This window comes from Myxococcus sp. SDU36 (genome assembly GCF_030168875.1).
In the GTDB taxonomy this organism is placed as follows: domain Bacteria; phylum Myxococcota; class Myxococcia; order Myxococcales; family Myxococcaceae; genus Myxococcus; species Myxococcus vastator.
This window is the reverse complement of record NZ_CP077414.1, coordinates 1,028,907-1,085,644: the sequence shown is the minus strand read 5'-3', so window position 1 is coordinate 1,085,644 and position 56,738 is coordinate 1,028,907. Positions and strand designations below refer to the sequence as shown.

Genomic DNA, 56,738 nt, shown 5'->3' with positions numbered 1-56,738 from the left:
TCGCCATGGTGCGGCGCGTGCTCATCGACCGGAAGCTGCCCCAGGAGTGGCTGGTGACGGCGCAGGCCCTGGCGCCCTACTACCCGGCCATCGACATGGGGCGGCTTCGCTTCCTCGCCAACGGCGTGAAGCCGCTGGACAGCTTCCTGGTCACCCTGCCCGCCCTGCGGGAGCGCTATGCCCAGGAAGTCCAGCGGGCCACCTCCGTGGGCGCGTCCACCGCCGAGGCCCTCTTCCGCGAGAACTACCTGGACCACGAGGTCGGCTTCGGCGCGCTGGAGCTGGTGGACCTCAAGCTCGAGAAGCCGAAGAAGAAGCGCCTGAAGAAGGGCGAGGAGCCGGAAGCCCCGTACATGCTGGCCCGGCTCTTGTGGGTGGAACCCGAGGCGCCGACGACGGAGCGCTTCGAGTTCAACTTCGGCAAGGCGCCCAAGCGCCCGCGCGTGGAAATCTCCGCGAAGCTGCAGGACACGCAGTTCGCGGACCTCAACAAGCTGCTCAAGGGCTCCCGCGTCCTCGTGCGAGGCCGCTTCTGGGAGTACAAGAAGGGCCTGACGTCCATCGAGCTGCGCGACGCCCTCATCTTCCCCGAGCGGGACTGGGCGAAGACGCCCAGCCTGGCGGACCCGGCCGCCGTGGCCTCGTGCCCGCTGGCCGTCAACGACCTGACCGGCCTTGCCCCCATCCAGCCCGGCGCCTTCGGCACGCAGCGCTGACGCGCATCCCACGTCTGGACGCCCATCCACCCGGCGGTACCGCTTCCGGGAGTCGGACTGAGGACTTTCTAGCGTCGGGGGGGCTGGCACGCCCCCTGCTCTGCTCCTCGGGCCCACCGCACGAGGGATGCCATGAAGGTCGACAGTCGCGAGCCCACCAACGGCTCCGGACAGACGAAGTCATCCGCCGACGCAGAGCGCTTCAAGAAGGCGCTCGACGAAGCGGACGCACGCAGCACCCCACCCAGGCCCCAACGCGTGGGACAGAGGCCCCCAGGCGCCGCGCGCGCGGGCCCCACGCCCCCGCTGCTGGCCCGAGCAGCGGGCCCCGTGCTCACCGCACAGCGCGGCGCGGTCTCCAGCCCCGAGAGCCTGGGGCTCAAGCGACAGGCGATGAATGTCGAAGTCCAGCGGCTGGGAACAGCCCGGAGCGAGTCCCAGGCCCTGGGGCAGGAGCGCACCGAACACCGGCTCCATGACTTCATCGCCGCCGGGCGCTGGAGGGCCGTTTTATTGTCGGCAGGCGACTGTTCAAGTACTCCGGAGCAGGCTCAGGTGGTTAAACCAAACTCCAAGCAGCTGGCGACATGGAGCGTAACTCATCTAGGTATGATTTGCATATAGTGCGTAATATCATTTTATCAAGTTATTATTAAGTCTAGCATTTATCAATTTTGCCAGCTCTAGATATTACAGGAATGAGAGTCCATTACAAGTACAGTTTTCTTATAGAGCTCCATTTTATATTTTGCTGTGTTGGATTACTGACCGTGGGCCACTGGGGTCCACCGTTTGAAGCGATACCGCCGGGTAACTTTGCCAGCCATGGCAAGGCTCTCTTGCCGAAGGACAACTCAAGATACTGAAGGTTAGTGACCGACACAGCACCAGATCCGGCGGGCGCGCGTCATTGAGCCGACTATGATCGCATCTCAGCGGTGGGCAGGTGGTTTGATTCATTAGCGCTGCATTATTCATCAAGGAGCTAATACCAGGAGAATTCAAGCGTAATGATTTTTATTCTTTGTTTTCTTTGGTGTTGCATATGTCGGGTGATGATGAAGTTATTTTATCAATAAGCCAGCGTTAATGTTTCAAACTGAACAGGTGCTTTAATTCATAAGGGTCAAGCGGCGGCATGTGACAATGGCGTCTGTCTGGTTGGCTGGGCGCGTCGTGAGCGCTCGTGATCAGTTCAGCGCAGGCGATGGCGCCACCAGTCATACCTAACTGATGACAGGAAGCATGTTGTAAACCTAGTTGCTAATGTTTGCCGAGGATCTGTTTCAACGCCAGCGCTGATGTTGCAGTTTTCGCGCATGCTAAGCGATTATCTGGATTCTTCTCGGATGCATCGGCGAGCTGTGTGTTGCCATTTGTAGCTGTGGCGTGTCCCGGTCCAGACGTGGAGCTAAAGGTTCGGGAAGGGATCGTCCAGCACCTCAATCCAGCGCGGCGCGGCGGACGGCAGGTTCCGGGCCAGCTCGGCGCCCTTCCAGTCCCGCAGGGCCTGGGTCACTTCGGCCACGGAGGCCTTCTTGTCCAATGAGACAAAGACGGACTCGGTGTGGCCTTCCATCACCGCCACGCGGGTGCAGGTGCAGGACACCCGCACGTCGTGCGGCGTGAGGCCGTCACCCGCTGGGCGGAGCGCGCCCAGGATCTTCTTCGTCTCCACCTCGACCTTGTGCTCCTCCTTGGGAATGTAGGGGATGACGTTGTCGAGGATGTCCATGCCGATGACGCCCGGCGAGCGGCCGGCGCCGGACATGGCCTGGAGGCTGGTCATCAGCACCGCCTTCACCCCGAAGCGCTCCACCAGCGGCGCCAGCGTCACCGCCAGGCCGGTGGTGGTGCAGTTGGGGATGGGGACGATGAAGCCCTTCCAGCCCCGCCGGCGCTGCTGCTCCCGGATGAGGGGCGCGTGCGCGGCGTTGACGGGGGGAATCAGCAGCGGGACGTCGTCGTCGTAACGGAACGCGCTGGCGGCGGAGAAGACGGGGATGTCCTTCGCCAGCCGCGGCTCCAGCTCGCGCGCCACGTCCGCCTCCACGGCGGAGAAGACCAGGTCGTAATCCCGGGCCTCGAGCGCGTCACCGGCCACCACCTTCATGCCGGCAAGCTCGGCGGGCAGCGGCTCCGGGACGAACCAGGCCGTCATGCCACTCGCCGTTTTCAGCGCCTCCGCATACGTCTTGCCCGCCGAGCGAGGCGAGGCCGCGAGGCCCGTCAGCTCGATGGAGGGGTGATTCTTGAGGGCGGCGATGAACTGCTGTCCAGCGAGTCCAGTGGCACCGATGAGGGCCGCGCGAAGCCTGGCCATGGGGGCGTTTCTCCAGTCTCCAGAGGAGGATGTCGCCCGCTCCATAGCACCGTTTGACGACGCGCCGCATCCACCGTGGTGCTCAGCGGGGCATCGCGGCGAGGGGCGCCCGGGTGTGCCGCTCCGTGGGGAAGCCACCTGTGACCCACGCCAGCAGCCCGCCGTCGAGACAGACGGCCTCGCGCCCCTTCATCCGGAGCAGACGACAGACACGGCGCGTGTCCCTTGCGTCCGGCGAGCAACCACACAGGACGATGAGCTCGTCATCCGGGAGCATGTGGTGGTCGCGGGCGATCTCCGCGCACGTCATCCGCAAGGCCCCTGGGATGTGCAGGTCATAACGCTCCCAATCGGCGGCGTCCCGACAGTCGAGGACGAGCACTTCGTCGTCCCCCAGACGCATGTAAAGCTCGGCACAGACGATGATGGGCTCCACGGGCCCTCCGCGGGGTCTCCTCGGGTAACCCGGAGCGCCAAGGGCCTCTTCCCACGCCGCCCCCCCGCCTGCCCTCCACGGGTCAAACGGGGCGCCGTGCCGCACCGCGCCCCCGCCCTACAGGCCGAGCTGCTTGGCGATGATTTCGTTCATCACCTCACTGGTGCCCCCGCCGATGGGCCCCAGCCGCGCGTCACGCCAGTGGCGCTGGATGTCGTACTCCATCATGTAGCCCGCGCCGCCGTGGAGCTGGAGGCACTCATCCGCCACGCGGCAGCACGTCTCGGTGGCCACCTTCTTCGCCATGGACGTCTGCGCCACCGCCCACTCACCGGCCACGTGCAGGCGCAGCGCGTGGTAGGTGAGCTGACGCGCCGACTCGCGCGCGGTGAAGAGCTCCGCCAGCTTGTGGCGCACCACCTGGAACTGGTGGAGCGACTGGCCGAAGGCCCGCCGCGACTTCACGTGCGCCAGCACCGTCTCCAGCATGTCGTCCATGGCCCCCACCGCGCCCAACGCGAGCGACAGGCGCTCCCACTGGAAGTTGCCCATGATCTGCGCGAAGCCCTGCCCCTCCACCCCGAGCAGGTTCTCCGCGGGCACGCGGCAGTCCTCGAAGAACAGCTCCGCGGTGTCCGAGGCGCGCCAGCCGAGCTTGTCCAGCTTGCGCCCCACGGAGAAGCCCGGCGTGCCCTTCTCCACCACCACCATGGACAGGCCCTTGTGCCCCGCGGCCGGGTCCGTCTTCACCGCCAGCACCACGAAGTCCGCGCGCACGCCGTTGGTGATGTACGTCTTGGAGCCATTGAGGACGTAGCTGTCGCCCTCGCGCCGCGCGGTGGTGCGCAGCCCCGCCACGTCCGAACCGGCGTCCGGTTCGGTGATGCCCAGCGCCCCAAGCTTCTCACCCCGGATGGCGGGGGCCAGCCAGCGGCGCTTCTGCGCGTCCGTGCCGAACTGATGGAGGGGCCCCGTGGAGATGGTGAACTGGGCCCCCAGCCCCGCGGACACACCGCCCGAGCCGCAGCGCCCCAGCTCCTCCAGCAGCACCGCCTCGTACAGCTCCCCGGCCGCCGAGCCCCCGTACTCCACCGGGTACTTCAAGCCGAGGAAGCCCAGCTCGCCAAAGCGGGTGAAGAGCGCCCGGGGAAACTCCTCCCGGGCCTCCCACTCCTTCACGAAGGGGAGAATCTCCTTCTCCACCACCGCACGTACGGTGCGACGAAACGCGTCATGCTCTTCCAGGTACAGCCCGTGGCCGTGAAGCATCTTTCGAGCACCTCGTCCTTTCGGGTGCTCGCACGCACGCGCACCCGGGGTGGAACCTTCTGGTGACGGCATGGTAACGGGACGGATGCACAGCAGGCAGCTGTTGCAGCCTTGACCGCGTGGTAGCGGGCTGCGTATAAAGCCGACCCCATCCTCTCGGCGCCATAGCCAAGTGGTAAGGCAAAGGTCTGCAAAACCTTCATTCCCCGGTTCGAATCCGGGTGGCGCCTCAAAGACACAAGGCCCGGTGCGGAAGTCACTCCGCATCGGGCCTTGTCCTTTTCAGGGGCTGCGTGGACGGGTCAGCAGCCCAGCTCCACCGCGCCGATGTCCGGCCCATCGCCGCAGAACGGGATGCCGATGTCGGCGCCCGAGTCCTGCGCCATGGGTCCCGGCGCGAACGCCGCCCCGAGGTCCGCCGAGCCCAGGCGTGAGGTGGTGTCTCCCGAGGTGGACTGGTAGGCCGTGAGGTCCACGGGCTCGCCGTCCTGCTTGAACTGGGCGCCCGCCGGGAAGAGGTTGTTGCCCAGCTTCATCCCCGGAGCCATCGGGCCCAGGCTCACCGCGATGGGGGCTTCCGCGAAGATGTTGTTCCGCACCACCGGGGACTGGGTGGGGCCGCCGGTGCCATGGCCGATGACGAGCGCCGTGGCCGCGCGGGTGACGGTGTTGTTCACCACCGTGGTGCCCTGCGAGTTCTCCAGGCGGATGCCCGTGCCCTCCCCGCCTCCGGCCTCGGTGATGTCGTACACGCGGTTGCGGCGGATGACGACGCCGGTGGGCATGGCGCCTTCGTGGTTGCCGCCCACCGCGATGCCCTTGGCGCCGTCGTAGATTTCGTTGTCCTCCACCAGCACGTTGCTCGCGGAGTAGTGGATGACGACGACGTCCCCCCGCGCCGTGGAGCTCGGGAGGAAGTGGTGCATCCGGTTGTTGCGCAGCGTCACGCCGTAGCACGTCTTGATGTCCACGGCGTTCTCGCGGTTGGCGTAGAAGTGGTTGTTCTCCACCAGCAGGTTCTCCGCGGGCGCCAGGTTGCTGAAGCCCTCGGGCCCCAGGCACTGCACGGAGTCACCGGAGTTGTCGTGGATGTCGTTGTTGCGCACGGTGACGTCGCGCGACGTGGGCTGCACCACGACGCCGTGCGAGTCCTCGTTGCCGGTGGTCTTCACGAAGTCGTGGATGTGGTTGTTCTCGATGGTGGGCCCGGTGGCGTGGTTGAACGTCGTCACCGCGCCGCCGCCCGTGCCGCCGTGCAGGTCCGAGTTGACGAGCATCGAGCCCGTCACGTCGCCTTCGAAGGTGACGGCGAAGGGCGTCTGGCCCTCCAGGTCGATGTCGAAGCCGTCGATGATCCAATGCGGCTGGCGCACCTGCACCAGCCCGTGCTCGCCGGGGCCCAGGACGATGCGCGGGTTGCCCTCCCCCTGGAGCGTGATTTTCGCGGCGGCCGTGCCCGGCTTCGCGTTGTCACCGATGATGACGCGCTCCGCGTAGGTGCCGGGGAGCACACGGATGAGCTCGCCCGGGCTGGCCAGGCTGATGGCCTTGTTGAGGGTGAGCAGCGGCTGCGCGGCGCTGCCGTCCCCGGCGTCGTTGCCAGACGTGCTCACCACCCACTCACGGGTGTAGACGGGGGCCTCGGCGGCGACGCTCATCGCCGTGGCGTTGACGGCAGGCTGAGGCGAAGGGTCCTCGATGTTGGCGTGGTCCGTGTGGTCCGGCAGCGCGGCCACCGGAGTCCCCGCCACCGCCTGCACGCCGACGGGCGGACGCGTGGTGAAAGCCCGGGTGGGCGCGGGCGACTCCGCCGGCCCAGGCTCGGGCGCGGGCCGAGGGGCCGGGCTCGGAGCGGGCACGGGCATCCCTCCACTGTCGGAGCCCGAGCAGGCCGTCGAGCTCAGCAGGAGCATGCTCGTGGCCAGGAACGTCAGCTTCAGGCAGTTGCCGTGTCGGATTTTCATGAGCAGGGGCAACGCCGGGAGCCCTGTGCGCTATTCATCCCCTCGCGTCCCGACACGCACCAGCCAGCCTGCCCGGCGGGCGCACGACGAACGGTCCGTGACAGCTTGGAGGTGCGACAGTACGGTGGCGCCCCCCGTGCGCCACGCCGTCACACAGCTTCTCGCCGCCGTCCTGCTCTCCGCCTGCGCGGCCTCGCAACCCGCGGCTGACAGCCCCCGTGCATCCGCGACCGGGCCGGCCGTCGTGTCATCGTCCGAGGCCGCGTCGGGCCCACAGGACAGCGAAGCGGGCGCGCCTGGCGGAGCGACCCCGGAAGCACCACCGCGGCACAGCCACGGCCACCACGAGGCGCCGTCAACGGGCACGGCGCCACCGCAGGTGGAGGACCCGCTGGCCCAGGGGATTCCCACGCCGGGAGACCTCAAGCGCCTGGACTTCCGTGGCGGTGAGCCACGCGTACCGGTGCGCCTGATGGAGGGCCGGAACGAGGTCACCTTCTCCCCGCGAGGCCGGATGCGCCTGCGCTTCGGCGGGCCCGACGAGAAGCTGCTCGACGCGGCGGCGGGCACGCGCTGGACGGTCCGGGTGACGCAGGGGAGCCCTGCGGTGCTGTCCGCGCGCGTGCAGCTGGCCGAGTTCCGCATGGCCGACCGCGCGGGCCTCCAGGCTGCGCTGGAGTCATGGCGCGAGAAGGGGCTCGCGGTCCGGGCCCAGGTCCTGGGCTCCGTCTACGGCATCGCCGGGAAGGTCATCGACAACCGGCGCACCCTGCTGCTGGTGGACGAGGTCCTCACGCCCGAGGCCGCCAGCGGGAAGCAGGCGGAGCTGCTGCGCAGCCACGGCGTGCAGACGACCCTGTTCGAAGAGGTGCGCACGCCTTCCAAGGCCATCCTGGAGGTGCGCGACGAGGCGGGCGTCGTCGTGGGCCTGGCCCAGGACCGGCTGGACGCGGAGACGCCCGACGGCGCGGGCTTCGACGTGCGCCAGGTCGAATACGGCGTGGGCTACGCCTTCCACGGCTTCGAGGACCGCACGTTCCGGGGCGCGCTCCAGCTCGTCGTGGACCGCTCGGGCCGGCTGGCGGTAGTGAATGTCGTCCCCTTGGAGGACCTGCTCAAGGGCCTGGTGCCCGCGGAGATCTTCGCCCGGGCCCACTCGGAGGCGCTCAAGGCCCAGGCCGTCACCGCGCGCGGCGAGGTGCTGGCGAAGGTGGGCATCAAGCACCTGGCGGACCCCTACCTCCTGTGCTCGGAGCAGCACTGCGCCGTCTACCGGGGCCGTACCGGTGAGGCCGCGAGCACCACCGCCGCCGTGGAGGCGACCCGGGGCGAAGGCCTCTTCAGCGGGGACGGCCGCCTGGTGGACTCCGTCTACAGCGCCGTCTGCGGCGGACACACCGAGGACAACGACGTGGTGTGGGGTGGGGCTCCGGACCCCAGCTTGCGTGGCCGCCCGGACGTCATCGGCCCCGTGGGCGCCATTGCCCTGCCCGCCAGCCTGGAGCGCTGGCTGACGACCGCCCACCTCCCGGCGGCCTGCCGGCTGTCCAGCTTCGCGCAGCCCAGCAAGTTCCGGTGGGAGAAGCGCTTCACGGCCGAGCAGGTGGATACCCGCCTGAAGCGGCTGGGCGTGGGGCGCGTCCAGGCCCTGGCGCTGACGGAGCGGGGCGTCTCCGGCCGCGCGGCCGTGCTGTCGGTGTCCGGCGACAAGGGCGCCACCCAGGTCCGGGGCGAGCTCAACATCCGCCGCCTGTTCGGCATGCTCAACAGCAGCATGGCGGTGGTGGTGGCCGAGCGGGACGCCGAGGGCCGGCTCACCGGCTGGCTTTTCCGTGGCGGGGGCTGGGGGCACGGCGTAGGAATGTGCCAGACGGGCGCCATCGGCCGGGCGGAGGCCGGGCAGCGCTACCAGGACATCCTCCGTCACTACTTCAACGGTGCCGAGGTGGCCCCCATCTATTGAAGCTGGAGAGGGGTTATCCTTGAACGCGACGGGACTACTCCGCCCGTTCGGAGGTTTATCATCCCGCCGTGAGCACGGGTTCTCCAACAAACTGGCGCCGCCGGAAGCGGCAGGGGTCGTCCGCGGGGCGCTTCGCCGCGGCGCTCGCGCTCGCCCTGCTCCTCCATGCCGTCTACGTGGGTACCCTGCTGCTGACGAGCTCGTTCCAGGGTGACGGAAAGCCGCGCAAGCCCGTGACGAGGCCCACCTCCGTGGCCGTGCGTCCGCTCACCGCCGACCAATGGGCGCAGAACCGCGGCAAGGCCTCCCCCCAGACGAAGTCCCAGGCGTCGGAGCGTCCCAAGGCCCTGGACAAGAAGCCGGAGGAGAAGAAGCCCGACGAGCCGCCCAAGGGGCAGGTGGTGGACGTCGCGCCCGGCAACAACGAGGTGGACCCGAACGCGAAGTACCTCGCGGAGAGCAACAACCGCGTGAACAAGGAGACGCGCGCCCGGGAGCAGACGCCCTTCTACCGGAACGCCATGCCCCAGCGGACGGCGCCGCAGAATCAGGAAGGCCAGAACACGGACGCGCAGACGCCGCCGCGCATGGCCGGCAACAACGGCATGGGCAACGACGACCGGCCCGTGTCCCAGGGTGGCCAGAGGCCCGCCTTCGAGATTCCCGACGCCCGCAAGAAGAACGAGGTGGCGATGAAGACGGACCCGACGTCGCCGGGCCCGGGCGTGGAAGTGAACAACCAGAACGAGAGCGACGAGGTGGTGGGCAACTCCAAGCGCCTCAACATCCAGCCCGGCACCGGCGGCGAGGAAGCCGGCTCCACGGGCCGCGCGGGCGCTCCGGGGCTGGCGTCGCTGACGCCGTCGCGCGCCGTCATGGACAAGATTCTGGGCGCCGCGCCCAATGACCACCTGCAGGACGCCGAGGAAGGCGACGGCACCCTGCTCAACACGCGCGAGTGGAAGTACGCCAGCTTCTTCAACCGCGTGAAGCAGAGCGTGGGCATGCACTGGAACCCCAACGATCAGCTGCGCCGCAGGGACCCCACCGGTGGCATCTACACGGGGCGGGACAGGTACACGCTGCTGCAAATCACGCTCGACGAGCGCGGCCAGGTGATGGACATCCAGGTGGAGAAGAGCAGCGGGCTCGACTTCCTCGACTTCGAGGCAGTGTCGTCCTTCAAACGCGCGCAGCCCTTCCCCAACCCGCCGCCCGGCCTGCTGTCGGACGACGCCAAGGTGAAGTTCCAGTTCGGCTTCTTCATGGAGATGGGCGGCGGCCCGAAGATGCGGCTGTTCCGCCAGCCCAACTGAGCGCGCGCTGAAGTACCGTGCGGCGCCGTGGAAGCAACGACGCTCACCGACAGAAACCTCGCGCAGCAGGAGCGGAACCGGAAGGTCCGCCACGTGCTGCTGGGCATCCTCGTGGCCAACTGGGTGGTGGCCAGCGCCAAGCTGCTCTTCGGGATGCTCAGCCAGTCCGCGGCGGTGACGGCGGACGGGCTGCACTCGTTCATCGACGGTGGCTCCAACGTGCTGGGGCTGGTGGCCATGGGCGTGGCGTCACGCCCGGCGGACGAGGACCACCCCTATGGCCACGGCAAGTTCGAGGCGCTCGCGTCGCTGGGCATCGGCGCGATGATTGGCGTGGGCATGCTGGAGCTGGGGCGCATGGCGCTCGACTCGGTGCTCAACGACAAGCACCCCCAGGTGACGGGCACCATGGCGGCCGTCATGGCCTTCACCCTGGTGGTGAACCTGGTGGTGACGCGGGTGGAGCGGCACTACGGGCGCAAGTACAAGAGCTCCCTGCTGCTGGCGGACGCGAGCCACACGATGTCCGACGTCTACGTCACCCTGGCGGTGCTGGGCTCCCTGCTGCTCGTGTGGCTGGGCTACCCGCGCGCGGACGGGCTGATTGCGCTGGCGGTGATGGTGTTCGTGGCCTGGGTGGCCTACGGCATCGTCCGGCAGGCGGTGGGCATCCTCTCCGACACGGCGCGCCTGGAGCCTGACGAGGTGAAGCGGCACACGCTGGCCGTCCCGGGCGTGCGCTCCTGCCGCGACGTGCGCAGCCGCGGCATGGAGGAGAGCGTCTACGTGGACCTCAAAATCGAGGTGGACCCGCAGCTCACCACCGCGCAGGCCCACGAGGTGGCGGACCGGGTGGAGCGCGCGCTGCAAGCCGCCTATCCCCAGCTGGTGGACGTGGTGGTCCACGTGGAGCCGGACCGCGGCGCCATGGCCGCCCCCGCGTGACGACGAAGGCCGCCTCCCCACGGAGGGAGACGGCCTGTGTCACCCCGCGAGGCGAAGTGCGCGTCAGGCCGTGGCGGCCTTCGGCTCCGGCGTCATGTAGTCCTCGATGGGCGGGCACGCGCAGACCAGCTTCCGGTCACCGAGCACGCTGTTGAGCCGGCCCACGGAGGGCCAGAACTTGTTGTCACGGACCCACGGCGTGGGGAACACGGCCTGCTCCCGCGAGTAGGGACGGTTCCACTCCGGCGCGGCGACGACGCGCGCGGTGTGCGGCGCGTGCTTGAGGACGTTGTTGTCCTTGGGCATGCGGCCCTCCTCGATGTCCCGAATCTCCTGACGGATGGCGATCATCGCGTCGCAGAAGCGGTCCAGCTCGGCCTTGGACTCGCTCTCCGTCGGCTCAATCATGAGCGTGCCCGCCACCGGGAAGGATACGGTGGGCGCGTGGAAGCCGTAGTCCATGAGCCGCTTGGCCACGTCCTCCACCTCCACGCCCGCCGTCTTCTTGAGCGGGCGCAGGTCGACGATGCACTCGTGCGCCACCTTGCCGCGCTTGCCCCGGTACAGCACCGGGTAGTGCGCGTCGAGCCGCTCGGCCACGTAGTTGGCGTTGAGGATGGCCAGCTTGGTGGCCTGGGTGAGGCCCTCGCCGCCCATCATGGCGATGTACATCCACGAGATGAGCAGGATGCTCGCGCTGCCCCACGGCGCCGCGGAGATGGCGCCAATGGCCTCCGAGCCCCCCGTGTGGATGACGGGGTGCCCCGGCAGGAACTTCACCAGGTGGCTGGCCACGCAGATGGGGCCCATGCCCGGGCCGCCGCCGCCGTGCGGGATGCAGAACGTCTTGTGCAGGTTGATGTGGCACACGTCCGCGCCAATCAATCCCGGCGCCGTGAGGCCCACCTGCGCGTTGAGGTTGGCGCCGTCCATGTACACCTGGCCGCCGCGCTCGTGGATGATGGCGCAGATTTCGCGAATCTCCTCCTCGAACACGCCGTGGGTGGACGGGTACGTCACCATCAGCGCGGCCAGCGCGTCCTTGTGCGCCTCCGCCTTGGCGCGCAGGTCGTCCAGGTCGATGTTGCCATTCTCATCGCACTTCGTGACGACGACCTTGTAGCCGGCCATCACCGCCGAGGCGGGGTTGGTGCCGTGCGCGGAGGACGGAATCAAACACACGTTCCGGTGCCCCTGTCCGCGGCTCTGGTGGTACGCGCGGATGACGAGCAGGCCCGCGTACTCGCCCTGGCTGCCGGCGTTGGGCTGGAGCGAGCAACCCGCGAAGCCCGTCACCTGCGTCAGCATCTGCTCCAGCTGCTCGAAGATGACCTTGTAGCCGGCCGCCTGCGAGGTGGGCGCGAACGGGTGCAGCCGCCCGAACTGGGGCCACGTCACCGGAATCATCTCCGCGGTGGCGTTGAGCTTCATGGTGCAGCTGCCCAGCGGAATCATCGAGTGCGTGAGGGACAGGTCCTTCGCCTCGAGCCGCCGGATGTAGCGCAGCATCTCCGTCTCGGAGTGGTAGCTGTTGAAGACGGGGTGCGTGAGGTACGCGCTGGAGCGGCGCAGCGCCTGCGACACGGCGCTCTCCACGCCGTCACCCACCAGGTCTGCCAACACCGGCGCGGAGGACTTGCCGGTGCCGGTGGCGAAGGCCGCCAGGATGTCCTCCACGTCCGCGGGCCGCGTCGTCTCGTCCAGGGACACGCCCAGCGTCTTCTCGTCGATGCGGCGGAAGTTCATCCGCGCCGCCTCGGCGGCCCCCAGCACCGCGCGCACGTGCGCGGCGGTCAGCTCCACGCGCAGCGTGTCGAAGTACTGCTCATGCTTCAGCTTGAGGCCCAGCTTCGCCAGGCCGCGCGCCAGCAGCACCGTGAGGCCGTGCACGCGCTCGGCGATGGCCTTCAGCCCGGAGGGGCCGTGGTAGACGGCGTACATGCTGGCGATGACGGCCAGCAGCACCTGCGCGGTGCAGATGTTGCTCGTCGCCTTCTCGCGGCGGATGTGCTGCTCGCGCGTCTGGAGCGCCATGCGCAGCGCGCGGCGGCCCTGCGCGTCCTCGGACACGCCGATGATGCGGCCGGGCATGACGCGGGTGTACGCGCTCTTCGTGGCGAAGTAGCCCGCGTGCGGGCCGCCGTAGCCCATGGGCACCCCGAAGCGCTGGGCGCTGCCCACGGCCACGTCCGCGCCGAACTCACCCGGCGGCGTCAGCAGCGTGAGGCTGAGCAGGTCCGCGGCCACCACGAACAGGCCGCCCGCGGCGTGCACCTGCTCGCCGAAGGCGCGGTAATCAAACACCGCGCCGTCCGTGGCCGGGTACTGCACCAGCGCGCCCACGAACTTCTTCGAGCCCAGGTCCACCGCGCGGTGGTCACCCACCACCACCTCCACGCCCAGCGGCTGGGCGCGGGTGCGCACGATGTCCACCGTCTGCGGGTGGCAGGCGTCGGACACGAAGAAGGCCGCGCCGGACTCCTCGCCCTTGAGGTGCACGGCCAGGGCCATGGCCTCCGCGGCGGCGGTGCCTTCATCCAGCAGCGAGGCGTTGGCCACCTCCAGGCCCGTCAGGTCCATGACCAACGTCTGGAAGTTGAGCAGCGCCTCCAGGCGGCCCTGCGAAATCTCCGCCTGGTAGGGCGTGTACTGGGTGTACCAGCCGGGGTTCTGGAAGACATTGCGGAGGATGACGTTCGGCGTGAGCGTGTCGTGGTAGCCCATGCCGATGAAGGACCGGAACACCTGGTTCTTCGCGGCGATGGACTCCAGGGCCGCCAGCAGCTCGTGCTCGCCGCGCGCGGCCGCGAGCTTCAGCGGCGCCTGGGCGCGGATGACGGGCGGGACGGCCTGGTCGATGAAGGCATCGAGCGAGTCCACGCCCAGCGCGGACAGCAGCTGCTTCAGCTCGGTCTCATCCGGGCCGTTGTGACGGCCGGCAAACGGCTCCTGATACTTCCAGTTCAAGGACATGGCTTTGGGGCTCGCGGGCGAGTCGTGCGTCGAGAAGTCGAGGACCGTCCCTAACAGCCAGTCCCCGTCCCTTCACTCTCAGCTGTTCTGGAGCAGGGCGGTGTACGCGGCGGCGTCCAGGAGTCCGTCCACCTGCTTGGGGTCCGAGGGCTCGATCTCCACGATCCAGCCGGCACCATAGGGGTCGGTGTTCACGGCGGAGGGGTTGTCGGACAGGCCGTCGTTCACCTTCACCACCTTGCCCGTCAGCGGCGAGTACAGCTCCGACACCGCCTTGGTGGACTCAATGACGCCGAACTGCTTGCCCTCCGTCACGGTGGCGCCCACCTTGGGCAGCTCCACGTAGACCACGTCGCCCAGGGACTCCTGCGCGTGCTGCGTGACGCCCACCACCACCGAGGTGCCCTGGACGCGGGCCCACTCGTGCTCACGGGTGTACTTCAGGTCGCCGGGGATGTTGTCGGCCATGTCGGTGCTCCTGTCTGGAACGAGGATGCTTCAGGGCTTCTTGTGGAACGGAGTCTTCACCACCACGGCGGGCACCGCGCGGCCGCGGATGTCCACGTCGAAGGTGGAGCCCTCCGCGGACAGCGCGGTGGGCACGTAGCCGATGCCAATGGCCTTCTTCACGGTGGGGCCCAGGGTGCCGCTGGTCACCTCGCCCACCGGCGCGCCGTCCTTGAGGATGGCGTAGCCGTGGCGAGGGATGCCGCTGCCGGTCAGCTCGAAGCCCACCAGCTTGCGCTTCACGCCCGCGGCCTTCTGCGCCACCAGCGCCTCCTTGCCGATGAAGGCCGCCTTGTCCAGCTTGACGATCCACCCCAGCCCGGCCTCCAGCGCGGTGTGCTGATCGTCGATGTCGTTGCCGTAGAGCGCGTACTTCATCTCCGTGCGGAGGCTGTCACGGGCGCCCAGGCCGCACGGCTTCACGCCGTCTTGCTGGCCTTCAGTGAGCAGCGCGTCCCACAGCGCCACCGCGTCCCGCGCCGCGCTGTACAGCTCGAAGCCGTCCTCGCCGGTGTAGCCGGTGCGGGAGATGAGGCACTTCACGCCGGCGACCTCGCCCTCGGTGAAGCGGTAGGTGCCGAGCTTCGACAGGTCCGTCTTCGTCAGGCGCTGGACCAGTCCGGCGGCCTTGGGGCCCTGCACGGCGAGCTGCGCGTAGTCGTCGCTCCGGTCCACGGGCGCCACACCCTGGGCGTGCGTCTTCATCCACGCGAAGTCCTTCTCGCGGTTGCTGGAGTTGACGCAGATGAGGATGCGCTCGGGGCTGAAGCGGTAGGCGACGACGTCGTCCACGAAGGTGCCCCGCTCGTCGAGCAGGCCCGCGTACACCGCCTGCCCGTCCGCGATGCGGGCCAGGTCGTTGGAGATGAGCGCGTTGACCGTCTCCAGGGCGCCGGGGCCGGTGAACTCCACCTCGCCCATGTGGGAGACGTCGAACAGGCCAACGCCGGTGCGCACGGCTTCATGCTCGCCGATGACGGAGCTGTACTGGACGGGCATGTCCCAACCAGCGAAGTCGACCATCCGGGCCCCCAGCTTGCGGTGAGCCTCGTTGAGGGGCGTGTGCCGGGCCATCTTCTTCTCCTGGAGGGGTGTGGAAAACGGCGCGGACTATAGCCGCGAGACTTGCCCGATCAAGGACGACGCGGAGCGTCTACACTGGAAGCAACATGAAGATTCGTAATCGGTTGAATCCCTCCGACCCGTGCTTCTCCTTCGAGTTCTTCCCGCCCCGGACGGACGAAGGCGCGGCCAACCTGCTCAAGGCGCTGGAAGACCTGGCGACCCTGCAGCCGGGGTTCGTCTCCGTGACGGAGGGCGCGGGCGGCAGCACCCGGACCCAGACGGTGGACCTGGTGCTGCGCATCAAGCAGGAGACGGGCATCGAGGCGATGGCGCACCTGACGTGCGGGGGCCACTCCCCGGCGGAGCTGCGCACGGTGCTGGAGCGGCTGTCGGCCGCGAAGGTGGACAACATCCTGGTGCTGCGCGGAGACCCGCCCAGGGGCCAGACGCGCTTCGAGCCCGCGCCCGGGGGGTTCCGCTACGCGTCGGAGATGGTGCGATTCATCCGAGAAGAGGATTTCAACTTCTGCCTCGGGGGAGCGTGCTATCCGGAGGGCCACGTGGAAACGCCCTCCCGTGACGACGACCTGCGTCATCTCAAGGCCAAGGTGGATGCGGGCCTGGACTTCGTGGTGACGCAGCTCTTCTTCGACAACGCGTTCTACTTCGACTTCGTGGAGCGGGCGCGGCGCGCGGGCATCAACGTCCCCATCGTCCCCGGCATCATGCCCATCACCAACTACGAGCAGATCCAACGATTCACGCGCCTGTGCGGAGCCACCGTGCCCATGCGCTTGTCGTTGCAGCTCGAACGGGTGAAGGACAACCCGGAGGCCATGGCCCAGCTCGGCGTGGCGCATGCGACGGTGCAGTGCATGGAGCTGCTGTCGCGCGGCGTGCCTGGCATCCACTTCTACACGCTCAACAAGTCCCCGGCGACGCGGATGATCGTGAGCGCACTGCGAGCCCGTTCATGAGTGGTCCTGGAATCCACCTGCCCAAAGACGACCCGCGCCACAAGGTCCTCAACATCATCCGCCCGCCCGCCTTCTTCCTGCTGTGCGTGGGCGTGCTGAACGTCATCTACAACATCGCCGGGTTCGTGCTGGCGGCGCTGAAGGTGACCTCCCCCTTCGTCCCCGCGGGCGCGGAGGCGTCCACGCTGGAGCTGTCGCCCACGCTGGCGCTGATGCTGCTCGTGGGCATCCTCTGCGGGGTGCTGTCCGCCTGGGGCGCCATCTGCGCGCTCAACCTGAAGGGCTACGGCCTGGCCACGGTGGGCGGCATCACCGCGCTCTACATCCTGTCTCCCGGCTGCGTCATTGGCGTCCCCGTGGCCGTGTGGATGCTCTTCACCCTGCGCCGCGACGGAGTGCGCGAAGCCTTCCAGGCCTGAGCGTTCAAAACGCGGCGGTTGGAGCGTCGGCCCACCGCCGTGAATTGATGTTCAGGCCACACCGCCCGCGGCCACGCCGCCTGGCGGCTGGAGCCTGGCGCTCCCTCTGACGCGGCCCCTCCTCTGTTCACCCATGGCGCTCCCCCCTGCCCCGGGGTCGTAGCCGTGCGGGCTTTCACCCTTTCTCGATTTCCCTCACTTTCTGAGCCACACGAGGAGGGGCGCGCGCCGAGCGCCGTCTCCCAGCGCGGGGGTGGCCATGATTGCGTTCGGGGTCGAGCGGGGAACGCCTGAACCTTTGACGGAGCTGGCTCGGCGGCTGAGCCGCGCTGAGGAGAAGGACCGCGCCCGGGGAATGTTCTTCCTGGGGGCGTTGGACGTGGTCCGGAAGGAGGCGGGAGCGGCCGCCGCGGCGCGGTGCCTGGCGGCCTCGCGCGAGCGCGCCTTCGTGCCCTTCTTCCTGTACCCCATCACCAGCTTCCTGCGGCTGTCCTTCAGCGCCGCGGGGCTGCTGGCGCCGCGGCTGGGCGGCTTCGAGGCGGCCATGCGGACCATTGGCGCCCGGTCCGCCCAGGACTTCCTGAGCACCGTGGTGGGGCGCAGCTTCCTGGCGTTGTCCGGGGGCTGCCCACGCCGGCTCGTCAGCAACCTGCCGTCCGGCTACAGCACCGCCGTCAGCTACGGCGAGCGGGACGTGGAGTGGATGGGCGAGCGCCAGGGCCGCCTCGACATGTTCCGCGACTTCATGCCGCACAGCTACCACGAGGGCGTGCTGCGCGCGGCGCTGGCCGCCGTTGGCGCCCGCGACACGCACATCCTCGGGCGCGCCACGGGCCTGCTGGACGGCGAGTACGAGGTGTCCTGGAGCTAGAGGGCGACTTCGGCGGCCTGGCAACCCGCCGGGAGGCAGAGGGTGAAGACGCTGCCCTCCCCTTTCCGGCTCTCCACGCGCAGGGTGCCGCCGTGCTGCCGCACCGCGCTGGCCACCACCGACAGGCCCAGGCCCGTGCCCGCGGGCTTCGTCGTGAAGAGCGGCTCGAAGATGCGCTCCTGCATCGCCTCCGAAATGCCCATGCCGTTGTCGGACACGCGGATGAGGAAGGCGCTTCCATTGCCGCCCTCCGCGAGCACGTCCACCCGGCCCGGCCGGCCCTCGGGCAGGGCCTCCACCGCGTTCTGCACCAGGTTGATGAGCACCTTGCGCAGCAGCTCGCGGTCCACCCAGGGCGGCTCCAGCGAAGGGGGGACGCTGTTCTGGATGCGCACGCCTTCGCGGGCCGGCACCACGTCCAGCACCTCCTCCATCAACGCGTGCAGCGAGCAGGGCCGCAGCTCCAGCGGGCGCTCGCGAGCGAAGTCCAGCAGCTCGGAGGAGATGCGTGAGCACACCGCCAGCTCACGCTCGATGATTTCCAGGAAGCGCTGGAGCCGCTGGTCCGCCAGCGTCACGTCCAGCTTGCGCAGGTGACGGACGACCACGGCGTTGGCGGTGCGGGCCGCGGCCAGCGGGTTGCGCAGCTCGTGGCTCACCGTCGCCGTCATCCGCCCCACCGCCGCCAGCTTCTCCACCCGCGCGGCCTGCTCGCGGTAGGAGCTCAGCTCCCGGCGCACGCGCGCCAGCGCATGCTCATGGTCCACGCGCTCGTTCGCGTACGCGCCCTCCAGCAACACCTGCTGCACCGCCACGCGCCGCATCTCCCCCAGCGTCTCGCGGCACGCAATCACCAGCACCCCGTTGACGAACACCATCCAGAAGGCGTGCTCCAGGAAGCGCCACCACGCCGGATTCGACACGCCGAAGATGGACTCCGGCCACCAGATGCCGCGCAGGCAGTGCTCCAGCACCGCCGTGACGGTGGCGGTCGCCATCACCGCCGGGTCCCGGTAGAAGGCCAGGAAGGCCAGCGAGCCGAACACGTAGAAGTGCGTTTCGATGCGGCCACCCGTCAGGTGGATGAAGAGCGCGGCCCAGAGCATCTGCGCCACCGCCACCACGTGCCGCGTGGCGACATCCCCGGGCCGCAGCCGCGCCAGCACCAGCGGGAAGGCGGACAGCAGGCCGCCCAACACCCCCGCCACTTGCAGATGGGGATGCACCACCCGCGACGTCCCCTGCCAGGCAAAGGGCGACAGCACCGCCGCCACCGCGATGGCGACCAGCCACTGCCCCACCATCAGCACGGCGAAGCGCGAGTCCACCCGCCGTCGCACGGCCTCCAGGTGCTCGCCGAGCAGGGCCTCCACCCGCACCTCCAGCGCGTCAACCCCCCGTGCGAGCACCCTGCCGCCGGGAGCCTCCGTGCACACGGGACCCTCCGTTCGCACGTCCTCCCCGCGTGTATGGCCAAATCGCCCCCGAAGCACAGGTGCGCCCACATCCTGGTCAATCATTGCGTGACTCACCCCGGCCATACCGGCCCCCCCGGATGAGTCGCCATCCTAACCCCTGACACACCCCTGGCAATCCAAACCTGTCGGAATAATCAGACTGTTCCGACAGAAACATGCAACTTGCCCTCGGGGCTCGTTGATGACGGGGTGAAACACACCGTCACCCGCGCGGTCCATCCACAGGGATTGAACAAGCGTTGAACAGCCCAGGCCCGTGTCAGGGGGCGGGCATGGTGACCATCATCAGTTGCTCCGCGGGCGACAGCGACACGCGCACGGGCTGACACTGGGCGGGCGAGGGCGAGCCGGCGTCCGTTCCCTGTGTCCCCGAGACGGGCGCGGCGCTCACACAGACCTGGTAGCTGCCCGGCACGACGCTCGCGAAGCGCGCGGGCTCGCTCAGGGTCAACGTCTGCACTTGTGAGGGTGAGGCCTGCGTCCCGGGTTGTCCCTGGGCCAGGAGGATGGCGCGCGCCGCGTCGGCGCTCGGGCCTTGGGGCGCGGGCTGGGCGCGCACCAGGAGCGTCACTTCGCCACGCGGCAGCTCCAGGTCCACGCGCGCGCGCTCCGCGGGGCGGAGGGTGACGGTGGCGCGCTCCACCTGCTGGCCCGCGCCGGAGTCGACCACCGCCAGCACCGTGTACGTACCGGGGGTGAGGCTGTCGAACTGGAAGCCGCCGTCCGTGCCGGTGGCGCTGCTGGTGCCACCCGACGGCGCGCCCGGGCTGGTGACGACCACCAGGGCGCCGCTCACGGGCTCGGTGCCTCGCCGCACCGTCCCCTCGAGGTGTCCCACCGCGGAGAGCTTCACCTCCAGCGTCCGGTCCTGGACGCCCTCCTCCACCCGCACGAAGGCGGAGCGGCCCTCCACGGGGTGCTCCGCGCCGAGTTGCAGGATGGAGATGGGCAGGCCCTCCAGCACGAAGCGGCCCTCCGCGTCGCTGCGCGCCTGCTGCAGACCGTGCTCCAGCTCCGCCGCCGAGCCCACCACCACCGCGCTGCCGCGCAGTTGCTGCGACACGGTGACGGTGGCCCCCTGCACCGGCGCCCCCGCCGCGCTCACCACCCGGCCAGTGAGCCGGCGGCCGCGCGAGAGGACGACCGCGCCCAGGTTCGTGTCCTGGTCCTCCTCCACCTTCAGCGCGGGCAGCGACTTCGTGAGGAAGCCGGGGCCGGAGACGAACACGGTGTACTCGCCCGCGGGGATGCCGTTGACCTGGAAGCGGCCATCGCCGCCGCCAAACGACGTGCCGGCGCCACCTCGCAGCGTGACGGTGAAGGCTGCGGGCGCCGCGCCGTCCTCCAGGCGCACCTGGCCGGACAGGCTGCCGCCCCGGCGCATCCGCACGACCACTTCGGAGCCGCCCGTCTCCGCGCGGACCGGCGCTCCCATCCACGCCACCCGCTGGTGCGGCGGCGTGCCAGGCGCCGCGGCTCGCAGGTTGTACGTCCCGTGAACGAGGCCCCGGACTTCGAACCGTCCGCCCGGATCCGCGACGGCGACGTGCCTGCCGCGCAGCGTGCCCTCCACGCGGCCTCGCGCCAGCGCGCTGGCGGGCTCGGCCATGATGACGGCTTCGCCCACGGGTTCGCCGCTGGCGAACTCCACGCGCCCGCGCACCACGCCCGTTGCGTCCAGCACCAGCTCCACCGCCGAGCCCGCGCCGTCCTGAGCGAGGTCGACGTAGCGGGTGGAGGACGACGCGGCGTCATGGACGGCGGCCACCGCGACCCGCCGCCGGGGCAGGTCCTCCATCTGGAAGGCCCCGCGCGCGTCCACCGAGGCCTGCCGCGCCAGCGTGCGACCCAATCCCTCATCCAGGACGACCCGCACCACCGCACCGGGCATGGGGTCGCCATTGCCATCCACTACGGTGCCCGCGAGCCGAGCCGCGTCGCCCATGGCCACCACGACGCCGTCCACGGGCCGGGTGTCCTCCACGCGCACCGGAGCGGACGTCCCTGGAGCGTGCCGCGACCCCGACGCCGTGAAGCGATAGAGCCCGGGCTCCAGGCTGTCGACGCGCCACCGGCCCTCCGCGTCCGCCACCACCCCATCCCACCGCGCATCGGTCAGCGGCAGCAGCGAGCGGGCCTGCGGGGCCGGCGTGATGCGCGCGCCCGGCACCGGAGCACCGCGCGCGTCCACCACCGTGCCCGACACCGCGGCGCCTGCGCGCAGCTCCACGGTGAGCTGCTGCGGCACCGCCGACGCGGCGCCGACCTGCACCACCCGCCAGACGGGCGCGAAGCCTTCGGCCGTCACCCGCAGCGTGTGCCGGCCCGAAGGAAGCGCCTTCACGAGCGCGCGGCCGGAGGCATCCGTCTGCTCGATGCGCGGCTGGGGAACCCGGACCTCCACCTGCGCGCCCGGGAGCGGACGGCGGGCGCCCTGATCCACCACGTCCACCCTCAGGGACGCCGTGGGCAGCAGGTGCAGCACCAGGGGCTCGGTGCGCTCACGCAACCAGAAGGAGACGGGGCCGGCCATGGCCCCCTCGTGGAGGGCCTCAATCTGGAACGCCCTGGCGGGCAGGCCGGTGAAGAGGAAGGTGCCATCCTGTCCCGTCCGCACCGGGCTCACCGACGCCGAATCCAGCCGCACGAGCGCCCCCGGCACGGGCAGCTCCTGCGCGTCCAGCACCAGGCCCTGGAGCTGGAGCGTGCCCGGGTCGTCCGCGTCGGGAACGACGGGCAGCGAGGCCGCCTCTCCCGGGCCGCCGCCTCGGCCCCGCGGCCCCGCGGCACTGGACGTGTCGGTGCGCACCACGACCCGGTTGCCCGGGGGCGCGGCGGGCGGGGAGCCCTGGGTGGGCGGCGCCGCGGAGAAGCGCTGCCCCACGAGGAAACCCACGACGACGACCACCACACCAATGGCCCACATCAGGAATCGCTTCATCACGGCTCAGGGTCGGGCTGGAGGGACACGAAGCAACAAGCGCGCGACGTGCCGTGAAGCACGTCGCGCGCCTGTCAGGAACGGCGAACGACTAGTTGTCGAACGTGGCGTCGTTCAGCGCGGTGGCCGCCGCGTTGGCGACCGGGGCGAACTCGCCGTACTCGTAGATGAGGTAGATTTCGTTCTCGGTGATGATGATCTCGTACTCGTAGTAGCCCAGGTTCTGCTGCTGGGTGGCCTTGGGGGCGGCCGCCGCGGGCATCGAGTAGGACATGCCGGCGAGGCCCGCGAGCAGACCGAGCAGACCGAAACGAGCAAGCGTCTTCTTCATGTGACGTCTCCTGGTGGTGGGTTGCGTGGGTGGGCATGACGACAGACACCGGACACACGCCGGGCCTGCCTTCATGAGCCCCGTCCGGCTTACGCCAGCGGGGATTCCGAGGACTGTTCCTGTAAGGCCTGGGCCGCCGCCGGCATGCGCGGGCTCCCGCCCGGGAACCAGCGACGCCACAGCCGCGTGAGCCATTTCCCCAGGGCGCGGTACTCGTCGTCGTCGATGAGAGCCAGGTCCACGGACGCCATGAAGAGGGAGAAGGTGATGAGGCCGAGGAACAGCGCGATTCCGAGATGAAACGCGAGGCCCAGCGCCACCGCGACGCGGCGGGTGTGCCGGTTCAAGAAGAGCAGGAAGGGGAACGCCACCTGGAAGGCGACCGTCCCATGGGACAGCAGCGTCACCACCACGGCGTTCTGATAGAGCAGCTCGGAGAAGCCGGGCCAGACGAACTGGCCGCTCCGGAAGGCGTGGTAGAGGGCCGTGCCGTCCTGCCAGACGTCGCCCTGCACCTTGTAGAGGCCCGCCACGCCATACACGAGGCTGAGCTGCAGGGCGAAGGCGAGGATGGCCGTGTTGTGGAACATGCCCCCCAGCCGCGCGCCCAGCGAGCGCGGCTCGGCGGGCTTCGACGCCCGGCGCTTCGCGTCCAGGGAAAACCAGGCCCCGACGTCCGCGAACATCGCATACACGAGCACCAGGTGGATGAGGTTGTCACCTCCATCCCAGATGCCAGGGAAGCGCTGATGCAGGGACCAGAAGAAGACATACGTCAGGGGCGTGGTGAGGCGGGTGCGCCACCCCACCAGCCACAACAGGGACACCACCAGTCCCAGGTGGAAGCAGACCTCGAACCAGACGAGCGAACGGCTCCAGGCGTAGACAGAGAAGGTCGCCGAGCTCGCCATGCCCGAGGAGAACGTGTCCCACGGCCAGAGGCCCTCCGGGCCAAACAAGTATCGCCGCTGGGCATGATTCAGCAGGTACTGGATGACGATGGCGAGCCCCGCGCAGATGCGAAACAGGCTGGCCCCGACGAGGAAGCGAGGCTGACTGACGCGCGCGACAACCCCATCCCAGGCGCTGACGGGCGCCTGGTTTTCATTCGACATGGGCGGGCTCACAGTGTCTCCGTTGCCTCGTACGGCAGCCAGGGCAGGTCCGAGAACGTCGTCTCACCTGCGTCCTCCGGCTCCATGCGCCGCGAGAATGGCGGGGCCTTCAACGTCGCGACGCGAATCCCGACCTCAATGATTCTATCGTCGGGATGCAGGCTGCGACACGCCGCCGAGGCGACCCGTGCCAGCAGCCGCGTGCCGTGCGCACGCCGGACCTCGCGCTCCTGCTCCACCGCCGCGACGGCCTCGCGGTAGGCCGGCGTATCCTCGGGTTTCATGAGCAGACGGCGGGCCGCTTCGTCATCTTGCGCATGCAACATGGTCACCCCCGTGATTTGAGCCCGGTCCAGCCGGTCCGCGGGCGTCAGGCGATGACGGCGCTTGAGGTCCCGCAGGGGTTGGGTGATGTCGACGAAGGGGTGCTCGCGCCGCGTCTGGTGCGCATCCTCCGTCCGGCAGGCCACCAGCAACGCACGCGACTGCGCCACCACGTTCGGCGCGAACAGCGTCCAGCGCTGGGAGAAGAAGGGCTCCATGTAGCCCTTCACCGGCTGAAACACTCGCAGCTTCAGGGGGTTTATCGGCGTCAGGTAGGCCAGCGTGATGCCGAAGTGGAGCGCGATGAGCAACGCCAGCCCCACGGGAGCGACACGAATGAGCCACTCAAACAGAAGACGCCTGCGCTTGTCAGCCAATGCCGCACCTCCTGCAATGGGTTGCACGCAAATTGACGGCGAGGTGTCACTTGTACTGTCTTCATTAAACCGTCGTCAACCGCACCCATGAAAAATCAGACTTGGTGGCATTTTGCGGCGCCGGGTCAATCTCAACTCACGGCGCACCTGAGCAGCTTCTGTAACATGGGATGTAACAACTCCCCCCCGCGCAACGCCTCACGCCAGCGCGCGGGGATGCCCTCCACGCCGTGGATGAGCCCGGCGAGGCCTCCCGCCACCGCGGCGGTGGTGTCGGTGTCCCGGCCCAGGCGGACGGCGGCCTTCACCACCTGCTCGTAGGTGTCGTGCTCGGCCACACACTGGCGCGCGGAGCGGAGGCAATCCACCACGTAGCCCGTGCCTGTGCCGCGGATGGACTCCCAGCCCGGAGGCAGGACGTGCGTGTCCAGCTCCGTGCGGGCTTCGAAGCCTTCGGGATACAGCTCACGGAACGTCTCCACCGCGGCCGTCCAGGCGTCCGAGGCACCCGCGCCCCGCAGGATGCGACGGGCCCACAGGCAATACAGCGCGCAGCACACCTGGGAGCGCATGTGCCCATGCGTGACGCGCGACTGGGTCATCGCGTCCGAGGCCAGCTTCGCGTCACTGCCCGAATGCCAGAGCGCCAATGGCAGCACGCGCATCAACGCGCCATTGCCGTTGTCCTGTTCTCCCTTGGGCCCGGCCATCAGCGCGGGCGTCCCGGCGTGGACCGAGGCCAGGGCCGTGCGCGTCTGGATGCCCACGTCGAACACCTGGCCGTCCACCGCGAGGTAGCCCCACTCCAGCCAGTTCACCAGGCGGCGGCCCAGGTCCTCCGGGTCCAGCTGTCCACGGAAGAGCAACGAGTCCAGCAGGCACAGTGCATGAGCGCCATCGTCGGACCAGGTGCCCGGCGGAACCCCGTCATGCGCGCGTTGGAAGCCCTTGGGCGGCTGGAAGTCGATGTCCTCGGGCGGTGGAATCCGCGCGGGCGCGTGGAACTCATAGGGCACGCCCAGCGCATCCCCTACCAACAGCCCGTAGATTCCCCCGGCAAGCTGCTCCTCACGACTCGGCATGGTGTTGCCTCCCCAACGGTGCCGTGGCTGTCGCAACAAAATTGCGCCTCCAGGCCTCGCCATGCAGGCTGCCACGCGAACCGGGCCATGCCGAGCCCCACGTCCAGGAGCCTCGATGTCCGCCGTATCGCCCCTTGCCCAACCCGAGGCCTGGAACCTGGTGGCGCCCGAGTACGTGCGCGAGCTGATGCCCGCCTTCGAGACGTTCTCCCGGGATGCCCTGCTCCGGGCCGGCGTGGCGAGAGGGACACGGGTCGTGGACGTCGCCACGGGGCCGGGCACGCTCGCGCTGCTCGCCGCGCGCGACGGCGCCCACGTCACGGCGGTGGACTTCTCCCCGGAGATGATTTCCGCCCTGCGCGCCCGGGCCGCGGAGGCGAAGCTCGGCATCGACATCCTGGAGGGTGACGGCATGGCGCTGCCGTTCGAGGCGAACGCGTTCGACGCCGCCTTCTCCATGTTCGGCCTGATGTTCTTCCCGGACCGGGCGCGCGGCTTCCAGGAGCTTCACCGGGTGCTGAAGCCGGGCGGCCGGGCCGTCGTGTCCAGTTGGACGCCCTTTGAGCGCTCGAAGGAGCTGCGCGCCGTGTACACCCGCCTCTGGGAGCAGTCGGGCGCGAAGCCGTCACAGCCGGGCGCCATCCCCCTGTCCGACCCCGACACCTGTCAGCGGGAGATGTCCAGCGCGGGCTTCACCCACGTCACGGTGCACGAAGTGGAAGGCCACATCGACTACCCGTCCACGGCCGCCATGGTGGACGCCACCACCCGCTCCAGCGCGCCCGTCGTGCTGGCGCGCAGGGCGCTGGGCGCGCAGTGGGACGCGCTGCTCTGGTCCATGCACGAGCACGCGCAGGCGGAGCTGGGACCCGGCCCCCAGCGCGTCACCCTCACGGCCTACGTGACGACAGGCGCCCGGCCGTAGCGCACGGCCGCGTCGAGCGTGTTGCGCATCAGCATGGCGATGGTCATGGGCCCCACGCCGCCGGGCACGGGGGTGATGAACGACGCGCGCTCGGCGGCGGCCGCGAACTCCACGTCGCCCACCAGCTTGCCGTCTGGCGTGCGGTTCATCCCGACGTCAATGACCACCGCGCCGGGCTTGAGCCAGGCGCCCTTGACTAGCTCGGCCACGCCCACCGCCACCACCAGGATGTCCGCGCCATCCACTTCACGGCGCAGGTCACTCTTGCTGTGGCAGAGGGTCACCGTGGCGTTCTTCTGGAGCAGCATCAGCGCCATGGGCTTGCCCACGATGTTGCTGCGCCCCACCACCACGGCCCGCTTGCCCGCGGGCTCGCAGCCAATCTCCTCCAGCAGCCGCATCACCCCATGGGGCGTGCAGGCCCGGGTGGTGGGCCGGCCCAGGAGCAGGTTGCCGGCGTTGAGCGGGTGGAAGCCGTCCACGTCCTTCTCCGGCTTCACGGCGGAGATGATGACGTCCGGGTCGAGGTGCCTGGGCAGCGGCAGCTGCACCAGGATGCCATGCACCGCCGCGTCTTCGTTGAGCTGCTGGACCAGGGCCAGGAGCGCGTCCTGGGTGATGTCCTCGTCCGGGTGGTGCTCCCAGGACTGGATGCCCACCTCCCCGGCGACCTGCTTCTTCCGGCTGACATACACCTTGGAGGCGGGGTCCTCCCCCACGCGCACCACGGCCAGCCCCGGCGTCAGGCCGTGCTCGTGCTTGAGCCGGTCGACCTCCGCCTTGACCTCGGCTCGCACGCGCGCCGCGACCGCATTGCCATCAATCAACTGGGCGTTCACGCGCGCCACTCTATGCGAAACTCCCCCGCCAGAAAGGGAGCGGAACTTCGGCCATGGGCGCAGGAACAGTGCTGGGAGCAATGCTGGGGTTGATGGCGGGCCTGCTCGTGGGCAGCCCCTGGGCCATTGTCCTGCTGCTCATCGCGGGCGGCTTCGCGGGGCGCTACTACGACGCCCAACATGCCCTGCCGCCCGAGGACCCGGAGGCCCTGGCCGACTTCTCCCACGTCCCCTACGCCCTCACCCATGACGCCACGTCGGAGGCGGCGCTCGCGCCTCGCGAGGAGGAGCCCTACGAGCAGCTCGCCAGTGACTTGTGCGCCGTGTTCGTCGAGGTGGCCCACGCGGATGGCGAGGTCCGCCGCGACGAGGTGCGCGTGGTGCGGCGCTACTTCCAGACGACGCTGGGCTACGGCCCCGAGGCCCTGGAGCTGGTCCGGCGCCACCTCAAGGCCTTCCTGTCCCACCCGCCCGACCTGGACGCGGCCGTCAGCGCCTGCCATGCCCAGCTCCCCTCGGCCGAGCGGCACCGGCTGCTGGACACGCTCTATGAGCTGGCGCTGGCTGACGGCGGCATGCAGCGCTCCGAACGGGAGGTCCTCCGCCGCGTCGCCGAGGGCCTGGACATCTCCGAGGCGGACGAGCAGGCCATCATCGCCCTGCACCTGGGCGCCGGGGATGAACATTACACCGCGCTGGGCCTGACGCCGGACGCCACGGATATCGAGGTGAAGCGCGCCTTCCGGCAGCTCGCCGCAGAGTACCACCCCGACAAGTCCGCCCACCTCGGCCGTCAGGCCGCCGAGCAGGCCGCCCGTCGCTTCCAGCACGTCCGCGACGCCTATGAAGAGATTCGACGCCTGCGCGGGCTGTAGCGCCGGATTACATCCCCCCCAGTCGCCCACGACGAGGACGCACCTCCCGCCATGAGTCAGCAGCGCAACGGCCCCAAGAAGAAGGAAGCGGCTTTCAGCAACAACCCCTTCAAGTCCGCCATCCAGGTGATGAAGGACCAGGAGAAGAAGGAGGCGCAGGAGAAGGCCGCGGCGGAGGTCTCGAAGCGCAAGGCCGCGGCGCCCCCGCCCCGGATTACGAAGTCCTCCAAGGTCCGCGAGGAGGACGACGCCTCCCTCTTCTACTCCGCCATGGACGGAGTGCAGCAGCTCTCCAACCGGGGCGAAGCGCCCGCGCCCAACCCGCGCCTGCCGGAAATCATCGACGAGAACGCGGAGGCGCTCGCGCAGCTCTCCGAGCTGGTCGCCGGCCAGGGCGACTTCGACTTCACCGGCACGGACGAGTTCATCGAAGGCGCGGGCCCCGGCATCGACCGGAACCTGCTGCGCGCGCTGCGCCGGGGCGACTTCGCCATCCAGGGACAGCTGGACCTGCACGGGAAGACACAGGCCGAGGCGCGCGACGCGCTGGAGCGTTTCCTGGGTGACAGCCGCCGCGCGAAGAGGCGCTGCGTGCTCGTGGTGCACGGGCGCGGTTTGAACTCCAAGGACCAGCTTCCCGTGCTGAAGGAGCGACTCAAGGGGTGGCTGTCGGAGAAGCGGATTGGCCGGATGGTGCTGGCGTTCGCCACCGCACGTCCTCAGGACGGAGGCACCGGCGCGGTGTACGTGCTGCTCCGGCGGTAGTCTTTACGCGCGCCCGGCACTGTGCATACATGCCGTCATGGCACGCGATCTGATCGACCTGCATATCCACGTGGGTGGCGCTGTGGCGCCCCACATCCTCTGGTCCATCGCCCACCAGCAGGGCTTCAAGCTCCCGGTGAAGAACTACTTCGACTTCGTGGAGCTCATCACCTCCCGTCCGGGCAAGGTGGGGAGCCTGGACGACTACCTGAAGATCCTCCACACCTGGACGGAGAAGATCCAGTCGTCCCCCAGCGCGATTGAGCGCTCCGTCTACGAGGTCATCGGCAAGGAGTACCGCGGCAGCCGCGTGACGCAGATGGAGCTGCGCTTCAACCCGATGAAGCGCAACCTGAACTCCGAGCTGGACCTGGACCACATCATCCACGCCGCGCTGCGCGGCATGGACCGCGCGGTGCTGGAGTACGGCGTGAAGATGGGGCTCATCTTCTGCCTGGCCCGTGAGTTCGACCACCGGCTCAACAGCATCATCGTGGACAAGGCCATCAAGTACCGCACGCGCGGCGTGTGCGGCATCGACCTGGCCGGCACGGAGACGAACGCCATGGAGCTGAGGCCGGAGGTCGTCACCCAGTATGAGGAGCTCTTCTCGCGCGCCCGCCGCGCCGGGCTCAAGTGCACGGTGCACACGGGTGAGACGCGCGGCACCGGCGCCGAGGGCGTCATGGCCGTGGTGGAGAAGCTCCAGCCGCACCGCATCGGCCACGGCATCCGCGCCGCCTACGACGAGCACGCGATGAAGGTGCTGCGCGAGCGCGACATCGTCCTGGAGCTGTGCCCCACGTCCAACCTGCACACCAAGGCCGTGGAGGGCGTGGAGGAGCTGCGCCACATCGTCCGCACCTTCTGGGACCGCAAGGTGAAGTTCACCATCAACACCGACGGCCCCTACCTGCTGGAGACGGACATGCGGCGGGAGATCGACATCATCGAACAGAACGGCATCCTCACGCCCGACCAGGTGGATCAGACGCTCGCCTGGGCCCGTGAGGCCTCGTTCATCCCCGCTTGAGCCACGCCATGTACGGACTCTCCCGCTCGCTCCTCTTCCAGCTCTCCGCGGAGCGCGCGCACCGGCTCGGCATGGCGGGGCTCCACTTCCTGGGCCGCTCACGGGACTTGTGTGAGTCCCTGCGCGAGAAGGCCCTGGAGGGCGCCCCGCCCGGCCTGGCCGTCGAGGTGGCCGGCCTGCGCTTCGCCCACCCCGTGGCGCTGGCCGCCGGCCTGGACAAGGACGCGGAGGCGGTGGACGGCCTCTTCGCCTGCGGCTTCTCCGCGGTGGAGATTGGCACCCTCACGCCCCGGCCCCAGCCCGGCAACCCCAGCCCCCGCCTGTTCCGCCTGCCGGAGCACCGCGCGGTCATCAACCGCATGGGCTTCAACAACCACGGCGCCGACCGGGCCGCCGCGCGCCTGCGGATGCAGACGTGGCGCCCGGGCCCGCTGGGGGTGAACATCGGCAAGAACAAGGACACGCCGCTGAAGCGGGCGGTGGATGACTACGTGGCCTGCGTGGACGCGCTGGCGCCCCTGGGTGACTACGTGGTGGTCAACGCCTCGTCCCCCAACACGCCGGGCCTACGCAAGCTCCAGGAGCCCGAACAGCTTGGACAGCTCCTGGGCGCCGTACAGGAGCGCCTGGCCACCGTGGCGCCGGGCAAGCCGCTGTTCCTCAAGATTGCCCCGGACCTGTCCCCCGAGGCCGTGGACGAGGTGGTGGATGTCGCGCGGGCCCAGAAGCTCGCCGGCCTCATCGCCACCAACACCACCGTGGCCCGGCCCTTCGAGCATCCCCTGGCGAAGGAAGCGGGCGGCCTGTCCGGCGCACCTGTCCGCGAGCCCGCCAACGCCGTCATCCGCCGCGCCTGGCTGCGAGGTGGAGGCGAGCTGCCCATCATCGGCGTGGGCGGCGTCTTCACCGCGCAGGACGTCTACGAAAAGCTGCGCGCGGGCGCGTCGGTGGTGCAGGTGTACACGGGCTTCATCTACGAGGGCCCAGGCATGGTGGGCCACATCCTCCCCGCCCTGGCCACCCTGCTCGCCCGCGACGGCTACAAGCAGGTCCGCGACGTCATCGGCGCCGAGCACCGGAAGCCCGGCACGGCCAACTGACGCATCGCATCAATTCGCTGACAAAAAAATGAGCGCTCGCCGGCGCCTTGGAGTTTCACCGGCGAGCGCCCCGGGCCCAGTGCTTGACGGGCCTCGAAAGCTATGGCTGCACGGTGAGCGAGCCGCCAACCGTGTTGACCTCCACCGCATGGGCTCCCGAGCCATACGTCTGCTCGCGACTGCCCAACCGCGCGGGACTGTCGTTGAAACGTCCACCGACAGTATTGAATTCCAATCTCACATCCGCCTGGGCCGGCAGCTTCAGCCGGACATCCCCGCCCACCGTGGACACAGAAGTAGTCACGACCTTCCGCGGTGCCAATGCCACGGTGCCGTTCACCGTGCTGACGTCCAACCGCTCCTCCGAACCGTCCACTTCCACACGGCCGTTGACTGTCGCCAGCGACTGCCGCCCCGCCACGCCCGCCACCGTCACCGGACCGCCCACCGTCGCCACGTCCAGACGCGCCCGCCGCGGCACCTTCGCCGTGAACCTCACCGCGGGCCCGCTCCGACGGCAGGACCGCGTCTCTTGTTCGCACGGACCGCAACAAACCCGCGCCCGGATGACGCCCTCTTCTTGGACGACTTCCACGTCCACTTCGTTCCGGGAATTATTCGAGCCTTCCCGAACAACCGTGATTACCACGTCATTCCCGTCTACCGCATCTACGCGCACCGCGCCATCAACATTGCCGATCTGAACTTCAGGCGTGCCGTCCGTGTTGAAAGTCCACGTCTGGGTGGACGGCGCGGCGGCGAGGATGAGCAGCAAGGGCAGGACCATGTGCGGGCTCCGAGAGAGGTGTGATGCCCCCCTCCCTACGCCCCGGCCCCGCCCTCATTGCGCCCGGTGGAGACGCAGTATCCACACCGCTCTGACATGCCCTCAGGCGTCTGCGCCCCGGGCAATCCGCTGGTACAGCGCGTCATGGCGCCGGACCATCGTCTCCAGGGAGAGTTCGCGCGCCACGAAGTCCCGCGCCGCCTGCCCCATGCTTCTCGCCTTCTCGGGATTCGCGAGAAGCTGACGGAACGCCTGGGCGAGCTGGGCGGGGCGCTCGGGGTCCACCACGAGGCCGCGTTCGCCGTCCAGGACGAGGTCGGTGTTGCCACCCACGCGCGTCACCACCATGGGGAGCCCCGCGGCCATGCCCTCCATCACCGCGTTGGACATGCCCTCCGCGGTGGAGCAGAGGACGCCGAAGGTCGCCCGGGCGTAGATGGCGGGCACGTCCGTGCGGTGCCGCAGGAAGTGCACGGAATCGGACACGCCCAGCTCACCGGCCAGCTTCTCCAGGCCGGGCCGGCGCGGACCATCTCCCACCAGGAAGGCGTGCAGGGTGATGCCGGCGTGGCGCAGCTGCGCCAGCGCGAGCAGCAGGTCCTCCTGCCGCTTCACCGGGTGATTCATGTTGGCCACGTGGACCACCACCGGCGCGTCCCCGGTGTCGGGGAGCGGGCCGCGCAGCCCTTCGCGCCTGCGGGACTCGAAGCGCGGCAAATCCAGGCCGTTGTGGATGACGGACACGCGCGAGGCCGGCAGCCCCTCCTCGGTGATGAGCTGGTGGCGGATGGCCTCCGCGTTGCCAATCACATGGTCCGCCATGCGGCACAGCTGTGACTGCACCGCGCGCCGCGCCCGCCCCTGCCAGTGCGCCAGGTCCAGCCGGCCCACGATGACCTTCGTGCCCGCGAGCTTCGCCGCCGGCACGGCCACCATCGTGGAGTAGAAGTCATGCACGTGCACCAGCTCCACGCGGTTCGCCTTGAGCCAGCGCGCCATGCGGTACACCTGATACGCCGTGTTCGGCTGCACCACGGAGCCCTTGAGCGGGAAGGCCGCCGGCGCGTGGCCCAGCTTCCACACCGCGCCAATCAGCGGCCCCGAATCATCCAACACGGACACCTGCAGCCGGTAGCTGGCCGGCAGCCCCCGCAGCAACTCCAGCACCTGCACCTCGGTCCCCCCAATGTGGAAAGACCGGGTGAACTGAACCAGGCGGAGGGGCTCCTGCCCCATCCGCGCCTCCTCACGCCGCATGTCCGGACCCCTCCCACGTCGCCACCACCGGCCCCTGCGAAGCCGGAACCCGTTGCATGTCCGCCACCTCGGACGCGCGCGCCACCCGGTGCGCCGCCGCCGCCAATCCGAAGAGCACGTAGCAGTGCGCGGACAGGATGTAGCCGGAGAACAAGTCACACACGAGGTAGCCCACCACCGACGCGGACAAGGCCCGCGCCTGCCACCCCACTTCCTTGTCCCGCGACGCCGCGAAGGCGCCGCCCGCGGCGCCGCCCGCGAACACCATGAAGAACAGCAAGCCCACCCAGCCCAGCTCGCCGATGACGTCCAGGAAGATGTTGTGGGCCACGTAGGCCCGGCGCGCCTCGGGGGGCGCGTACATGGGCCACGCGTAGCGGAAGCCGCCCGCGCCCACGCCCAGCAGCGGCTTGTCCAGGCTGATGCGGCTGGCCACCTGCCACGCGTAGACGCGGCCCATGGCGGACGCGTCCTCGTGGAACTCGGCCACCGTCTCGTTGCGCTGCCAGAAGCTCTGCGGCGCGAAGACGAGCAGCCCCACCACGAAGAGCGAGCCCACGACAATGGCCTGGATGCGGCGCTTCTCTCGGATGGCCCACAGCGCCATGGCCACGGAGAGGCCGATGAAGCCACCGCGCGAGTGCGAGACGACGATGGCCGCCACCGCGAGGATCGCCGCCGTCAGACACGCCAGACGCCACAGCCAGCCGCTGCCCTTGCGCGCCACGAAGGCCACCGCCAGCGGCACCACCAGCGCCAGGTTCATGGCCATGTGGTTCGGGTCCGCGTAGACGCCCACCCAGCGCGCGCGGAAACCCTCCACCAGGTCCTCGCCCACCAGGTACCAGTTGATGGCGCCCACGGACGTCACCACTGACGCCAGCACCAGGGCCCCGCACACCACCGCCAGCCGGCGGCCCGTGGTGATGACGTTGACGAAGGTGATGTAGATGGCCGTCAGCTTCAACAGCTCGATGCCCGTGGTGGTCGTCACCTCCGGATTCACGGACCAGCCAACGGACGCCACCGCCAGCGTGGAGAAGGCGATCAGCGACAGCCCGCGCGAGCCGTCCACGTACAGTGGCTCCGCCCGCCCCAGCCGGCGCATCACCATGAGTCCCGCCGCCACCCCCGACGTCACCAACGCGAGGCGCAGCGGCGCGAGCGCGGGAATCCACTCACCCGGCGCCGCGTACATGACCGCCGCGAAAGCGGTCAGCGCATAGAAGGCCCACACGTCACGGCGCTGCCCCTGCTCTCCCAGCACCATTCACTCCACCTCCAGGCAGTTGCGTCGCGCACCAATACGCGTGCCTGGGCGAAAGCAGAGGACATGCCAGGGGCCCCATCGGGCAAAGCCCTGAATCTTCTAAGACGGGACGGCCTCGCCGGACATGCGGGCCGCCCCGGACTGAAATTCCTACGGGATGGGGCTGCTCTCCATCGGAAGAACCGCCGAGGCCACCGGCTCCAGCCGCCCGTCCTGGAGCCAGGGCGTGCCCAGCTCCTCCAACAACCGCGACAGGGTCAGCGTCACCAGGCGGCGCAGCTCCGCGTGCGCCTCCGGCGCCACCGCCGGCTCCAGGCCCTTCAGGGCACGCTCGGCCGCGGAGGTGCGCAGGCGCGGCGCTTCCGGGGCACCTTCGAAGAGGCGCTGGCCCAGCTCCACCACCCGCCCCAGCGGCACCGGACGCGCGTCCGCGCGCTCCTCCAGCACCGCCATGGCGACGACGGCGGCGAAGAGGCGCTCCAGGCCCAGCGTCTCCAGGGGCACGCCAAAGCGAGCCAGGGCCTCGCGCGCCGAGTCGTCGGTGCCGCCCAGCACGCCCCGGAACACCTGCACCTGGGCCTCCGCGCGGGCCAGCAGCGCCTCGGTGGCGGCCAGCTCGCGCCGGGAGCGGAACGGCACCGGCTCCGCGCCCTCCACGCGCAGCGCCCGCCGGGGCCGCTTCTGGCGCAGCGCGGACAGGGCGGCCGCCTCCTCCGGAAGCACCATCAGCACGCCCTCCCGCATGGCGCCCGGCGCCTTCGCCAGCCGGTCCGCGCGGAACTTGAGCTGGAGCGTGAGCGAGAAGCCCGTCTGGAAGATGCGCCGCAGCGGCGTGTCGCGCAGCACGTCCGTGGCGCGCTCCGGGTCCGCGCCCGTCAGGTGCTCGAGCGCCAGGGACAGGTAGTCCCGCACCGTCTCGCTCGCGCGGCGGACGGCGTCCAGGTCCCCCGGGTCCGCCAGGTCCGCCACCAGCGCGGCGCTGGCCACCTCGCGCAGCTCGTCCTCCGCGTTCACCGCCTCCACCATCGTCAGGCCGCGGAAGGCCGCCTCCAGGTAGTCCACATGGGCCGTGGTGGGCGCCAGCCCCGCACGGGCGGCGGACACGGGGGAAGGCGCCACGTCCACGCGGCTGAACAGGGACACCGCCTCCTCCAGCGACGGGAAGCCCATGTCCTGGAGCCGGCCGCGGCGGAACTGGTACGCCGTCTCCTCCAGCTCACTGGGAATCTCCCAGCGCACGGCCTCCAGCAGCCGCACGGCCTCGAAGGGGTTCTGCGCGATGAGGTCGTTGAGGAGCGAGCGGACGGCGGACATCTCCACGCCCTCCGCCTTGATTTCGATGAGGTAGCGCCCTTCCGGGGTCTCCATCGTCACGCCCTGCGGGTTGACGTCCGGGTTCTCCTCCAGGTCGTGCACCTCGACGAACTCGCGCAGGAGGATTTCGAGCACCTCCAAATCCAGTCCGTGCAGCTTGCGCAGGAACTCTTCGGTGTCGTCCACCCCGCCCCGCGCGGCGCGCAGCCAGGTGAGGACGGCGTGGGCGTCCAGCGCGTCCCGCCGCCAGCCCCCCAGGTCCACGAAGGCGCGGAACTGGCCCGGCGAGGCGAGCTGCACCAGCTCTGTCGAATCCGCGAGCCCCAGCTCCTGGATGGTGACGTAGAGGTCCTCGGCGGGCATCGAGCGCACCAGCGCGCGGGCCTCCGCGACATCCAGGAGTGCGTCCAGCCGCTGACGCGGGGACAGCCTCATCAACCGCTGACGCAGCTCCCGGGGAGCCAGCTGCGTGTCGCTTCCATTTCCCTTGCCGTTTTCGGACACGGCGCGGTCCCTACCACAGCGCCCCCCGGCCCGGGAGCAGAACCCCACCAGGAGCGGCGGCTACCGGATGATGCCGGCGGCCTTCAGACGCGGGTGGACTTGCCGAAGGTGTCGAGCAGCGCGCCCCACACCTGGTCCACGCCCAGCTTCTCCGTGGAGGAGAACGGGAGGATGACCTCCAGCGGCAGGTCCATTGTCTTGGAGAGCTCCACCAGCCGAGGCTTGCGCTTCGCCTTGACGAGCCGGTCCACCTTGGTGGCCACCACCAGCACCCGGCGGTCGTGCGCCTGGAGATAGTCGAGCGTGGCCAGGTCGTCCGGCGTGGGGCCCACCTCCACGTCCACGATGCTGACCACGGCCTCCAGGCGGTGCCGCTTCTCCAGGTAGGTGGTGATCATCTTCTCCCACTGGGCCTTGTCCGCCTTGCTGGCCTTGGCGAAGCCGTAGCCCGGCAGGTCGGCCAGGCGGAGCTGGTGGCGGACGCCGCCGCGCTCCAGGTCCACGTCGAAGAAGTTCAGCGTCCGGGTGCGCCCCGGCGTGTTGGACACGCGCACCAGCTTCTTTCGGCCGGTGAGCGCGTTGATCATGGAGGACTTGCCCACGTTGGAGCGGCCGACGAAGGCCACCTCCGCCGTGTGGTCCGTCGGGTAGCCCTTGGGCTCCACGGCGGTGGTGACGAAGCGTGCGTCGAGGACCTTGATCACAACGTCATTTCTTGGCCGACGGATCCGCGGCGCGGCGGGCGCGCTCGGCGGACCAGTGGTCGATGGCCTTGAGCGACTCCTTGAAGTCGAACGGCCGGAGGGAGGGCGAGGATGCGTCGTGGCAGGAGCGGCACTGCTTCTCTGACGGGTCCACCAGGCCCACCAGCCGCGCCAGCTCCGAGTCCTTCATCACGTACTCGGGCGAGTAGTACTGCCCACCGCCGTGGCACGTCTCACAGGTGACGTTCACCGTCGCCTGGGTGACCTGCTCCGGCGAGTGGCAGGACAGGCAGCGCCCGTCCTTCTTCTGCTGCTCGGAGAGCGAGCTCTCCGCCCGGGCGTGCTTGGACCGCATCCAGGCGTCGTAGGCCTCGGGGTGGCAGCCCTTGCAGCTGTCCGGGCCTACGAAGTCGGCGCCCCCGGCCGCCCCAGCGGCGGCCAGCACGAGAAGGGAGAGGATCCGGATGCCAGGAACGCGCATGGAGCCGGAGTAGCAGAGCCCCCCGGACGGGGCAAGGCGTCTCGTGGTTGAATGACCGGCAGAAACTTCCGTCGGGCATAGGGGGTTGCTAGAGCCTTGCCCGCCCGTTCCAGCAGGGAGGAGCCGTATGCGCATCCTGACCGTCCTCGCCGTCCTCACCTTCGCCGTCCCCGCCGCCGCCAAGCCCTGGCAGGGCATTGAGCCGGGGGTGTCGAAGCGCGACGAAATCATCAAGAAGTTCGGCGAGCCCTCGCGCACCGTCAGACAGGACGGCAAGGAGATCATCGCCTACCTGGCCAAGGAGGCCATCAAGGGCACCACCCAGGCCCAGTTCAAGGTGGATCCAGACACGCAGCTGGTGGAGCGCATCGACGTGTTCCCCGGGCCCATCATCGACAAGGAGACGGTGGAGAACAGCTACGGCCCCGCCTGCCCCTCCGGCGCCGCGCCCGCCACGCCCTGCTACCTGCGCAAGCTGACGGACGACTTCCGCACCTACTTCCTCTACCCCCGCCTGGGCCTGGCCATCTTCTTCAATGAGAATGGCAAGACGGTTCAGTCGCTGACGTTCACCACGCAGAAGGCCGCGAAGTAGGGCACGCCCGTGCACGTCTTCGGACTGACGGGGGGCATCGCCTCCGGGAAGAGCACCGTGACGCGCATCCTGCGGGAGCTGGGCGCGGAGGTGCTGGACGCGGACGTGATTGCCCGCGAGGTGGTGGAGCCGGGCACGCCGGGGCTGGCCGCGGTGGCGGCGCGCTTCCCCGGCGTGGTGGGCTCGGACGGCCGGCTGGACCGGGTGAAGCTGGGCGCGCGCGTCTTCGGGAACCCCGCGGAGCGGACCGCGCTCAACGACATCACCCACCCGCTGGTGCGTCAGGCCTTCATGGACAAGCTCCAGGCGCTGGAGGCGCGGGGCGGGGCGCGCGTCATCTACGATGTGCCCCTGCTCATCGAAAGTGGCATGCACGCCTGGATGGAGGCCGTGGCGGTGGTGTGGGTGCCCCGCGCGGTGCAGAAGGCCCGGCTGATGTCCCGCGACGGGCTGGGCTCCGACGCCGCCGAGGCCCGGCTGGCCGCCCAGCTCCCCCTGGACGACAAGCGCGCCCACGCCACCTGGGTCATCGACAACAGCGGGGACCTGGCCTCCACCCGCGCCCAGGTGGAAGCGATGTGGCGCGCCATGCTCGCGCGCGGCTGAGCGCCGGGTATGCTGCGCGCCGCATGAGCGAGACGCGCAAGAAGGCCACGGCCGGAACGTACTTCCTCACCGGCTACCCGGGGTTCATCGGCAAGCGGCTGGTGGAGCACATCGCCCGTGAGGACCCGAAGGGGCACATCTACGCGCTGGTGCAGCCCAAGTCGTTCAAGGAAGCCCAGCAGCACGCCGCCCGGGTGAAGGGCGCCAAGGTGGAGCTGCTCACCGGTGACGTGGTGGACATGCACCTGGGCCTGTCGGGCGAGGAGTACCAGCGCCTGTGCGAGCGGGTGACGGACATCTTCCACCTGGCGGCGGTGGCCCAGCTGGGCGTGGCCAAGGAGACGGCCTGGCGGGTCAACGTGGACGGCACCCGCAACCTGCTGGAGCTGGCCCGGGACTGCGGGAAGCTCACGCGCTTCAACTACTTCTCCACCTGCTACGTGTCCGGGGACCGCCTGGGCGTCATCGCCGAGGACGAGCTGGACCGGGGCCAGGGCTTCCGCAACGCCTACGAGGAGACGAAGTTCCAGGCGGAGCGGCTGGTGCAGCGCGCGGGCGCCACCGTGCCCATCACCGTCTTCCGGCCCTCCAGCGTGGTGGGGGACTCCCGCACGGGGGAGATTGACCGCTTCGAGGGGCCCTACTACCTGGGCATCCTGCTGGTGACGTCGCCGCTGGTGGTGCCCCTGCCCCTGCCGGGCAACGGCGTGGCGCCGCTCAACGTGGTGCCGGTGGACTACGTGGTGGAGGCGGTGTGGCGCCTGTCGAAGGACCCGCGCGCCCAGGGCAACACCTTCCACCTGGTGGACCCCAACCCGATGAGCGCGCGCCGCGTGTACGAGCTCATCGCGGAGAAGTCGAACAAGAAGCTGCCGCGCTTCAACCTCTCCGCGCGGGCCGCGGACGTCATGCTGCGGCTGCCGCTGCTGGAGAAGCTGGCCCGCCCGCAGCGCGCCGCCATCAGCTACGTCAACCACCTGGCCATCTACAACTGCCACAACACGCTGGAGCTGCTGGACGGCACCGGCGTGCGGTGCCCTCCCCTGTCGGCCTATCTGGATCAGCTCGTGGCCTACGTGCGGGAGCAGTACCGCAAGCGCCGTGAGGGCTCGGACGAGGACGACCCGTTGGATCAGGGCGGCGCACCCGACGCGGAGCGTCCCTGAGCCCGCGCGGGGGCCAGCCGTGGTAGATCCACGGCTCCCATGCCACGCACCTACCAGCCAGGCGACACGTTCACGCACGTCCGCGAGTGCGACCGGTACCGGCCGATTTACTACGCGGGCGCTTCGGGGGACTACAACCCCATCCACATCGACCCGGAGGCAGGCACCGCCGCCGGGCTCAACGGCAACATCCTCCAGGGGCTGTGCACCCTGGGCTGGGTGGTGGAAGCCATCGCCGGCTTCGTGGAGGACCCGGGTCGGGTCCGCCGCGTGAAGGCGCGCTTCTCGCGCCCGGTGCGGCCCGAGGACACGATTACCTTCCAGGGCCGCGTCACTTCCGTCCAGGACGGGCGGCTCACGGCGGAGGTCTCCGCCACCAACCAGCGCGGCGAGGACGTCCTCAAGGGCGCCGTCGTCGAAGCCTTCATCGGGTAACGGCCATGGCGCTCGACAAGCAATTCATTGGCCGTGAGTACGGCCCGTATCGCTACACGCTGGGCGAGGAGAAGCTGCGCGAGTTCACGCTCGCCGTCGGCGGCGCGAAGCCGGGCGCCGGGACGCCGGGCGAGCCCCCCGCGCACGTCAGCCCGCTCCTCTACGACGCGCAGGCCGCCCAGGCGGGGCCGCATGGGGGCCTCATCGCCTTCCCCAGCTTCGCCGTCGTCTTCGCCATCCGCCCCTTCAGCGCCGCCATCGCGGACCCCGCGCTGAACATCAACATGCAGATGCTGGTGCACGGTGAGCAGGACTTGGAGTTCCTGGACGTCATGCGCCCCGGCGACGTGATGACGACCACCGGCCGCATCGCGGACCTCTACGAGCGCGCCCGCATGGGCTTCGTCGTCGTCACCAGCGAGTCGCGCAACCAGCACGGCGCCCTGGTGGTGAAGGGCACGTGGTCAGCCATCATCCGCGGCTAGCCGTCAGCCCGCGGAGATGACGCCCTCATCGATGAGCTGGACGAGGATGCGCGCGGTGTCCAGCCGCGTCATCCCCGACAGCGAGAAGAGGTCCTCGTAGCTCACCGAGCCGTCAATCTGCGCCAGCACGAAGCCGGCGCGGTGGTCCAGGTTGAGCCAGATGATGTCGTCCGGCTGCAGGCGCACCGCGGGCACCCGGCCCAGGTCCCCCAGCTTGGACTCCAGCCGGGCCATCAGCATCCGCTCACTGCGCGCGCGCAGCGACTCCACGCGGACGTCGGACGGCGCCAGCTCCTTCGCCTTGAAGAGCAGGTCCACCGCCCCGGAGTGGTCATCCAGCTCCAGCAGGTCCTCGGCCCCGCGCAGGAGCAGGTCCAGCTCGCTCTCCACCACGGGGAGGCCGAACTCCTGGGTGTGGCCCTCGGGGATGCCGAACTCGTCGGTGTCCCCCTTCGTCTGGATGACGGGCTCGTCGAACTCCATGACCACGTCGCGCGACAGCAGCTCCAGCACGTCCGCCGGCGTGCCTTCCAGCGCCTCCGGAAGGACGACGCCCGCCGAGGGTGACTTGCCACCGCCCTCCGAGGGGCCGCCCTGCCCCTCCGCCCATGCGCCCCAGTCGCCTTCCAGCGCCGGTGAGGAGGGCAGGTCCGCGTCGGTGGGAGGCAGCCGCCCCAGCGAAGACTCCAGCTCCGGAGGCCGCTCGAACGGCGTCGCCGCGCCCCGTGACGGCGCACCCGCGGCGTCCGCCAGGTACTCCCGGGCGCGGGTGTTGGTTGGATCCAGCTCCAGCGCGCGCTCGAAGAGCCGCCGCGCTCCCTGGGCATCGCCGCTGAGGCGCAGCCACAGTCCTGCCTCGATGAGCTGGTTCGCGCGCTGGCTGCTCATCTACCGCCCCGTGCCGCTCGGCGCCGGGCCCTTGAGCTGCGCCAGACATCCCGTGAGCAGTTCAAACGCGCGGCCCAGCGCCGCCACGTCCTCGCCCGCGCGGACCGCACGCGCATGCTCCAGCACCTGCTCCGCGCGAGGCATCACGTCGGGCGCCAGGCCCCCCCCGCCCGGCACCAGCCGCGCCCGCGTCAGCGCGTCCACCACGTCGCGCGCCAGCGAGTCCAGCTCCATGCGCCGCGTCTTCAGCTCCTCGGACGCCCGCGCGGCGATGAGGTAGCCGCGCTGCTCGTCCATGATGCGCTGGAGCTCCTCCTCCGTGAGGCCGCTGGACGCGGTGACGGTGATGGACTGGCGCAGCCCCGTCTCCCGGTCCTTCGCGTGCACGGAGACGATGCCCTCCGCGTTGATGTCGAAGGTGACGTCAATCTCCACCTGGCCCCGCGGCGCCTCCCGCAGGCCGGTGAGGACGAACTCGCCCAAGAGCTCGTTCTGATGCGCCAGGTCGTGCTCGCCCTGGATCACCATGATCTTCACCAGGCGCTGGAAGTCCTTCGACGTGGCGAACACCTCCGTGGCGGACGTGGGCACGGTGGTGTTCTTGGGGATGAGCCGGCGCACGGAGCCCCCGGCGATGGCCACGCCCAGGCTCTGCGGCGTCACGTCCAGCAGGAGCAGCTCGTGCTCCGCCTGCACCAGCGCGTGGGCCTGGATCGCCGCGCCCAGCGCCACCACCTCGTCCGGGTGGACGCCCTTGCACGGCTCGCGGCGGAAGTAGCCGCGCACGGCCTCCACGACTTGCGGCATGCGCGACATGCCGCCCACGAGGATGACCTCCTTGAGCTCGGAGGCGCGCACGCCCGCCTCGCCGAGCACCTCGGTGGTGAGCCCCACCACGCGCTCCGCCAGGTCGGACGTCAGGTCCTCCAGCTTCTCGCGGCTCAGCGTGGCCTGGAGGTGCAGCGCCGCCCCGCCGCCGGGCGGCGTGGAGATGAAGGGCAGGTTGAGCCCCGCCTCGCGCACGCTGGACAGCTCCACCTTGGCCTTCTCCGCCGCGTCCTTGAGCCGCTGCAACGCCATGCGGTCCTTGCGCAGGTCGATGCCGTGCTCCTTCGCGAAGCCGAAGACGAGCCATTCGATGATGCGGTTGTCCCAGTCCTCGCCGCCCAGGTAGGTGTCACCGCCGGTGCCCACCACGTCGAAGACGCCCTGGGAGATATCCAGCACGGACACGTCGAAGGTGCCGCCGCCCAGGTCCAGCACCGCCACGCGCCCGTTCACCGTGCGGCCGAAGCCGTAGGCCAGCGCCGCCGCCGTGGGCTCGTTGATGATGCGCAGCACGTCCAACCCGGCGATGCGGCCGGCGTCCTTGGTGGCCTGGCGCTGGGCGTCGTTGAAGTAGGCCGGCACGGTGATGACGGCCTTGGTGACGGGCCGGCCGAAGTGCGCGTCCGCGTCCGCCTTCAGCTCCTGGAGAATCATGGCGCTGATTTCGGGGACGGACAGGTCCTTGCCGCCCATGCGGATGCGCAAGTCGTCGTGCTGCCCGGCCACCACCTCGTAGGGCAGCGCGCGCAGCGAGTCCTGCACCTCGTGCGAAGAGAACTTCCGGCCGATGAGCCGCTTCGCCGCGTACACCGTCTCTTGCGGATTGGTGATGGCCTGCCGCTTGGCGATGCTGCCCACCAGCCGCTTGCCATTCTTCGCCATGGCCACGACGGAGGGCGTGAGCCCCTGCCCCGTGCGGTTCTTGATGACGACGGGCTGGCCGTCCTGGACGGTGGCGACGATGCTGTTCGTCGTTCCCAGGTCGATGCCAATGAGGGGTTCGGGCTCAGCCATGGGGAACCGTACTCACTCCTAGAACGTCCAGCGCAGCTTCTTGAGCGCCGCCTTCGCTTCCGCGTTGTCCGGGGCCAGCTTCGCCGCATCCTCGAAGGCCCGCTTGGCGAGTTTCTTCGATCCGGCGTCCAACAGCACCTTTCCCAGCGTCAGATGGTGCTCGACCCTGGCGGGGTCCAGGTCCACGGCGCGTTGCGCCAGCCCTCGGCTTTCGGCTGCATCCTGCCCCAGCAGGTGGCTCAGGCGGGCGCAGCGCCAGGCGGCCTCGGCGTTCTGGTCGTCCAGCGAGCAGGCGAGACGGTAGGCCGCCATGGCCCCCTGCGTGTCGCCGTGCTGCTCCATCTCCCGCCCCCGAGCGACCTCGATGGTCGCCCGCTGCGAGTCATGCCCCCGGCGCGCCTTGACCAGGAGAAGCGCGGCTTCGCGGTTCTTCGGGTCCATCGTCTGGACTTGGTGGAAGTCGTGATAGGCCCGCTCCCATTCACCGTTGGCGATGGCGGCCTTGCCCCGGGCCATGAACTCGGCCAGCCGGCCGGTGCGGGCCAGGTAGGGATGCCGGGCCAACCGGGCCTGCCGCTCCGCCCGGCGCGCGTCGGACGCGCCATCCTCCGGCGGCGGCGCCAGCGGACGCGACGGCGGCGGAATGGACGAGGGCCGACTGGACGCCACGGGCGGACGGGGCGCGGGGGGAGGCGGTGAAACCTGATGCACCGGCGGCGGCTCTGGCGTCAGGAGCTGCTGCGCGGGCGCGGGAGGCGGCGGCGCGGCGGGTGGTGGCGGCGCGGCGGCGCGTTCAGCCTGCGCCAGCGCCGGGTTCGCGCGCAGGTAGGCCTCGCGCTTGTCGGGCTGCATGAGCACGTTGTGCGCGTCCGTGAGGCGCCGGAAGATGCGCTCCATGCGGGCGCGGAAGCTGCCCAGGTTCTTCCCGAAGTAGCGGTCCGGATGGAAGCGGCGCGAGGCGTTGTAGTACGCCTGCTTCACCTCCGCCGCCGGCGCCCCGGGCTTCAGCCCCAGCACGGCGAAGTGGTCCATCGCGTCGAGCGAGCGCTCCAACTCGATGATTTCCTTCTTCCGCTCCGGCTCCAGGTCCACGGCCTCCGCCATGGCCGCGTCCACCACGGGCGCGGGCGCGCCCCGAGGCACCACCCGCGCGGGGACGATGGCGCCCTTGGCCCGCAGCGCCAGCAGCACGGCGATGGTGCGCGGCTCGCCCAGCTTGGAGCGCGCCAGCACCTGGTCGATGCGCTCCACGCGCCCCACGAGCTGGAGCACCGCGCCCTCTTCCGCGGTGAGCTGAAGGCGAGCCGCATCCAGTTGGGGCACCGTGGCGAGGTGATCCGTCAGGGCCCCCAGCCCGATGATCGTGTTTGGCGCACTCACAGTGACGGTCCGAGGAAAGACTTCCGGAGTTTTCAGACTAGGGTTCCGGACGCAGGGCGTCAAACGTCCGTGAATCCTGACTCCAAGAGAGGGAAGACGGCCACGCCCGTCAGTTGCTGGCGAGCACGCGCTCAAGAATGGACAGGCCTTCGTCCAGCTCGCGCTCGGTGACGATGAAGGGCGGCGCGAAGCGCAGGGTGCGCTCGCCAGCGGCATTCACCAGCAGCCCCTCCCCACGCAGTCGGGCGATGACGGGCGCCACCTCGCAATCCAGCTCCACGCCCAGCAGCAGCCCCTGGCCGCGCACGGCCTGGATGCGGCCCGCGGGCAGCCGGCCCTGGAGCTCACGCGCCCGGGCGATGAGGTAGGCGCCCTTCTCCTGGACCTCGTCCAAGAAGCCGGGACGGCGGAGGATGCGCACCACGGCGTTGGCGGCGGCCGCGGCCACCGGGTTGCCACCGAAGGTGGAGCCGTGGGTGCCCGGCGTGAGGCTGGCGCCCAGTTCGTCCTTGCAGAGCATGGCGCCAATGGGCAGGCCGTTGCCCAGCGCCTTGGCCACGCTGATGCCGTCCGGGACGATGCCCTCGTGCATGAAGCCAAACGGCTTGCCGGTGCGCCCCATGCCCGTCTGCACTTCGTCTACCAGCAGCAGCAGCCCATGCTCGTCACACAGCGCGCGCAGCCCAGCGAGGAAGCCCTGGGGCGCCACTCGCACCCCGCCCTCCCCCTGGATGGGCTCCACGAGGATGGCGGCGGTCGCCGGGCCCACGGCCGCGCGCACCGCTTCGAGGTCGCCGTAGGGCACATGGGTGAAGCCGGCGGGCAGCGGCTCGAAGCCCTTCTGGTACTTCGTCTGGCCGGTGGCGGTGACGGTGGCCAGGGTGCGGCCGTGGAAGCTGCTGTCGAAGGAGATGACCTCGAAGCGCGCCGGCGTGCCGCGGTCCTTCATCACCTTGCGCGTCAGCTTGAGCAGCGCCTCGTTCGCCTCCGCGCCCGAGTTGCAGAAGAACGCGCGCGACAGGCCGGACCACTCGGTGAGCTGCGCGGCCAGGTCAATCTGCGGCTGCGAATAGAACGCGTTGGAGACGTGCCACAGCGAGTCGAGCTGCGCCTTCGCGGCGGCCACCACGTCCGGGTGGCAGTGGCCCAGCGCGCACGTGGCGATGCCACCAATCAGGTCCAGGTACTCGCGGCCCTCCGTGTCCCAGACGCGCGTCCCCTGGCCCCGGACCAGCACGAAGGGCGGCTGCTTGTAGTTCTGCAGCAGGTGGCGCTTCGCCTTCTGGACCAGGGCGTCAGTGGAAGCGTCGGACGATGCGGAGGGGGAAGGCTCGGAGTGCGACAAGGCAGTCATCCTTCGTGCGGTACGGTGCCCCTCCGCATATAGCGCGCTACAGGATGTAGCGCGACAGGTCCTCATCCTGGACGATGGCGGCCAGGCGCTCACGCACGTAGGCGGCGTCCACCTGGAAATCCCGGGGGCCCAGCTCACTGGCGGAGAAGGACACCTCGTCCAGCAGTCGCTCCAGGATGGTGTGCAGCCGCCGGGCGCCGATGTTCGCCGTGCGCTCGTTGGCCTGCTGGGCGATACGCGCCAGCTCCGTCACCGCGTCGTCGGTGAAGGACAGCCGCACACCTTCGGTGCCGAGCAGCGCCGTGTACTGTCGCAGGAGTGAATTCTTCGGTTCCCGGAGGATTCGGACCAGGTCCTCGCCCGTCAGGGGCTCCAGCTCCACGCGGATGGGGAAGCGGCCCTGCAGCTCCGGGATGAGGTCGCTGGGCTTGGAGACGTGGAAGGCGCCCGCGGCGATGAAGAGCATGTGGTCCGTCTTCACCACGCCGTACTTGGTGTTGATGGTGGAGCCCTCGACGATGGGGAGGATGTCCCGCTGGACGCCCTCCCGGGACACGTCCGGGCCGCCGCCGCCCTTGCCGCCCTCGCGGCTGGCGATCTTGTCGATTTCGTCGATGAAGATGATGCCGTTCATCTCGGCGCGGACCACGGCCTCGCGCTGGACGCGGTCGGGGTCCACCAGCTTGGCGGCCTCTTCCTTGCGCAGGAGCTGGAGCGCCTCGGGCACGCGCACACGGCGGCGACGCGTCTTGTTCATGCCCGGCATGTTCTTGAAGAGGTCCTGGAGGTTGACGCCAATCTCCTCCATGCCCTGGCCGGAGAAGCCGCGCATGAAGGTGGGCGAGGACTCCGCGGTCTCCACCTCCACCTCCACGTCATCCAGGGTGCCGGCGCGGAGCTGCGCGCGGAACTTCTCTCGCGCGGTGTCGCTGACCCGCTGGGCCGGTGGGGGTGGCGGCGGGGCGAAGCCGAACGGCGGCGTCGCGGACGACGCCTTCACGCCGTTGCCCTGCATCAGCTCAATCAGGCGGTCCTCGGCCAGCTCCTCGGCGCGGGGGCCGACCTTCTCGGTCTCCTCCTCGCGGACCAGCGCGATGGCGGCCTCGACGAGGTCGCGAATCATCGACTCGACGTCGCGGCCGACGTAGCCGACCTCGGTGAACTTGGAGGCCTCCACCTTGACGAAGGGCGCCTGCGCGAGCTTCGCCAGGCGGCGGGCAATCTCCGTCTTCCCCACGCCGGTGGGGCCAATCATGATGATGTTCTTCGGGTGGATTTCGTCGCGCAGGTCGTCGTTGACCTGCTGGCGGCGCCACCGGTTGCGCAGGGCAATGGCGACGGCGCGCTTGGCGGCGTCCTGCCCGACGATGTAGCGGTCCAGCTCGCTGACGACCTCGCGAGGCGTGAAGGCGGACAACTTGCGCGATTCGGCCACGGGGGGTGTCTCCTAGAGCTCTTCGATGGAGATGTTGGCGTTGGTGTAGATGTCGATTTCACCCGCGATGGTGAGCGACTGGTGCACCACGTCGCGAGCGGACATCTGGGTGTGCGCCATGAGGGCGCGCGCGGCGGCGAAGGCGTAGGGGCCGCCGCTGCCCACCGCGGCGATGCCGTAGTCGGGCTCAATCACGTCGCCCGCGCCGGAGAGGATGAACGTCTTCTCCTTGTCAGCGACGATGAGGAGCGCCTCCAGCCGGCGGAGGAAGCGGTCGGTGCGCCAGTCCTTGCCCAGCTCCACGCAGGCGCGGGCCATGTTCTTCTGGTGCTCCTTGAGCTTGGTCTCGAAGCGCTCGAAGAGCGTGAAGGCGTCCGCGGTGCTGCCCGCGAAGCCGGCGAGCACCTGGCCTTCGCCCAGCCGGCGGACCTTCTTCGCCGTGTTCTTCATCACGGTCTTTTCGAGGGAGACCTGGCCGTCGCTGGCGATGGCGACCTTCCCGTCGCGCCGCACGCAGAGGATGGTGGTGCCGTGGAACATAGGACCCGGGGTTTAACAAGCCGGGCGCGGCGTTTCCAAGGAACAGTGACTGGCTGTCTGCTCGCAGACTTCAAAAAGGGAGCACCCACGGCACCACCAGCACCGCCAGCGCGACGATGAGCACCTGGAGCGGGATGCCCACCCGGGCGTAGTCGGCGAACCGGTAGCCTCCGGGGCTCATGACCAGCGTGTTCACGGGCGACGCGATGGGCGTGGCGAACGCCGCCGACGCGGCGATGGCCACCCCCATCAACAGCGGCTCGGGCCGAAGCGCCATTGACTCCGCGATGCGGAGGGCCACGGGGGCAACGAGGACGGCGGTTGCCGTATTGGAGATGAACAGGCCCAGGGTGGACGTCACGATGGCGAGCACCGCCAATACGGCGTGAGGGCTGGCGCCCGAGAAGAGCCCCTCCAGGCCCGCTACCGCCAACTGCGTCACGCCGGTCCGCTCCAGCGCGGTGGCCAGCGGGAACATCCCGGCGATGAGCACCACGCTCTCCCAGTTGACCGTGCGGTAGACGTCCGCGGAGCGCACGCAGCCCGTGAGCACCATGGCCACCGCCGCCAGCAGCACGGCGACCACGTTGGGCAGCAGGCCCAGGGCCATCACCGTCAACATCGCCAGGGTGATGACGACCGCGAGCGCCGCCCTGCGCGGGTCCGCGAGGCGGTCGGTCCGCGGGTCGGGTTCTGCGAGCAGGATGAGGTCCCTTCGGGCCTCGGACAGGTTGCGCAGGTGCTTCTTGCGGCCCTTCACGAGCAGGGTGTCGCCGCGCCGCAGCGTGAAGTCCTTGAGGGCGGGAGAGGAGGCATCCACCACCGCGTCCGTGCCCCGGCGAATCGCGAGCACCGTGGCCCGGAACTGGTCACGAAAGCGTGCCTCCCCGAGCGTCCGGCCCGCCAGCGCCGAGCGGCGGGGAATCACCACCTCCGCGAGCGACTCCTCGGGAGGCAGTGACAGGGACTGCAGGGACGGGAGCCGCTCCAAGCCCCAGTGCTCCACCGTCGCGGCGACGGCCTCCTCATGGCCCTGGACGACGAGGACTTCGTCCGGTCCGAAGGGGCGGTGCGGCACCACGGGATGCGCCGCGCCCGCCGACGAGATGCCCACGACGTTCACCGCGTGCGCGGAGCGGAGGTTGGCCTCGCCGAGCGTCCGGCCCACGAGCTTCGAGCCACGGGGGACGCGGAGAGAATGGAGCAACGTCCCCAGGCCGTACTCACTGGCGAAGTCCTCGGGCGACAGCACGGCCTGCGCCGCGGCCTGCCCCTGCGCCGCCGAGGGCAGCAGGTACTTGCCGACGAAGATGAGGAACAGCATGCCCGCGGCGAGCATCACCACGCCGATGGGGAAGAAGGTGAAGAAGCGGAACGGCTCATGGCCCGCGTCCCGGAGCGCCCCGCTCGCGATGAGGTTCGGTGGGGTGCTGATGAGCGTCAGCATGCTGCCCAGGTGGGCGGCGAACGCGAAGGGCAGGAAGATGCGAGCGGGCGGGATTCCGCGCCGAAGGGCGAGCGTCCCCACCACCGGCATCAGGATGGCCACCGTCCCGGTGGAGCTCATGAACGCGGACAGTACGGCGGTGGCCAGCATCACCACGGCGATGGTGCGCCCCTCCCCTTCCCCAGCGAGGTGCCCCAGCCGCTGCCCCAGCCACCCCGCCAGTCCCGTCTCCGTGATGGCGCCGCCAATCACGAAGAGCCCCACGAGCATGATGACCACCGGGTTGCTGAAACCCGCGAGCGCCTCATCCACCGGAAGGATGTCGAAGAGGAGGAGCGACAGCAGCGCGAGCAACGCCACGATGTCCAGCCGCACCCGGTCGCTCACGAAGAGCACCAGGGAGACGGCGAGGACGCCAAGGGTGATGAGCGCGGGAGGGGTCACATCGAGCAGCTATGCCACCGCGCGTGGGGTTTCGCTACCTCTACGCCGCCCCAGGGCCAGCGGCAGGCCACGCTGCATGGCCAGATATACGAGCAAGTGCGCCGCGAGGACCGGGACGAAGCAAGACTGGGACGAGTTGCGTATTCCGGCGAAAGTGAGCGCCCATTCCAGCTCAAGCCGAGCAGCCGTTCAGGCCATTGGGCCGGACACGTACGTTACATCATCGAAAAGTCCAGCCACCGGCGCCAACTGATGCAAAGCGCCGGGGCTGAACTTTCCGAGCCCGTTCTACTGCATAAGGATTGGTTCCTCGTACTCGAGTTCCCCGCCTTTTGCCTGATTCTGCAGATACTCCTGCACGTCACTCAGGTTCACTGACGCGGGAACGCTGACTGCAAGGAGGCCGTACTGCTCTGCGAACTCAATTTCACATCCCAAAGCAACAAGGCCCTTGCGCACCCCCTCAATCAATTCACGATTATAAAAAGCAACCCGAATGAGCGAATTTCCCGAATACTCAAGCACCTTCTCAAACCAAAACTGCCCATCCACCTCTCTCGTCAAAACCACATCTCCCAGCGTGGCATCCCGAGTAAAAAAGGGCACATTACCAACAACAAACACATGCACACCTGAACCAGGCTGAGCCCACACCGACTCGACAGATGCAGGCGGGTAGTCATCCTCATCTTGCACCAACTGAAAATAGACCTTCACAAAACCAGTCTTCTCCATCACCGAGTTCCTTTTTCGCCATTACACCGGCGACCGGGGAGCTCCGCCTGCCGGAACGGCGCCCAGGCGGAGATCAAGGTCAATCTTCCTGAATCACGTAATCGAGCCGCATCCGCACCCCAGTACGTACTTGTCGCACGGTCGTACGCCAGTACCTTCATGCACCGAGACATGACCCAACTGGCCCACGCCAAGAACGCCTCAGGCTTCTTCACCAACTGCGTTCCCTCGTATTGCTGAGCCTTGAAATAGAACCTTCCTGCTCGCATCTCTGAGCCCACAACAACACACGGGATAAACTCCACGACTGGCGAACCAAACAAGTCCACACAGCAACCGCCCATAGTCGGAAGGGCGCTGAACTGAAGATGTGGAAGGTCGTCGGCCCTGGCCAAGAAAACGAGACTTCGTCCTCCAAGTCCCTCTGGGACGCTGCGTGCGGCTGGCTCAGCCGACGTGCCTCCAATGACGCGGAACGGCTCCCGTTTTCCGAGCTCCAACTCCAGCGTTTCAACATCCCGGCCTGCAAGACAGACTGAAATCTGTCGACCCATATGTACACTCAGATGCAGTGGAAATGAGGTCCCCAGTCCGACAGTGGCTCGCCGCTCGCATCAGGCCCGCGGATGCGCGGAGTCGTAGACCTGCTGGAGCTGTTCCCACGTCACCTGGGTATACCGCTGTGTGGTGGACAGGCTCGAGTGGCCCAGCAGTTCCTGGATGCTGCGGATGTCCGCGCCGCCGCCCAGCAGGTGCGTGGCGAAGGAGTGGCGCATCGCGTGCGGGCTCACCTTCCGCGTCAGCGCGCACTTCAGCACGTACGTGTCCAGGTGCCGCGCGATGCTCCGAGGCGTCAGCCTCCCACCCCGGAAGTTGAGGAACATCGCCTCCGGCGCCTGGTCCTTCCGAATCGTGGCCAGCAGCTCACCCCGCCGCGCGAGGTACGCCTCCAACGCCCGGATGGACTGCGCATTCACGGGCACGAGCCGCTCTTTGCTCCCCTTGCCCATCACCCGGACGATGCGTCCGCTCCGGTCGATGTCCAGCAGGCCCAACCCGCACAGCTCACTGATACGCAGGCCGCCACCGTAGAGCAGCTCCAGAATCGCCTTGTCCCGCAGCCCAAGCACCGTCTTCAGGTCGGGCATGTCCAGGATGGCGAAGACCTCCTCCACCGGCAGCACCTTGGGCAGCGTCTTCGGCAGCTTCGGGCTCTTCACCAGCTTCGCTGGGCTCGCGGGAAGCAGCTTCTGCCGCACCAGGTACTTGTAGAACGACTTGATGCTCGCCAGCCGCCGCGCCCGGCTCGCTGGGGCGTGGTCGGTGCTCAACGTGCCCAGGTAGCCACGAATCGCCGCGTGCGTCCCCGACAGGAGCGACAGCTTCATCCGCTCCACCAGGTAGCGCTCGTAGTCCACCAGGTCGATGAGGTAGTTGCGCACCGTGTGCGGGGACGAGCCCTTCTCGTCCTCCAGGTGGGCGCGGAACTTCTCCAGCAGCGGCGACAGGCTCGTCATCGGGGACGAGCCTACGGGCCGGAGAAATCCTTGCAAGATTCGCGGTGGAGCTACGGCGCCTTGGCAGGAGCCGCGGCAGGCGCGACCGCCGCCGGAGCCGGCTCCGGCTGGGACGGCAGCACCGCCAGGCACGTGTCCTGCGACAACCAGCCCGCGTGGCAGAACCAGGTCAGCAGCGGAATCCGGACCTGCCAGAGCAGCACGAAAATCACCGCTAGGGTGACGGCCAGCTTCATCCAGCCAGACGGGCCCTCCGCCTCATCGTGCTCCTGCTGCCGAGCCAGCGCCGAACGCACCATGTCCATGCGGTCCACCCGGGCGTTCGCCGGCAGCTTCGGACGGCGCGTCACCAGCGAGGACAGCTCCGGCGTCAGCATCAGCCGGTCATTCAACGCCCAGCCCGAGCCCTCCAGCAGCAGCGCAAGGTTGCGCCGGCGCAGCTTCAGCCAGCCCAGCAACCCCGCGGGCGCCATCACCACGATGGCAATCAGCGTCGCCGCGGAGATGAGGTCCACCAGCGTCAGCGACTTCACCTGCGTCATGATGAACGCGAAGGACGACCCCAGCGCCGCCGCCGCCAGGCCGCCCGCCGCCACGATGCCCGCCAGGCCGCCCCCCGCGGGCGCCGCCGCGGCAGCAGGCGCCGCTCCCGCGGGAGGAGTCGCCACCGGCGGCGCGTTCGTCGCGTTCGTGTAGCCCTGCTCCAGCGTCGTATCGAAGGTCTTCTCGCCCGCCGACGCCAGGCCCTCCACCTTCTTGGTGATGAACGCGCCGATGCGCGTGAAGGGCATGGTCATCGCCTCCCACAGCGACACGGGCTGACGAACCACCTGCGTCACGATGGCGTCGCTCTCCACGCCGGCCACGTCGTAGAAGACGCCCCGCTTGCCCACCGCGAGCTCCGTGCTCCGGCCGCTCGTCACCGGCACCGCCACTTCGTACCCGGGCGCTCCGTCCTTCGGCGCCACCTGGACGTAGAGGATGCAGGTGGTCCCCAATGACGTCAGCGCGGAGTGCGCGGCCCGGTTCGTCACCAGCACCGACAGCGTGTACTTGCGCCCGCCCAGGATGAGCGTCCCTCGCTCCACCAGCGCCGACCGCTTGGGCATGTAGAGGCTGGGCATGCTGATGAAGTTGTTCGTGAACAGCAGCAGCCAGCGCTGGTAGAGCACCAGCCGCTCCAACTCGTTGATGGCGTCCAGCGTGGGCTTGAGCGCGAGGTCCGCCGCGCTCGCCGCGTCCAGGGCATCCAGGTCCGCGTCAGAAACCGACGGCAGCGTGTCCATCAGCTTGCGCACCGGGCTCGCCTCGAGCTGCGCCTGCCACGCCAGCACGCCGTCCGCCTTCGCCGCCAGCGCCCGCCACGTCGAGTCCGACAGCCGCTGCGAATCCCCCGTCATCGGCGTGGCGACGTCCGTCCGGAACGCCTCCAGCGCCTCGTACGCGGGTCCGCGCAGGAGGCGGGACCACTCCAGCACGCCCGACGCATCCGGCGGGGCAACAGGCAGGTCGCCCGCCGCCTTCCCCAGCGCCGCCACGTCACCCAGCGCGCCCTCCACCCGCTCCGCGCGCAGCCGCAGGCTCGCCGCTGCTTCGGGCTGCGCGGCCACCAGCCGGCACTGCACGAAGTACGCATCCAGCAGCGGCGCCACGTCGCGCACGCGCTTCGCCGTCTCCAGGCTGACGTCACCCCAGACGAACGCGGCGCCCTGCTTCTCCCGGTGCGCCAGCAGCGCCGCGCGCTCCTCGCGGAAGCGCTTCACCAGCGTCGAGTCCACGCCCGCCTGCCCCGCCCGGTTCGTCAGCGCGGAGAAGCTGGCCATCAGCTCCTGGGCCAGGGGCCGCAGGTGCTCGGGCAGGTGCGCGGGCGCGATGATGCCATCTCCGTTCTGCCCGGACTCGCGCAGGGCCTTCTCGCTCTCACGCACCTGCGCCAGGGAGATGCGCCCCACGTCCGTCGCCTTCAGCGTCCGGAGAATCCTCTCCGCCGCGCCGCGCAGGGGCCGCGCCTCCTCGCTGAGCGCGTCCAGCTCCAGCACGTCACTGGCAGCGTCCGCGCCGCGCCGGTCCTTGAGCTGCCGGGCCGCCCAGTCCACCGCCGCGCGCACCTCCGCCACGCGGATGCGGCCGTTGCCGTCCGCGTCCATCAACGTCAGCAGGCGAGGATCACAGCTCAAGCCCTCCAACGGGCACGCCGTGGCAATCCACTGCGTTTCTGGGATGCGGATCGCCTCCACCAGCACATCGAAGGAGGGAATGTCGACCTGGAGCGAGCCGCCGTAGCGGCGATAGATGAGCGGAGCCATTCGGGCGGCGGAAGTAAGCACACCGCCCGGCGAAGCGCACGAACCTCAACAGTCAAAAACTACGGCGTCGCGGGGACGCTGTAGATGCCTGCCTTCGGGCCCTGCGTAATCGCGTACACGGCAAGCGAGTCATCCTTGCCCCCGAAGGACACCGGCACCTGGACGCCCTGGTCCAGCGTCTTCCGCGCCTGCGTCTTCACGTCGTACACCGCCACGTCATAGGTGTCCGAGTCCATGCGGGCATACGTGACGAGCACCCGCTGGCCGTCCTCGGACAGCTTGTAGCTGAAGATGCCCTGCAGCCACGTGCGGGGGTCCGCCTGACGGGGCAGGTCCATGGCCATGAAGTCACACGAGCGCCCATTGCGGATGCAGTTGGAGCGGAACACCACCTGCCCGTTGCCCGGCGTGAAGCCATAGCCGAAGACGCCCTGCTGCACCTTCGCCGCCCGCTCCTCACCCAGGGTGTACAGCATCAGGTCCACCGAGTACGCGGGCTTGAGGATGCGCGAGAGGAACGCCACGTAGCGCCCATCCGAGCCCCAGACGAAGTTGGGCACCCGACCCCCCACCTGCTTCGTCTTCCCGTCCGGCAGCGCGGCCACCGACATCAGCCCCGCGTTCGCCGTCGAGTCATACTTCTCCAGGAAGCCCACCGCCTGCGAGTCCGGCGAGAAGGCCAGCTTCTCCACCTGCACGCCCAGCTTGCGCCCCGCGCCGCCCGTCGCCGGGCCCAGGTGCAGGTCCCCAGGCACGTTCGGCCTGCCATTCTCCGTGCGTGCCAGCCACTTGCTGTCGGGCGAAAAGGCAAACACGCCCGAGGCCACCGCCAGCCGCGTCGCCTTCAGCTCCGGCAGCGCCGCCAGGTACAAGTCATACAACCCCCGCACCGACTCGCTGCGCACCTGGAAGGCCACGCGCTGCCCATCCGGGGAGACCTCGTAGTCCCCCACCTGGTCCCCCACCTTGACGGGCGGCGCGTCTGGCTTCTCCACGGAGATGGCCGCCAGGCCCCCCGCCGCGGACAGCCGCCGCTTGAAGAGCAGCGTCTTGCCGTCCGGGGTGAACTGGGCCGTGCTGACCTCCGCCGCCACGTCCGTGAAGGGCCCTGACGGCAGCGTGCCCAGCTTCAGCTTGCCGCCATCCACGTAGGCCAGCTTCGTCCCATCCGGGCTGGGCAGCATGTAGCTGACCGCCGTGCCCAGCACGACGGGCGCCGCCTTCGCGTCCTCCAGCGACGCCACGTTCAGCGCGCCCGACTGCGTCGCCGGGTTGTAGCCGGTGACGAAGAGGACGTGCTTCGAACCCGGCGCCACCAACTGGCCGCCCGGGACGTTCGTCACGCCCTCGCCCAGCTTGCGCGGCTCGCCGCCTTCCACGGGCACCACGTACAGCTCGCCCAGCACCATCTGCGGCGGAATGCCGTCCAGCGCGGGCTTCTTCCCATTCACCAGGTACGTGGCGAAGCGGCCATCCGGCGTCACCCGCAGGTCCGTCACGCGGCCCGACGCCAGCAGCGTGCCCTGCCCCGCGCCAGGGGCACCGGGCGGAGTCGGCTTCTCCGCCGTCGCGGCGGCCTTGGTGCGCTTCACGCCCGGCGCCTCCGATCCGCCATTCTCACCCTGCTTGCAGCCCGTGCCCGCCATCACCAGCGAGGCCACCAGGCCCGCGGTCCACAGCCGCCCCTGCCGCATCCGCATCATGCGCTCCTCTGGTCATCGTGCTCGGGGGCGCCCGCCGCCGGGACGCCCGCGTGCGGCAGCCATGCCGCCAGGTCCTGCTTCGCTCGCGCCGAATACGCCGCGCGCTTCTCCGCCTTCTTCATCCGCCCGGTAATCGGCGGGAAGATGCCGAAGATGATGTTGGAGGGCTGGTGCGGGTAGTCCGGCGGGTGCGCTTCCCCCGTCACGTGCCGCAGCAGCGCGCCCATCGCCGTGGTGGCCGGCGGCGGCACGAAGTCCGTCCCCGTCAGCCGGGCATGCAGCGCCAACGCCACCAGGTATCCACACGCCGCGCTCTCCACGTAGCCCTCCACGCCGGAGACCTGCCCCGCGAAGTAGAGCCGGGGCTCCGTCTTCAGCGACAAGTCCTTCGCCAGCAGCCGGGGCGAGTCAATGAAGGTGTTCCGGTGGATCTGCCCCATCCGGAGGAACTCCGCTTGCTGAAGTCCGGGGATGAAGCCGCTGAAGATGCGCTTCTGTTCACCCCAGGTCAGCCGCGTCTGGAAGCCCACCATGTTCCAGGACGTGCCGCCCACGTCCTCCATGCGCAGCTGCACCACCGCGTGGGGCTCCTGGCCCGTGCGCGGATCTCGCAG

The 56,738-nt window shown here is 69.4% G+C and carries 50 protein-coding genes and 1 tRNA gene (2 of these 51 cut by a window edge); 19 read left to right on the top strand and 32 right to left on the bottom strand.

Annotated features, from left to right (window positions below):
- A protein-coding gene (locus KGD87_RS04420) for a hypothetical protein (RefSeq protein ID WP_284666293.1) crosses the window boundary here: on the top strand, positions 1-716 show its 3' portion. Its footprint begins 334 nt before the window's first position; only the last 716 of its 1,050 coding nucleotides appear in the window; its start codon lies beyond the left edge, outside the window; the stop codon is at positions 714-716.
- A 1,411-nt stretch (positions 717-2,127) separates the two neighbouring features.
- Here the strand turns inward: KGD87_RS04420 and KGD87_RS04415 are convergent.
- From KGD87_RS04415 to KGD87_RS04405, 3 genes are all read right to left on the bottom strand, one after another.
- On the bottom strand, positions 2,128-3,039 hold the full coding sequence (locus KGD87_RS04415; protein WP_284666292.1) for an aspartate-semialdehyde dehydrogenase: 912 nt from the start codon (positions 3,037-3,039) through the stop codon (positions 2,128-2,130).
- An 82-nt stretch (positions 3,040-3,121) separates the two neighbouring features.
- The gene (locus tag KGD87_RS04410) at positions 3,122-3,475 is read right to left on the bottom strand and encodes a rhodanese-like domain-containing protein (RefSeq protein ID WP_284666291.1); all 354 of its coding nucleotides are present in this window, start codon (positions 3,473-3,475) and stop codon (positions 3,122-3,124) included.
- Positions 3,476-3,592: 117 nt separating this feature from the next.
- Positions 3,593-4,744, bottom strand: coding sequence for an acyl-CoA dehydrogenase family protein (locus tag KGD87_RS04405; RefSeq protein ID WP_284666290.1), 1,152 nt, complete (start codon positions 4,742-4,744; stop codon positions 3,593-3,595).
- Between the two features lie 158 nt (positions 4,745-4,902).
- Between KGD87_RS04405 and KGD87_RS04400 the strand changes: the two genes are divergently transcribed.
- A tRNA-Cys gene (locus KGD87_RS04400) sits at positions 4,903-4,974 on the top strand.
- Positions 4,975-5,046: 72 nt separating this feature from the next.
- Here the strand turns inward: KGD87_RS04400 and KGD87_RS04395 are convergent.
- Positions 5,047-6,708: a right-handed parallel beta-helix repeat-containing protein gene (locus KGD87_RS04395; protein WP_502888003.1), complete on the bottom strand. Its 1,662-nt coding sequence runs from the start codon at positions 6,706-6,708 to the stop codon at positions 5,047-5,049.
- Between the two features lie 97 nt (positions 6,709-6,805).
- On the opposite strand from KGD87_RS04395, the gene KGD87_RS04390 reads away from it, so the two are divergent.
- The 3 genes from KGD87_RS04390 to KGD87_RS04380 all read left to right on the top strand — a co-directional run bounded on the left by KGD87_RS04390 (position 6,806) and on the right by KGD87_RS04380 (position 10,932).
- Complete coding sequence (locus KGD87_RS04390; protein WP_284666288.1) at positions 6,806-8,671, top strand: SpoIID/LytB domain-containing protein; 1,866 nt, start codon at positions 6,806-6,808, stop codon at positions 8,669-8,671.
- A gap of 68 nt (positions 8,672-8,739) precedes the next feature.
- On the top strand, positions 8,740-9,987 hold the full coding sequence (locus KGD87_RS04385; RefSeq protein WP_284666287.1) for an energy transducer TonB family protein: 1,248 nt from the start codon (positions 8,740-8,742) through the stop codon (positions 9,985-9,987).
- 27 nt (positions 9,988-10,014) lie between these two features.
- Positions 10,015-10,932, top strand: a complete 918-nt coding sequence (locus KGD87_RS04380; protein WP_284666286.1) for a cation diffusion facilitator family transporter — start codon at positions 10,015-10,017, stop codon at positions 10,930-10,932.
- A 63-nt stretch (positions 10,933-10,995) separates the two neighbouring features.
- Here the strand turns inward: KGD87_RS04380 and gcvP are convergent, their stop codons facing one another.
- The 3 genes from gcvP to gcvT form a co-directional block, all read right to left on the bottom strand.
- The gene (gene gcvP, locus KGD87_RS04375; protein WP_284666285.1) at positions 10,996-13,905 is read right to left on the bottom strand and encodes an aminomethyl-transferring glycine dehydrogenase; all 2,910 of its coding nucleotides are present in this window, start codon (positions 13,903-13,905) and stop codon (positions 10,996-10,998) included.
- Between the two features lie 78 nt (positions 13,906-13,983).
- A complete protein-coding gene (gene gcvH, locus KGD87_RS04370) occupies positions 13,984-14,373 on the bottom strand; it encodes a glycine cleavage system protein GcvH (protein ID WP_163782097.1) in 390 nt (129 codons plus the stop codon).
- A gap of 30 nt (positions 14,374-14,403) precedes the next feature.
- On the bottom strand, positions 14,404-15,486 hold the full coding sequence (gcvT, locus tag KGD87_RS04365; protein ID WP_284666284.1) for a glycine cleavage system aminomethyltransferase GcvT: 1,083 nt from the start codon (positions 15,484-15,486) through the stop codon (positions 14,404-14,406).
- Between the two features lie 95 nt (positions 15,487-15,581).
- Between gcvT and metF the strand changes: the two genes are divergently transcribed.
- From metF to KGD87_RS04350, 3 genes are all read left to right on the top strand, one after another.
- Positions 15,582-16,454, top strand: coding sequence for a methylenetetrahydrofolate reductase [NAD(P)H] (metF, locus tag KGD87_RS04360; RefSeq protein ID WP_284666283.1), 873 nt, complete (start codon positions 15,582-15,584; stop codon positions 16,452-16,454).
- Positions 16,451-16,873, top strand: a complete 423-nt coding sequence (locus KGD87_RS04355) for a hypothetical protein (RefSeq protein WP_163782103.1) — start codon at positions 16,451-16,453, stop codon at positions 16,871-16,873. The genes metF and KGD87_RS04355 overlap by 4 nt, the downstream gene beginning before the upstream one ends.
- A gap of 259 nt (positions 16,874-17,132) precedes the next feature.
- A complete protein-coding gene (locus tag KGD87_RS04350; RefSeq protein WP_284666282.1) occupies positions 17,133-17,744 on the top strand; it encodes a DUF2378 family protein in 612 nt (203 codons plus the stop codon).
- On the opposite strand, the gene KGD87_RS04345 is transcribed toward KGD87_RS04350, so the two are convergent.
- From KGD87_RS04345 to KGD87_RS04320, 6 genes are all read right to left on the bottom strand, one after another.
- Positions 17,741-19,264, bottom strand: coding sequence for a sensor histidine kinase (locus tag KGD87_RS04345; RefSeq protein ID WP_350101439.1), 1,524 nt, complete (start codon positions 19,262-19,264; stop codon positions 17,741-17,743). The two genes, KGD87_RS04350 and KGD87_RS04345, sit on opposite strands and share 4 nt — an antisense overlap.
- Positions 19,265-19,481: 217 nt before the next feature.
- Complete coding sequence (locus KGD87_RS04340; RefSeq protein WP_284668580.1) at positions 19,482-22,163, bottom strand: MSCRAMM family protein; 2,682 nt, start codon at positions 22,161-22,163, stop codon at positions 19,482-19,484.
- 91 nt (positions 22,164-22,254) lie between these two features.
- Complete coding sequence (locus KGD87_RS04335; RefSeq protein WP_284666280.1) at positions 22,255-22,494, bottom strand: hypothetical protein; 240 nt, start codon at positions 22,492-22,494, stop codon at positions 22,255-22,257.
- Positions 22,495-22,583: 89 nt separating this feature from the next.
- On the bottom strand, positions 22,584-23,609 hold the full coding sequence (locus tag KGD87_RS04330; protein WP_284666279.1) for an HTTM domain-containing protein: 1,026 nt from the start codon (positions 23,607-23,609) through the stop codon (positions 22,584-22,586).
- Between the two features lie 8 nt (positions 23,610-23,617).
- Positions 23,618-24,256: a DUF5819 family protein gene (locus KGD87_RS04325; protein WP_284666278.1), complete on the bottom strand. Its 639-nt coding sequence runs from the start codon at positions 24,254-24,256 to the stop codon at positions 23,618-23,620.
- 185 nt (positions 24,257-24,441) lie between these two features.
- Complete coding sequence (locus tag KGD87_RS04320; protein ID WP_284666277.1) at positions 24,442-25,392, bottom strand: ADP-ribosylglycohydrolase family protein; 951 nt, start codon at positions 25,390-25,392, stop codon at positions 24,442-24,444.
- A gap of 115 nt (positions 25,393-25,507) precedes the next feature.
- On the opposite strand from KGD87_RS04320, the gene KGD87_RS04315 reads away from it, so the two are divergent.
- Positions 25,508-26,317 (top strand): class I SAM-dependent methyltransferase, encoded by an 810-nt coding sequence (locus KGD87_RS04315; protein ID WP_284666276.1) that lies wholly within the window; start codon positions 25,508-25,510, stop codon positions 26,315-26,317.
- Here the strand turns inward: KGD87_RS04315 and folD are convergent.
- The gene (folD, locus tag KGD87_RS04310) at positions 26,290-27,156 is read right to left on the bottom strand and encodes a bifunctional methylenetetrahydrofolate dehydrogenase/methenyltetrahydrofolate cyclohydrolase FolD (RefSeq protein ID WP_284668579.1); all 867 of its coding nucleotides are present in this window, start codon (positions 27,154-27,156) and stop codon (positions 26,290-26,292) included. The two genes, KGD87_RS04315 and folD, sit on opposite strands and share 28 nt — an antisense overlap.
- A 53-nt stretch (positions 27,157-27,209) precedes the next feature.
- Here folD and KGD87_RS04305 point away from each other — a divergent pair, with 53 nt between their 5' ends.
- The 4 genes from KGD87_RS04305 to KGD87_RS04290 are packed head-to-tail and all read left to right on the top strand — an operon-like array spanning position 27,210 to position 30,929.
- Positions 27,210-28,031: a TerB family tellurite resistance protein gene (locus tag KGD87_RS04305; protein ID WP_284666275.1), complete on the top strand. Its 822-nt coding sequence runs from the start codon at positions 27,210-27,212 to the stop codon at positions 28,029-28,031.
- Positions 28,032-28,082: 51 nt separating this feature from the next.
- Positions 28,083-28,796, top strand: a complete 714-nt coding sequence (locus KGD87_RS04300) for a Smr/MutS family protein (protein WP_284666274.1) — start codon at positions 28,083-28,085, stop codon at positions 28,794-28,796.
- Between the two features lie 37 nt (positions 28,797-28,833).
- On the top strand, positions 28,834-29,829 hold the full coding sequence (locus KGD87_RS04295; protein ID WP_284666273.1) for an amidohydrolase family protein: 996 nt from the start codon (positions 28,834-28,836) through the stop codon (positions 29,827-29,829).
- 8 nt (positions 29,830-29,837) lie between these two features.
- Positions 29,838-30,929, top strand: a complete 1,092-nt coding sequence (locus KGD87_RS04290; RefSeq protein ID WP_284666272.1) for a quinone-dependent dihydroorotate dehydrogenase — start codon at positions 29,838-29,840, stop codon at positions 30,927-30,929.
- Positions 30,930-31,029: 100 nt separating this feature from the next.
- Here the strand turns inward: KGD87_RS04290 and KGD87_RS04285 are convergent, their stop codons facing one another.
- Positions 31,030-31,428 (bottom strand): DUF4097 family beta strand repeat-containing protein, encoded by a 399-nt coding sequence (locus KGD87_RS04285; RefSeq protein WP_284666271.1) that lies wholly within the window; start codon positions 31,426-31,428, stop codon positions 31,030-31,032.
- 81 nt (positions 31,429-31,509) lie between these two features.
- On the opposite strand from KGD87_RS04285, the gene KGD87_RS04280 reads away from it, so the two are divergent.
- The gene (locus KGD87_RS04280; protein WP_284666270.1) at positions 31,510-31,740 is read left to right on the top strand and encodes a hypothetical protein; all 231 of its coding nucleotides are present in this window, start codon (positions 31,510-31,512) and stop codon (positions 31,738-31,740) included.
- A 78-nt stretch (positions 31,741-31,818) separates the two neighbouring features.
- On the opposite strand, the gene exoK is transcribed toward KGD87_RS04280, so the two are convergent.
- The 5 genes from exoK to KGD87_RS04255 form a co-directional block, all read right to left on the bottom strand.
- Positions 31,819-32,973 carry a spore coat polysaccharide biosynthesis glycosyltransferase ExoK gene (gene exoK / locus KGD87_RS04275; RefSeq protein WP_284666269.1) on the bottom strand — a complete coding sequence of 385 codons (1,155 nt, stop codon included), beginning with the start codon at positions 32,971-32,973 and terminating at the stop codon, positions 31,819-31,821.
- Positions 32,963-34,243 (bottom strand): spore coat polysaccharide polymerase ExoJ, encoded by a 1,281-nt coding sequence (exoJ, locus tag KGD87_RS04270; RefSeq protein ID WP_284666268.1) that lies wholly within the window; start codon positions 34,241-34,243, stop codon positions 32,963-32,965. The genes exoK and exoJ overlap by 11 nt, the downstream gene beginning before the upstream one ends.
- Before the next feature lie 150 nt (positions 34,244-34,393).
- Positions 34,394-36,109: a DUF6178 family protein gene (locus KGD87_RS04265; protein ID WP_284666267.1), complete on the bottom strand. Its 1,716-nt coding sequence runs from the start codon at positions 36,107-36,109 to the stop codon at positions 34,394-34,396.
- Positions 36,110-36,144: 35 nt separating this feature from the next.
- The gene (yihA, locus tag KGD87_RS04260) at positions 36,145-36,765 is read right to left on the bottom strand and encodes a ribosome biogenesis GTP-binding protein YihA/YsxC (RefSeq protein WP_176418559.1); all 621 of its coding nucleotides are present in this window, start codon (positions 36,763-36,765) and stop codon (positions 36,145-36,147) included.
- A gap of 4 nt (positions 36,766-36,769) precedes the next feature.
- Positions 36,770-37,246: a cytochrome c3 family protein gene (locus tag KGD87_RS04255; RefSeq protein WP_284666266.1), complete on the bottom strand. Its 477-nt coding sequence runs from the start codon at positions 37,244-37,246 to the stop codon at positions 36,770-36,772.
- A 127-nt stretch (positions 37,247-37,373) separates the two neighbouring features.
- On the opposite strand from KGD87_RS04255, the gene KGD87_RS04250 reads away from it, so the two are divergent.
- Genes KGD87_RS04250 through KGD87_RS04230 form a run of 5 tightly spaced genes read left to right on the top strand, consistent with a single transcriptional unit; the run spans position 37,374 to position 40,533 of the window.
- Positions 37,374-37,841 carry a hypothetical protein gene (locus KGD87_RS04250; RefSeq protein ID WP_284666265.1) on the top strand — a complete coding sequence of 156 codons (468 nt, stop codon included), beginning with the start codon at positions 37,374-37,376 and terminating at the stop codon, positions 37,839-37,841.
- Positions 37,842-37,850: 9 nt separating this feature from the next.
- On the top strand, positions 37,851-38,447 hold the full coding sequence (gene coaE, locus KGD87_RS04245; RefSeq protein ID WP_284666264.1) for a dephospho-CoA kinase: 597 nt from the start codon (positions 37,851-37,853) through the stop codon (positions 38,445-38,447).
- Between the two features lie 23 nt (positions 38,448-38,470).
- The gene (locus KGD87_RS04240) at positions 38,471-39,613 is read left to right on the top strand and encodes an SDR family oxidoreductase (protein ID WP_284666263.1); all 1,143 of its coding nucleotides are present in this window, start codon (positions 38,471-38,473) and stop codon (positions 39,611-39,613) included.
- A 39-nt stretch (positions 39,614-39,652) separates the two neighbouring features.
- Complete coding sequence (locus KGD87_RS04235; protein WP_163784430.1) at positions 39,653-40,048, top strand: MaoC/PaaZ C-terminal domain-containing protein; 396 nt, start codon at positions 39,653-39,655, stop codon at positions 40,046-40,048.
- A gap of 5 nt (positions 40,049-40,053) precedes the next feature.
- Positions 40,054-40,533: an FAS1-like dehydratase domain-containing protein gene (locus KGD87_RS04230; RefSeq protein ID WP_284666262.1), complete on the top strand. Its 480-nt coding sequence runs from the start codon at positions 40,054-40,056 to the stop codon at positions 40,531-40,533.
- Between the two features lie 3 nt (positions 40,534-40,536).
- On the opposite strand, the gene KGD87_RS04225 is transcribed toward KGD87_RS04230, so the two are convergent.
- The 12 genes from KGD87_RS04225 to trmFO form a co-directional block, all read right to left on the bottom strand.
- Positions 40,537-41,421, bottom strand: coding sequence for a tetratricopeptide repeat protein (locus KGD87_RS04225; protein ID WP_284666261.1), 885 nt, complete (start codon positions 41,419-41,421; stop codon positions 40,537-40,539).
- Positions 41,422-43,263, bottom strand: coding sequence for a molecular chaperone DnaK (gene dnaK / locus KGD87_RS04220; protein WP_284666260.1), 1,842 nt, complete (start codon positions 43,261-43,263; stop codon positions 41,422-41,424).
- A gap of 18 nt (positions 43,264-43,281) precedes the next feature.
- Positions 43,282-44,643 carry a J domain-containing protein gene (locus KGD87_RS04215; protein WP_284666259.1) on the bottom strand — a complete coding sequence of 454 codons (1,362 nt, stop codon included), beginning with the start codon at positions 44,641-44,643 and terminating at the stop codon, positions 43,282-43,284.
- A 109-nt stretch (positions 44,644-44,752) separates the two neighbouring features.
- Positions 44,753-45,997 carry an acetylornithine transaminase gene (locus KGD87_RS04210; RefSeq protein WP_284666258.1) on the bottom strand — a complete coding sequence of 415 codons (1,245 nt, stop codon included), beginning with the start codon at positions 45,995-45,997 and terminating at the stop codon, positions 44,753-44,755.
- 37 nt (positions 45,998-46,034) lie between these two features.
- Positions 46,035-47,432: an ATP-dependent protease ATPase subunit HslU gene (gene hslU, locus KGD87_RS04205; RefSeq protein WP_176418568.1), complete on the bottom strand. Its 1,398-nt coding sequence runs from the start codon at positions 47,430-47,432 to the stop codon at positions 46,035-46,037.
- Between the two features lie 12 nt (positions 47,433-47,444).
- Positions 47,445-47,972: an ATP-dependent protease subunit HslV gene (gene hslV, locus KGD87_RS04200; RefSeq protein ID WP_176418569.1), complete on the bottom strand. Its 528-nt coding sequence runs from the start codon at positions 47,970-47,972 to the stop codon at positions 47,445-47,447.
- 70 nt (positions 47,973-48,042) lie between these two features.
- Entirely contained in the window at positions 48,043-49,863 is a 1,821-nt protein-coding gene (locus KGD87_RS04195; protein ID WP_284666257.1) for an SLC13 family permease, read from the bottom strand.
- Positions 49,864-50,151: 288 nt separating this feature from the next.
- Entirely contained in the window at positions 50,152-50,598 is a 447-nt protein-coding gene (locus KGD87_RS04190; RefSeq protein ID WP_284666256.1) for a DUF4265 domain-containing protein, read from the bottom strand.
- Between the two features lie 614 nt (positions 50,599-51,212).
- A complete protein-coding gene (locus tag KGD87_RS04185; protein WP_284666255.1) occupies positions 51,213-52,115 on the bottom strand; it encodes a tyrosine recombinase XerC in 903 nt (300 codons plus the stop codon).
- A gap of 50 nt (positions 52,116-52,165) precedes the next feature.
- The gene (locus tag KGD87_RS04180) at positions 52,166-54,421 is read right to left on the bottom strand and encodes a kinesin (RefSeq protein ID WP_284666254.1); all 2,256 of its coding nucleotides are present in this window, start codon (positions 54,419-54,421) and stop codon (positions 52,166-52,168) included.
- Positions 54,422-54,480: 59 nt separating this feature from the next.
- The gene (locus tag KGD87_RS04175) at positions 54,481-56,124 is read right to left on the bottom strand and encodes a TolB-like translocation protein (protein WP_284666253.1); all 1,644 of its coding nucleotides are present in this window, start codon (positions 56,122-56,124) and stop codon (positions 54,481-54,483) included.
- On the bottom strand, positions 56,121-56,738 hold the 3' end of the coding sequence (gene trmFO, locus KGD87_RS04170) for a methylenetetrahydrofolate--tRNA-(uracil(54)-C(5))-methyltransferase (FADH(2)-oxidizing) TrmFO (RefSeq protein WP_284666252.1). It continues 756 nt past the right edge of the window; only the last 618 of its 1,374 coding nucleotides appear in the window; the start codon falls outside the window, past its right edge; the stop codon is at positions 56,121-56,123. Before trmFO ends, KGD87_RS04175 begins: the two co-directional genes overlap by 4 nt.

Excerpts from the sequence above, each read along its gene's own strand:
- KGD87_RS04255 (WP_284666266.1), bottom strand. The coding sequence starts at position 37,246 with ATGCGCGTTCCTGGCATCCGGATCCTCTCCCTTCTCGTGCTGGCCGCC.
- exoJ (WP_284666268.1), bottom strand. The coding sequence starts at position 34,243 with ATGGTGCTGGGAGAGCAGGGGCAGCGCCGTGACGTGTGGGCCTTCTAT.
- KGD87_RS04305 (WP_284666275.1), top strand. The coding sequence starts at position 27,210 with ATGGGCGCAGGAACAGTGCTGGGAGCAATGCTGGGGTTGATGGCGGGC.
- KGD87_RS04355 (WP_163782103.1), top strand. The coding sequence starts at position 16,451 with ATGAGTGGTCCTGGAATCCACCTGCCCAAAGACGACCCGCGCCACAAG.
- KGD87_RS04190 (WP_284666256.1), bottom strand. The coding sequence starts at position 50,598 with ATGGAGAAGACTGGTTTTGTGAAGGTCTATTTTCAGTTGGTGCAAGAT.
- KGD87_RS04240 (WP_284666263.1), top strand. The coding sequence starts at position 38,471 with ATGAGCGAGACGCGCAAGAAGGCCACGGCCGGAACGTACTTCCTCACC.
- KGD87_RS04395 (WP_502888003.1), bottom strand. The coding sequence starts at position 6,708 with ATGAAAATCCGACACGGCAACTGCCTGAAGCTGACGTTCCTGGCCACG.
- KGD87_RS04415 (WP_284666292.1), bottom strand. The coding sequence starts at position 3,039 with ATGGCCAGGCTTCGCGCGGCCCTCATCGGTGCCACTGGACTCGCTGGA.
- KGD87_RS04235 (WP_163784430.1), top strand. The coding sequence starts at position 39,653 with ATGCCACGCACCTACCAGCCAGGCGACACGTTCACGCACGTCCGCGAG.
- gcvH (WP_163782097.1), bottom strand. The coding sequence starts at position 14,373 with ATGGCCGACAACATCCCCGGCGACCTGAAGTACACCCGTGAGCACGAG.
- KGD87_RS04250 (WP_284666265.1), top strand. The coding sequence starts at position 37,374 with ATGCGCATCCTGACCGTCCTCGCCGTCCTCACCTTCGCCGTCCCCGCC.
- KGD87_RS04185 (WP_284666255.1), bottom strand. The coding sequence starts at position 52,115 with ATGACGAGCCTGTCGCCGCTGCTGGAGAAGTTCCGCGCCCACCTGGAG.
- KGD87_RS04225 (WP_284666261.1), bottom strand. The coding sequence starts at position 41,421 with ATGAGCAGCCAGCGCGCGAACCAGCTCATCGAGGCAGGACTGTGGCTG.
- gcvT (WP_284666284.1), bottom strand. The coding sequence starts at position 15,486 with ATGGCCCGGCACACGCCCCTCAACGAGGCTCACCGCAAGCTGGGGGCC.
- KGD87_RS04230 (WP_284666262.1), top strand. The coding sequence starts at position 40,054 with ATGGCGCTCGACAAGCAATTCATTGGCCGTGAGTACGGCCCGTATCGC.
- KGD87_RS04345 (WP_350101439.1), bottom strand. The coding sequence starts at position 19,264 with ATGATTGACCAGGATGTGGGCGCACCTGTGCTTCGGGGGCGATTTGGC.
- KGD87_RS04180 (WP_284666254.1), bottom strand. The coding sequence starts at position 54,421 with ATGGCTCCGCTCATCTATCGCCGCTACGGCGGCTCGCTCCAGGTCGAC.
- KGD87_RS04210 (WP_284666258.1), bottom strand. The coding sequence starts at position 45,997 with ATGACTGCCTTGTCGCACTCCGAGCCTTCCCCCTCCGCATCGTCCGAC.
- exoK (WP_284666269.1), bottom strand. The coding sequence starts at position 32,973 with ATGCGGCGTGAGGAGGCGCGGATGGGGCAGGAGCCCCTCCGCCTGGTT.
- KGD87_RS04340 (WP_284668580.1), bottom strand. The coding sequence starts at position 22,163 with ATGAAGCGATTCCTGATGTGGGCCATTGGTGTGGTGGTCGTCGTCGTG.
- KGD87_RS04300 (WP_284666274.1), top strand. The coding sequence starts at position 28,083 with ATGAGTCAGCAGCGCAACGGCCCCAAGAAGAAGGAAGCGGCTTTCAGC.
- KGD87_RS04315 (WP_284666276.1), top strand. The coding sequence starts at position 25,508 with ATGTCCGCCGTATCGCCCCTTGCCCAACCCGAGGCCTGGAACCTGGTG.
- KGD87_RS04320 (WP_284666277.1), bottom strand. The coding sequence starts at position 25,392 with ATGCCGAGTCGTGAGGAGCAGCTTGCCGGGGGAATCTACGGGCTGTTG.
- KGD87_RS04175 (WP_284666253.1), bottom strand. The coding sequence starts at position 56,124 with ATGATGCGGATGCGGCAGGGGCGGCTGTGGACCGCGGGCCTGGTGGCC.
- KGD87_RS04295 (WP_284666273.1), top strand. The coding sequence starts at position 28,834 with ATGGCACGCGATCTGATCGACCTGCATATCCACGTGGGTGGCGCTGTG.
- KGD87_RS04405 (WP_284666290.1), bottom strand. The coding sequence starts at position 4,744 with ATGCTTCACGGCCACGGGCTGTACCTGGAAGAGCATGACGCGTTTCGT.
- KGD87_RS04290 (WP_284666272.1), top strand. The coding sequence starts at position 29,838 with ATGTACGGACTCTCCCGCTCGCTCCTCTTCCAGCTCTCCGCGGAGCGC.
- KGD87_RS04350 (WP_284666282.1), top strand. The coding sequence starts at position 17,133 with ATGATTGCGTTCGGGGTCGAGCGGGGAACGCCTGAACCTTTGACGGAG.
- gcvP (WP_284666285.1), bottom strand. The coding sequence starts at position 13,905 with ATGTCCTTGAACTGGAAGTATCAGGAGCCGTTTGCCGGCCGTCACAAC.
- hslV (WP_176418569.1), bottom strand. The coding sequence starts at position 47,972 with ATGTTCCACGGCACCACCATCCTCTGCGTGCGGCGCGACGGGAAGGTC.
- KGD87_RS04335 (WP_284666280.1), bottom strand. The coding sequence starts at position 22,494 with ATGAAGAAGACGCTTGCTCGTTTCGGTCTGCTCGGTCTGCTCGCGGGC.
- KGD87_RS04330 (WP_284666279.1), bottom strand. The coding sequence starts at position 23,609 with ATGTCGAATGAAAACCAGGCGCCCGTCAGCGCCTGGGATGGGGTTGTC.
- dnaK (WP_284666260.1), bottom strand. The coding sequence starts at position 43,263 with ATGGCTGAGCCCGAACCCCTCATTGGCATCGACCTGGGAACGACGAAC.
- metF (WP_284666283.1), top strand. The coding sequence starts at position 15,582 with ATGAAGATTCGTAATCGGTTGAATCCCTCCGACCCGTGCTTCTCCTTC.